The organism is Aquirufa sp. TARAVU-A1A, from assembly GCF_054558675.1.
Map to the genome: position 1 here is coordinate 1 of NZ_JBPXKP010000002.1, position 57,671 is coordinate 57,671.

At 39.3% G+C, this 57,671-nt stretch carries 40 protein-coding genes (1 of these 40 running past the window's edge); 24 read left to right on the forward strand and 16 right to left on the reverse strand.

Features of this window, described 5'->3' with window-relative positions:
• The 6 genes from V7S75_RS02655 to V7S75_RS02680 all read right to left on the reverse strand — a co-directional run.
• A partial coding sequence (locus V7S75_RS02655) for a hypothetical protein (RefSeq protein WP_459511150.1) occupies positions 1-3,649 on the reverse strand: 3,649 nt, incomplete at its 3' end.
• 21 nt (positions 3,650-3,670) lie between these two features.
• Positions 3,671-4,390, reverse strand: coding sequence for a hypothetical protein (locus V7S75_RS02660; protein ID WP_459511151.1), 720 nt, complete (start codon positions 4,388-4,390; stop codon positions 3,671-3,673).
• A 677-nt stretch (positions 4,391-5,067) separates the two neighbouring features.
• Positions 5,068-6,297 carry a helix-turn-helix domain-containing protein gene (locus tag V7S75_RS02665; protein ID WP_459511152.1) on the reverse strand — a complete coding sequence of 410 codons (1,230 nt, stop codon included), beginning with the start codon at positions 6,295-6,297 and terminating at the stop codon, positions 5,068-5,070.
• 283 nt (positions 6,298-6,580) lie between these two features.
• On the reverse strand, positions 6,581-7,366 hold the full coding sequence (locus V7S75_RS02670; protein ID WP_459511153.1) for a helix-turn-helix domain-containing protein: 786 nt from the start codon (positions 7,364-7,366) through the stop codon (positions 6,581-6,583).
• A gap of 520 nt (positions 7,367-7,886) precedes the next feature.
• Positions 7,887-10,031 (reverse strand): penicillin acylase family protein, encoded by a 2,145-nt coding sequence (locus V7S75_RS02675; RefSeq protein WP_459511154.1) that lies wholly within the window; start codon positions 10,029-10,031, stop codon positions 7,887-7,889.
• A 104-nt stretch (positions 10,032-10,135) separates the two neighbouring features.
• Positions 10,136-10,831, reverse strand: a complete 696-nt coding sequence (locus V7S75_RS02680; protein WP_459511155.1) for a DUF4405 domain-containing protein — start codon at positions 10,829-10,831, stop codon at positions 10,136-10,138.
• 152 nt (positions 10,832-10,983) lie between these two features.
• Here V7S75_RS02680 and V7S75_RS02685 point away from each other — a divergent pair, with 152 nt between their 5' ends.
• From V7S75_RS02685 to madM, 13 genes are all read left to right on the forward strand, one after another.
• Positions 10,984-13,395, forward strand: a complete 2,412-nt coding sequence (locus V7S75_RS02685) for a TonB-dependent receptor (protein WP_459511156.1) — start codon at positions 10,984-10,986, stop codon at positions 13,393-13,395.
• 11 nt (positions 13,396-13,406) lie between these two features.
• A complete protein-coding gene (locus V7S75_RS02690) occupies positions 13,407-16,787 on the forward strand; it encodes a HEAT repeat domain-containing protein (RefSeq protein ID WP_459511157.1) in 3,381 nt (1,126 codons plus the stop codon).
• A 381-nt stretch (positions 16,788-17,168) separates the two neighbouring features.
• A complete protein-coding gene (locus V7S75_RS02695; RefSeq protein ID WP_459511158.1) occupies positions 17,169-17,522 on the forward strand; it encodes a hypothetical protein in 354 nt (117 codons plus the stop codon).
• Between the two features lie 68 nt (positions 17,523-17,590).
• Positions 17,591-20,083 carry a YbcC family protein gene (locus V7S75_RS02700; RefSeq protein ID WP_459511159.1) on the forward strand — a complete coding sequence of 831 codons (2,493 nt, stop codon included), beginning with the start codon at positions 17,591-17,593 and terminating at the stop codon, positions 20,081-20,083.
• 1 nt (position 20,084) lies between these two features.
• Positions 20,085-21,959 (forward strand): proton-conducting transporter transmembrane domain-containing protein, encoded by a 1,875-nt coding sequence (locus V7S75_RS02705; protein ID WP_459511160.1) that lies wholly within the window; start codon positions 20,085-20,087, stop codon positions 21,957-21,959.
• Between the two features lie 12 nt (positions 21,960-21,971).
• Positions 21,972-23,558 (forward strand): SulP family inorganic anion transporter, encoded by a 1,587-nt coding sequence (locus tag V7S75_RS02710; protein ID WP_459511161.1) that lies wholly within the window; start codon positions 21,972-21,974, stop codon positions 23,556-23,558.
• Positions 23,559-23,946: 388 nt separating this feature from the next.
• Positions 23,947-25,323: a glycoside hydrolase family 30 protein gene (locus V7S75_RS02715; RefSeq protein WP_459511162.1), complete on the forward strand. Its 1,377-nt coding sequence runs from the start codon at positions 23,947-23,949 to the stop codon at positions 25,321-25,323.
• Positions 25,324-25,826: 503 nt separating this feature from the next.
• Positions 25,827-27,194, forward strand: a complete 1,368-nt coding sequence (locus V7S75_RS02720; RefSeq protein WP_459511163.1) for a Gfo/Idh/MocA family protein — start codon at positions 25,827-25,829, stop codon at positions 27,192-27,194.
• The gene (locus V7S75_RS02725) at positions 27,191-29,650 is read left to right on the forward strand and encodes a PIG-L family deacetylase (protein WP_459511164.1); all 2,460 of its coding nucleotides are present in this window, start codon (positions 27,191-27,193) and stop codon (positions 29,648-29,650) included. Before V7S75_RS02720 ends, V7S75_RS02725 begins: the two co-directional genes overlap by 4 nt.
• Positions 29,651-29,805: 155 nt before the next feature.
• Positions 29,806-30,096 (forward strand): Dabb family protein, encoded by a 291-nt coding sequence (locus V7S75_RS02730; protein WP_459511165.1) that lies wholly within the window; start codon positions 29,806-29,808, stop codon positions 30,094-30,096.
• Positions 30,097-30,199: 103 nt separating this feature from the next.
• Complete coding sequence (locus tag V7S75_RS02735; protein ID WP_459511166.1) at positions 30,200-31,654, forward strand: acyl-CoA synthetase; 1,455 nt, start codon at positions 30,200-30,202, stop codon at positions 31,652-31,654.
• 2 nt (positions 31,655-31,656) lie between these two features.
• A complete protein-coding gene (gene madL / locus V7S75_RS02740; protein ID WP_459511167.1) occupies positions 31,657-32,013 on the forward strand; it encodes a malonate transporter subunit MadL in 357 nt (118 codons plus the stop codon).
• 1 nt (position 32,014) lies between these two features.
• Positions 32,015-32,773: a malonate transporter subunit MadM gene (madM, locus tag V7S75_RS02745; protein ID WP_459511168.1), complete on the forward strand. Its 759-nt coding sequence runs from the start codon at positions 32,015-32,017 to the stop codon at positions 32,771-32,773.
• 173 nt (positions 32,774-32,946) lie between these two features.
• Here the strand turns inward: madM and V7S75_RS02750 are convergent, their stop codons facing one another.
• A complete protein-coding gene (locus V7S75_RS02750; RefSeq protein ID WP_459511169.1) occupies positions 32,947-33,270 on the reverse strand; it encodes a hypothetical protein in 324 nt (107 codons plus the stop codon).
• A 55-nt stretch (positions 33,271-33,325) separates the two neighbouring features.
• Between V7S75_RS02750 and V7S75_RS02755 the strand changes: the two genes are divergently transcribed.
• Complete coding sequence (locus tag V7S75_RS02755) at positions 33,326-34,411, forward strand: helix-turn-helix transcriptional regulator (protein WP_459511170.1); 1,086 nt, start codon at positions 33,326-33,328, stop codon at positions 34,409-34,411.
• Here V7S75_RS02755 and V7S75_RS02760 read toward each other — a convergent pair.
• From V7S75_RS02760 to V7S75_RS02775, 4 genes are all read right to left on the reverse strand, one after another.
• Positions 34,384-34,731, reverse strand: coding sequence for a helix-turn-helix domain-containing protein (locus V7S75_RS02760; protein ID WP_459511171.1), 348 nt, complete (start codon positions 34,729-34,731; stop codon positions 34,384-34,386). The genes V7S75_RS02755 and V7S75_RS02760 overlap by 28 nt on opposite strands.
• Before the next feature lie 7 nt (positions 34,732-34,738).
• Positions 34,739-34,936 (reverse strand): type II toxin-antitoxin system HigB family toxin, encoded by a 198-nt coding sequence (locus tag V7S75_RS02765; RefSeq protein ID WP_459511172.1) that lies wholly within the window; start codon positions 34,934-34,936, stop codon positions 34,739-34,741.
• A gap of 233 nt (positions 34,937-35,169) precedes the next feature.
• Positions 35,170-35,973 carry a ThuA domain-containing protein gene (locus V7S75_RS02770; protein WP_459511173.1) on the reverse strand — a complete coding sequence of 268 codons (804 nt, stop codon included), beginning with the start codon at positions 35,971-35,973 and terminating at the stop codon, positions 35,170-35,172.
• A 4-nt stretch (positions 35,974-35,977) separates the two neighbouring features.
• On the reverse strand, positions 35,978-37,351 hold the full coding sequence (locus V7S75_RS02775; RefSeq protein ID WP_459511174.1) for a M20/M25/M40 family metallo-hydrolase: 1,374 nt from the start codon (positions 37,349-37,351) through the stop codon (positions 35,978-35,980).
• Between the two features lie 97 nt (positions 37,352-37,448).
• On the opposite strand from V7S75_RS02775, the gene V7S75_RS02780 reads away from it, so the two are divergent.
• Positions 37,449-37,889 carry a nuclear transport factor 2 family protein gene (locus V7S75_RS02780; RefSeq protein ID WP_459511175.1) on the forward strand — a complete coding sequence of 147 codons (441 nt, stop codon included), beginning with the start codon at positions 37,449-37,451 and terminating at the stop codon, positions 37,887-37,889.
• Positions 37,890-37,934: 45 nt separating this feature from the next.
• Positions 37,935-39,998 carry a penicillin acylase family protein gene (locus V7S75_RS02785; RefSeq protein ID WP_459511176.1) on the forward strand — a complete coding sequence of 688 codons (2,064 nt, stop codon included), beginning with the start codon at positions 37,935-37,937 and terminating at the stop codon, positions 39,996-39,998.
• Between the two features lie 2 nt (positions 39,999-40,000).
• On the opposite strand, the gene V7S75_RS02790 is transcribed toward V7S75_RS02785, so the two are convergent.
• Positions 40,001-41,371 carry a hypothetical protein gene (locus V7S75_RS02790; protein ID WP_459511177.1) on the reverse strand — a complete coding sequence of 457 codons (1,371 nt, stop codon included), beginning with the start codon at positions 41,369-41,371 and terminating at the stop codon, positions 40,001-40,003.
• A gap of 164 nt (positions 41,372-41,535) precedes the next feature.
• On the opposite strand from V7S75_RS02790, the gene V7S75_RS02795 reads away from it, so the two are divergent.
• The 5 genes from V7S75_RS02795 (at position 41,536) to V7S75_RS02815 (ending at position 49,305) form a co-directional block, all read left to right on the forward strand.
• A complete protein-coding gene (locus V7S75_RS02795) occupies positions 41,536-41,904 on the forward strand; it encodes a hypothetical protein (protein WP_459511178.1) in 369 nt (122 codons plus the stop codon).
• A gap of 160 nt (positions 41,905-42,064) precedes the next feature.
• On the forward strand, positions 42,065-43,423 hold the full coding sequence (locus V7S75_RS02800; protein WP_459511179.1) for a fibrobacter succinogenes major paralogous domain-containing protein: 1,359 nt from the start codon (positions 42,065-42,067) through the stop codon (positions 43,421-43,423).
• A gap of 178 nt (positions 43,424-43,601) precedes the next feature.
• Complete coding sequence (locus tag V7S75_RS02805; protein WP_459511180.1) at positions 43,602-46,196, forward strand: LamG-like jellyroll fold domain-containing protein; 2,595 nt, start codon at positions 43,602-43,604, stop codon at positions 46,194-46,196.
• Positions 46,189-47,361, forward strand: coding sequence for a thrombospondin type 3 repeat-containing protein (locus V7S75_RS02810; protein WP_459511181.1), 1,173 nt, complete (start codon positions 46,189-46,191; stop codon positions 47,359-47,361). The genes V7S75_RS02805 and V7S75_RS02810 overlap by 8 nt, the downstream gene beginning before the upstream one ends.
• A gap of 72 nt (positions 47,362-47,433) precedes the next feature.
• A complete protein-coding gene (locus tag V7S75_RS02815; protein ID WP_459511182.1) occupies positions 47,434-49,305 on the forward strand; it encodes an InlB B-repeat-containing protein in 1,872 nt (623 codons plus the stop codon).
• 103 nt (positions 49,306-49,408) lie between these two features.
• Here the strand turns inward: V7S75_RS02815 and V7S75_RS02820 are convergent, their stop codons facing one another.
• The 4 genes from V7S75_RS02820 to V7S75_RS02835 all read right to left on the reverse strand — a co-directional run bounded on the left by V7S75_RS02820 (position 49,409) and on the right by V7S75_RS02835 (position 53,173).
• On the reverse strand, positions 49,409-50,284 hold the full coding sequence (locus V7S75_RS02820; RefSeq protein WP_459511183.1) for a sugar phosphate isomerase/epimerase family protein: 876 nt from the start codon (positions 50,282-50,284) through the stop codon (positions 49,409-49,411).
• Positions 50,285-50,429: 145 nt separating this feature from the next.
• Positions 50,430-51,293 carry an EamA family transporter gene (locus tag V7S75_RS02825; RefSeq protein ID WP_459511184.1) on the reverse strand — a complete coding sequence of 288 codons (864 nt, stop codon included), beginning with the start codon at positions 51,291-51,293 and terminating at the stop codon, positions 50,430-50,432.
• Positions 51,294-51,296: 3 nt separating this feature from the next.
• Complete coding sequence (locus V7S75_RS02830) at positions 51,297-52,508, reverse strand: hypothetical protein (protein ID WP_459511185.1); 1,212 nt, start codon at positions 52,506-52,508, stop codon at positions 51,297-51,299.
• Positions 52,509-52,678: 170 nt separating this feature from the next.
• On the reverse strand, positions 52,679-53,173 hold the full coding sequence (locus V7S75_RS02835; RefSeq protein WP_459511186.1) for a Rieske 2Fe-2S domain-containing protein: 495 nt from the start codon (positions 53,171-53,173) through the stop codon (positions 52,679-52,681).
• A 29-nt stretch (positions 53,174-53,202) separates the two neighbouring features.
• Here V7S75_RS02835 and V7S75_RS02840 point away from each other — a divergent pair, with 29 nt between their 5' ends.
• The 3 genes in view from V7S75_RS02840 to V7S75_RS02850 are tightly spaced (at most 44 nt apart) and all read left to right on the forward strand, a layout consistent with a single transcriptional unit that may run on beyond the window.
• Complete coding sequence (locus tag V7S75_RS02840; RefSeq protein WP_459511187.1) at positions 53,203-54,972, forward strand: DUF1800 domain-containing protein; 1,770 nt, start codon at positions 53,203-53,205, stop codon at positions 54,970-54,972.
• A 44-nt stretch (positions 54,973-55,016) separates the two neighbouring features.
• Positions 55,017-57,065, forward strand: a complete 2,049-nt coding sequence (locus tag V7S75_RS02845) for a DUF1501 domain-containing protein (protein ID WP_459511189.1) — start codon at positions 55,017-55,019, stop codon at positions 57,063-57,065.
• On the forward strand, positions 57,062-57,671 hold the 5' portion of the coding sequence (locus tag V7S75_RS02850; RefSeq protein WP_459511190.1) for a hypothetical protein. It continues 104 nt past the right edge of the window; the window shows 610 of its 714 coding nt (coding positions 1-610); the start codon lies at positions 57,062-57,064; the stop codon falls past the right edge of the window. The genes V7S75_RS02845 and V7S75_RS02850 overlap by 4 nt, the downstream gene beginning before the upstream one ends.

Consider the following 57,671-nt stretch of genomic DNA (forward strand, 5'->3'; position numbering starts at 1 on the left):
CCTTCTTGTTGTCGGCAATTACACGATCATGTTCTGCGTCTTTGTCATCTCCAGCTTTCTTGTTATCTGCAATCGATTTCTCATGCGCAGCATCCTTATCGTCTGATGCCTTCTTGTTGTCGGCAATTACACGATCATGTTCTGCGTCTTTGTCATCTCCAGCTTTCTTGTTATCTGCAATCGATTTCTCATGGGCAGCATCCTTATCGTCTGATGCCTTCTTGTTGTCGGCAATTACACGATCATGTTCTGCGTCTTTGTCATCTCCAGCTTTCTTGTTATCTGCAATCGATTTCTCATGCGCAGCATCCTTATCGTCTGATGCCTTCTTGTTGTCGGCAATTACACGATCATGTTCTGCGTCTTTGTCATCTCCAGCTTTCTTGTTATCTGCAATCGATTTCTCATGCGCAGCATCCTTATCGTCTGATGCCTTCTTGTTGTCGGCAATCTCGTTTCCAAGTCCGTCCTCACGTCCAATGGCACGATTTTTCTCTTTTTCTACTTCATCATGATTTGCATCACCGCGCGTATCTACTAACGATTTAACATAAGTAGCAACTGACTTAACCGTTGGATATTTTTCATCCGAATCCTTGTCTGTAGCAACATCTGTCGACTTATTCGCCAAAACCTCTTTCTTCAATTCCTCCGCTTTCGCGCGACGAACCTCAGCATACAAGGAATCTAAACCAGCATTTGATTTACCGTCAACATACGTTTTCACCGACTTAACTGTCGGATATTTCTCATCCGAATCCTTATCTGTAGCAACGTCAGTCGATTTATTCGCCAAAACTTCTTTCTTTAATTCCTCCGCTTTCGCGCGACGAACCTCAGCATACAAGGAATCTAAACCAGCATTTGATTTACCGTCAACATAGGTTTTCACCGACTTAACTGTCGGATATTTCTCATCCGAATCCTTGTCTGTATCAACATCTGTTGACTTATTGGCCAAAACCTCTTTCTTCAATTCCTCCGCTTTCGCGCGACGAACCTCAGCATACAAGGAATCTAAACCAGCATTTGATTTACCGTCAACATAGGTTTTCACCGACTTAACTGTCGGATATTTCTCATCCGAATCCTTATCTGTATCAACATCTGTCGATTTATTCGCCAAAACCTCTTTCTTCAATTCCTCGGATTTCGCGCGACGTACCTCAGCATACAAGGAATCTAAACCAGCGTTCGACTTACCGTCAACGTAGGTTTTCACCGACTTAACTGTCGGATATTTTTCATCTGAATCCTTATCAGTAACTACGTCTGTCGATTTATTCGCCAAAACCTCTTTCTTCAATTCCTCGGATTTCGCACGTGCAATTTCAGCTGCTAATGAATCAGATCCGCTCGTTGAACGGGAATCTATATAATCTTTGACCGATTTAACAGTCGGGTATTTTACTTCAGAATTTGCGTATTTAATTAAATCTGATGTTTTATTAATGATATCTTCTTTCTTTAATTCTTCGGATTTTGCACGAGCAATTTCTGCGGCTAGTGAATCTGAACCACTGGTTGAACGAGAGTCCACATAGTCTTTCACCGACTTGATTGTAGGATATTTCGTTGTTGATCCACCATCTTTTACGAAATCCGATGTTTTGTTAATCACATCTTCTTTCTTCAATTCTTCAGCTTTGGCTCGAGCAATCTCGGAAGCTAATGAATCAGCACCACTGGTTGAACGAGAGTCCACATAGTCTTTCACCGACTTGATTGTAGGATATTTAGTGGTAGATCCACCATCCTTCACGAAATCCGATGTTTTATTAATCACATCTTCTTTCTTCAATTCCTCAGCTTTCGCACGTGCAATCTCAGATGCTAATGAATCAGCACCGCTGGTTGAACGAGAATCCACATAGTCTTTCACCGACTTGATTGTAGGGTATTTAATGGTGGATCCACCATCTTTTACGAAATCCGATGTTTTATTAATCACATCTTCTTTCAATAATTCAACTGCCTTTGCACGAACAATTTCAGAAGCTAAAGAATCAGATCCGCTTGTTGAACGAGCATCAACATAATCCTTAACCGCTTTGATTGTCGGATATTTATCATTAGAACCTCCATCATTGACAAAATCAGAAGTCTTATTCGATACATTTTCTTTGTTAAGCAAACCAGGAACTGTCGGATTATCATATGTTCCCCCTAAATCATTTTTCAACTGAATCGAACCTGAAATTAAATTAGTCGCATTGGGTAAGGTTACAGATGTCTCTGTTGCACCGCCACTTAATGTGATGACATTTTTGGCATCATTGATAGAAATCGTTTGTACCTCGGATGTTAAGGAATTAATTGTTGCAGCATCAACATAATTCTTAACTGCTAATACACTTGGGTATTTTTCTGCATTCGCATTATCCTTCGTGATAGAAACTACTTTATTATTTACTTCTTCTTTGCCATTAATTACAGCATTCAAATTTTTTCCTAAGGTATTGTTATCTACATATTCTTTGATCGCTTTTACCGTAGGATATTTTGAGTCTGAGTTCGCATCTGTAATAACATCAGCAGATTTATTAGAAACATTTTCTTTCCCGTCAATAACCAACTGGGTGTCTTTACTCAAGGCAGATTCCAAAACAAATTGCTTAACTGCACTTACTGAAGGGTAATTAACATTCGGATTGGGATCTGTTTTAATATTCGATGATTTATTTAGGCGATCCTCTTTGGCATCCACTGTAGCTTGTAACGCAATGCCCTGGGTTGCCTGATCGACATAGTCCTTCACAGCTTTCACAGAAGGATATTTATTCGAACTTAAGCGATCATCAATAACACTATTGGACTTATTACCCGCATTTTCATAGGTATTAGCCACTTGATCCACTTTCGCTTTTGTGTCATTAACTTGATTAGTAATATTCGTTATTTGATTCGTTACATAGGTTTGATTCGCTGTAATCTGATTACCCTGTTGTTCGATCTTGGTCCCTTGGTTATTAACTGTTACAGAAATGTCACCAATTTTTTTCGAATTATCAGCTGTCACTTTTTCATTATCTGAAATAGCTTGATTGATAATTAAGAACTTTGAAATCGCATCTTTTTGGTTTTGATCAATTTCGTTTTTGATTGGATCTAAATCCTTGTTGACAATATAACCTACGTCATTATTGAAGTAGGAGAGGGTAGTAGGTGTATCACGCACATTTTTGTATTCAACGGATTCCGCATACAAAGCATAAGCCGTGTAATTAAAAGGCTGAACACTCGCAGTAGAAAAGTTCTTCCCACCATCGAAACTCAAATCAACACGTAATTGCTTGACATTCGCATCCCATTTGATTGCATCAAAAGTCCGATAGGTTGCTGTTGTGGCCTGTGTGGACAAACCGGAAGCAGATCCAATTAAACCATTACCAATCGTCAAGTTGATTAAACCATATTCATCCGTGGTTGCCTGGTGAAATTCTTCATAATCGACTGAACCCGATTTGGATAAAAGGGTAAAGCGAACGTTTACCTTACCGTTCTTCAACGGTTGGCCGGTAATCGATGTACCAGGAATCTCAATAGGCTTGGGATCCATGATAACAGCTTGATAATTAAGACTTTTCGTTTGCCCGTAGGACAAAATGGGAAAAGCCACGAGGCAAATTAAACGTAGATAATTTTTCATGTTTTTAGAACGTTTTATTAATTACTTTGAAATCTTAATACCAAAACTGATGGCATCATTGAGAAAATTTAAAGTTGGCTTCCCAACTTGATTAGGGTGAAAAGTTTGCATTCGATTGTATTCCAAAAATGCGCTAATGCGATCATTTAGTTTTTTGTGCACCTGGGCCGACAATCCAGCAAATAGCTGAATATCAGCAAATTGACTATCATTAGTTAAATCAATATATCGGTTTGCCAACGCTTGGTTTCCTTGAATTAATTTAAAACCCGCAAGTCTGCTGTGTAGACTTAAGGACCATTTTTTGAAGGAAGGTGTGTAAATACCTAAACCTCCAGATATGCCTACATAATTCGTTTGATACGAAAAGGCAATGTTTTGGTCATCACCTACCGCATTAAATTGATTGGCTTCCACCTGCACATCTAAATGAACTAAGGACAGAAATTTTGCTAATCTCTGTCGTTGAGAAAAATAGATGGCCTTTTTACTAGAGGAACTGTAATCCTTCGTCGTATCCAACAAAAGAAGTTCTGACCCGATTTGAAATCTGGATCCAGAACCTCTTTTTAGGAAATCCACATCTACACCATCTGAATTTTTAAACAGATAGGTCGAAACATTTGTCCCTACAGACAAATTGTAACTCTGTGCCCTGATATCGCCTATGATTCCGCACACCAGTGCGAAGAAGATAAGCATCAAGACCAATGCTTTGATGTAAAAAAGTGAAATTTTCATGGGGCAATGTTTTAATTGATTTTAGAACTCCGTTTGAAGTGACTGGCCGACTTATCGTTTTTTCTAAGTCTTCCACTCATTCAACGGCACAAACCTACCTCAATAAAAAAGGACCAAAAAACGGTTTAAATGCGTGTTTTGGACTAATTCGGAAATCTAGTACATGGCATTTAGTACATGCGGTTTAAAATGATGCCTTGTACTGCATTTTAAAAGATTCAAGTCCAAGAAAAGAAAGCGAATAACTGATGTTCACACATCTACCCGATAAAAAATGATGGAAATCAGGTTTGAAAAAATATTATTTCCCGCTTTTTCATGATTTAATTCAGGCCAAAACGCCACAATTAGGAGATCATCATGACTTGAAAACAGAAAAATCAACGAAAAAGCGACTTATTTTGATTACAAAATCAAGCGAAAAGCACATACTTAGGCGCTGAGAATCGGATATTTGAAAGCATTTAAGCATTCCCCTGCGAATTTGGGAGCTCTACATCTTAGGCCATATTGAATCTCGTTAGCATATAGAATCACTTAGGTAAATGCTAAATAATAAGCTATCAATTGATTACTATGATTTGAAAGGGATAAGCTTATAGGTAAGGTATTCAACAAAAAAATCCCTCTCAACACAGCATTGAGAGGGATTAAGTACAAAGACGAATCTATTTATTTTAACTAAAACCTAGGGTAATAACCATTGATTCTTGTGGAACACTTTTCAAATATTCAGAGGGAGTCATACCCGTTTTCTTTCTAAATGAATTAACAAAATTAGATCTTGATAGAAAACCACATGTGTAAGCAATCGATTCAAGCGTCAGGTTTTTGGCCTTACCTTCTTTTATTAATTCAATGGCATAATCTATTCTGGCATTATTTTTCCAATCATTAAAGTTAATCCCCAAGTAGTTATTATAATAAGCCGTTAATTGATGATAAGGAATATTCGTATCCTGTGTAATAATGGACAACGTAAATCCTGGTTGTAAATAAGGCTTTTGTTTGAAATATTCAGCCAACTTGCGTGAGATTAACACATTCGTGCTTTCTGATTCAGAAGTTTCAGGTACCAAATTTCGTTCCACGTCTGGCGTGTTATCATTAAATACTAGTTTTTCAGGCGCGTATTCTTTTTTCAATACCCTTCTTCTGCTCACATTATATACAACATTTGGGAAAAAGAAAATGGCCGAATTCATAATTAAAAGGAACAAGGTAGGAAGGAGCATAAATACTTTAACCTCATTTACATCCTGAACCTTATAGGCTCCATGCTGAGCGAACAAGCCAATCAAAAATGAAGTCAAAAAATTCATCCCGGCACAAATGATTAATAATAAATACCAATGGATACTCGAAGTTACCGTCGCCTTTTCATGGGCCAAGTAACTTTCCTTTTGATTGAGATATAATTTAAAAGCGGCAACACAATAGCTAAATCCAATCAAGGGCCTCAACAGTAACTGATATTGAATAGGATATAGTAGGGTTTTCAATTGAATTAATTTAAATGGATTTAAAATCAGCGCTCGAATAAATTCAATTTTAAATTCTGGACTTAAAAATAAATGGGGAGTGATATTCACTAACGATATGGCAAAGGGTAATAAATGAATGAGCTCTGATCGCTTGAATCCCTCAGGCTCATTAGGTAACATGGACTTCTTTATATATAGGTAGAGTAATGGAGCGGATAAATTAAACAGGGGGATAGCACCCGGAATAAAATAATAAAGAATATAAGGATGGTTTACGTAAAAGATAAAATTTCGAGTGAGAGAAAAAATACTCACGGTTAGAAAGAATAAGCTTAAATAAATGTTCAACTTATTCTCATTTTTAGTGTTGATGATCAATAAGGCTGACACCAACAAGCCAAAGAGAGATACAATTTCAAACATAGTATAAATAATTATTATAGAACACGGAGTAAGTTAAAACTTAATCTACTATACGAAACTCATCATTTAAAACTAAACCCAGCCACTCTTGACGCTCAATAATTGTATCGAAATTAGAAATCAAGTCAAAGGGGAGGTACTTAAATTGAAATCAGCAACATTTTGAGGGTATTTTAACCGAATACTAAATGAAATATAGATTTTCAGTCATTGAGATAAATTACCCAATGAACCAAATCACAAAAAAGTACCTTATAATAATTGTCAGCAAAAGCCTTACTAATTACTTTTTATTGTAATTCGCTAGATATTCCGAAGGGGTAATTCCCATTACTTTTTTAAAGGCATCTAGAAAATTAGCGCGTGAACGGTAGCCACATTGTAAAGAGATAGATTCGAGTGTTAATAGTTCTGCATGGCCCGCATTAATTAGCTCCACGGCATAATTAATACGCTGTTCATTCTTCCACTCATTAAAAGTTAACGCATAGCGCGTTTTAATAAAGTATGATATCTGATGTACAGGTAATTTGGTACCTTCGGAAATCATATTCAACGAAAAACCAGCCTTTAAATAAGGTTGATCTTCTATATAAGCCGAAAATAAACGCTCGATTTCATCTAAATCGTATTTGGTCGATTCCGCATCCTGAAGTGTTGAGTTTCTAAACTTGACAATTCGATCTGATTTAGATTTTTCAATAAAATATTTCTCAAAAACTAATTTAGGATGAAAGAGTGCCGCCAAAATAAAAAAGGCATTTGCATATCGGGGGGAAGCCACAAGTTTATTAATTTCTAATCCATTTTTATTATAAATAAGGTATTCAGGATTTAAGCGTAAACCCACCATGATCGTCATTGCATAAAAGCCAAATCCAGTTAAAAAGAATAAACAATAATATCCATAGTGGTAACCACGTTCACTTTTAATTCGAAATTGATTTGCTTTAAAGCTGTTATAAAACAAACGAAAGGAAGCCAATAAATATAAAAATGACTGAAACATGCGAAAAATAACATGCGCATAATAGGGTACAAACAAGGTCGGGGCACGAAAACCGTACATTGGATTGTTTAAAAAAGAGTTGATAAATTCTTTTTTATCATGCGAGTCCATGAATATATAGGGAGTGGCGTTGATAAAAAATAGCAAAGAAGGCAAAAAGTAAAGTAAATAATATTTTTTAAACTTAAAATTTGGCTGAAATACCGAAGCAAAATACAGATACATTAAAGGCCCAGCCGCCATATTCATCAAGATTGAAAATGGATAAACTTTGGTTACTAGCCAACTGAACTCACTCGACAATAGGGCAAAAGATGTTACCGCAAAAAAGGAGTGACAAAAAACAAAAAGAGCAAAATAAAAATTGGGACCATAGCGTTCTGCCCGATTTAGGAAAATCAATATAGACAGAACAATACCCAGTATGGTTACAAATAATATCATATAATTAGAACACTAATTAGGATGCGCAAACAATAAATCGCACTATTCAAATCCCGAAAAACAAATTAGGTCTAATTTGACCCATTGTCAAGTGTAGGCATGTACAAATTTGTACAAATGCCATTAAACAACTCAATTATTTATCAAACGGTCGATACTTCGTTAATACATGTCCAAGTACATCCTTTTTATAGAACAAAACAACCTTAAATTTTCCTTGGGTGTAATTTTCTGCTTGATCAAAAAAATGGATTGAATTAGGGTTACCACTTTGGCCACCGGCCAACAAACTATAGGCTTTTATTTTAGGACCAAATTCAACAGCAGCGACAAAACTATTCCCATTCACACCATACCATTTTTTTGAGCCTTGATAGGGCTTACTTGTGTAAGAGGGCAGTTGGCCCCAAGCAGAGGAAGTAAAGGCCACAGGAAGACTTGGTTTCAAATCATCGAACATTACGGTATTGGATATACGTTGGAACCGGTTGACTTCCCCCCATGTTATTTTCCATGTACCAAATTGCTGTTCTACATTCAACTTTGCTTTTGATAAGGCATCCAATAAAACATCAGCTGATGCTTCATTCGCAAATTGAGTAAAGTTGATTACCGGATCCGTTTCGCCACCAAAAGTTCTGATTTTCGGAATGGCGGGAAGAAGTAATGAAGCCCAACGAATTGCCATATGCTGAGCTATCGAATTAACTTGGGCATTTCGGTCCCAGGCAGCTAAACTATCCACCAATTCTTTCAAATCAGGTCTAGGACTTTTCGCGTAAGCCTTAACGATACCAGGGATGAGCACATCAAATGCTGCTAAATGTCGATCGTATCCAACCTTGATTAAATCATTCACATCGAAGCCGGTATGATTTGAAAATAAGCGAACCGCATTTTTATCCCGGAAGTTTTCTCCATCCGGTGCCATGTAGGCCGGATAATTCGATCGTAAAGGACTTGCGCTACCCGAAACGGTAAAAGGTGTCGAATTACAATTTTGAATCCAACCGGTAACGGGATTTACTATATGAACTAATTCATTCACCGGGTGTAAACCTTTCCAATCATTTGCAGAGCGTGTTCCATCTTGCACGAGGCCCCAATCCTTTTTAGGATCGCGAATAGGCACAAAATTTCCATGCCAATAGGCAATATTCCCTTTATTATCTGCATAAACGGTATTATTGGACGTATTAGCACGCATGTCCATCACCTGTTGGTAGGATTTCAAGCCGGTGGTTTTTGTTCTCAACCAACTCTGCTCTAGACTTACCAAGGAACGATTATACGACCGGACCGAAATCCATTTTCCATCCCTTTGGGCCATTACCGCGCCGCGATGCGTAAAGTAAGCCGTAATTTCGCGCGGCTGAATTTCACCTTTAACCTGTAAACGGATTTTCTTGATTTGCAACGGACGCCACGAACCGTCCAACAAATAATAGGGGATACCTTGACGCATTTCGACTTGCTCCTGATACATATCGGAAACATCTACTTGACTCGAGGTATGCATCCAGCCTCCATATTGATTGAAACCCTGGTACACAAAAAATTGGCCCCAAGTTACCGCGCCATAGACATTCATTCCAGCCTCACTATTCACGTGAATCTCGGGTCGGAAATAAAATGTTACATGCGGGTTAATATACAGCAGTGCATTTCCCGACTTAGATAAATTCTTACCTATGGCAAAGCCATTAGAACCCGTTAAATCTTCATCCGCAACATGTTCACGATGCGATGCGATTGCGGTATTTAAGCCATAAAATGCACCAACTTCTTTTTCTGTAACATCACCTGTAGAAATCGCCCCAATCGAGCCATCCGTCCATAATAGTGGATACCAAGGCTCAAAGTGCGTCAACAAAGCTGGTTTAACTTCGGGATGTTTGAATAGATAATAATTGATACCGTCGGCATATGCAACCAGCAATTTCTTGAGCCAAGCTGGACTCTTCTGATAATCCGCCTTGGCCTCTTCGGGATCAATAATTAAACGGAGGTACAAATCATTCGCCAATTGCTTTTCTCCTTCAATCTCAGATAATCGACCTAATTTTTCAATGTAATTACGTTCTACACGAGAGAAATCATCTTCACATTGTGCATACAACATACCAAAAACAGCATCTGCATCTGATTTCCCATAAATGTGCGGAACGCCAAAATGATCTCGGTAAATGGTGACACGTTTAGCTTGGGCCTGCATTCTTGATAATTCAGGAGAGGCAGCTATTTGCCAAGAAATCAGCAATAAAACAATTAGGTTTCTCATAACTACTAAGGTTACTTTCAAAAGTATTATTTTAACTGAATTTACCTATCCTGAACAAAAAAAAAAGCACGCCGAAGCGTGCTTTAAATTGATAATAATAGACTTTATTGAACATCCAAATACGCACGTTCGATGACACCTTTTTCTTTAGCAATCCCCTGAACTCCAGCACTTAATCTGTTAACCCGACGCGTTACTTTGTTCGTTTTACCTTCATGTGTGAAGCTTAGAATTAAATCAAAAGGAGCTGCCGTAGAAATTTTGGTTTCCAACAAAAGATTCGCGGGAGGCCCCTTCATTTCTTTATCGGCCGCTAATAAAGTTTCCAAAACCTTACCTGTTGTGTCCGCAACCTCAACACTAAGTCCTGCGAAAGCGCTTTCTTTGCCTTTTTGGACTAACAAAACCACTGCATGTCCGTTCGTCGAATCCAATGTTTTCTTTTCAGCAAAATTCACCGTTTGAGGACGTTTAGCACCACTTGCGAAAATACGTCCAAATTCAGCAACCGGTTCTAAAACTTCCGTAACTGATAAAACTAAAATGATTCCTGTAATTAAAGACGCAACTACCAATTCCTTTTTGATTGAACCACTTTTACGATCTTTTGAATAGGCTTTGATGGAATCCCAGTTGTTGATGATATGAAATATGGCAAAACTGATAAACACCAAACCAAAAATGGTATGTGTCATCTCAATAAAATGCGCTTTCTGTTTGATGTAAAGTAAAATACCCGTTGTAGCTAATAAAAAGAATGCGATAGCAACGGTTAGCGAAATTAGATTTTTGTTTTTCATGGGTTTATTTTTTTTTCAAAATTGGTAACAGCATTTAAATTCTAGCCAACAAATTCGACAAAAGGCGGAAATTCTCCAACATAAACCGATAAATAGGTATAAAAACTTGTTCGTTGTCTTTTTAACTTGCAAGTCTATTTAAACCTATCCTTTTGAAACATTTATATTTATTACTCTTATTCGGAATTTCTTACCTAGGCATAAGCCAAAGTACGCCTAAAGGCAAACTTAGCGGCCAAATCATAGAAGCTAATACGACAAACCCTATTCCTTTTTCAAGCATCCGTATACAAACGGCAAATCCTGTAAAATTAATTACAGGAACTATCGCGAATGATAAAGGTGAATTCAGCATCGATGTATCCCAAGGTATCTATGATATTGTAGTCGAAAGTGTGGGATTTGAAGTGCAAACGTTGAAACAAGTTCAAATCAGTAAATCCACGAACTTAGGTCAAATTCAAGTTAAAGCCAGTACACAAACCTTAGCAGAGGTAACCGTTAAAGGTCAAAAATCCAGTATGGAGCTATCGTTGGATAAGCGAATCTTCAATGTGGGAACTGATGCGGCCAATAAAGGGGCTACGGCAGCAGAGATATTGGGCAATTTACCGTCGGTACAAGTCAACGGTGATGGCGGAGTTAGCCTTCGAGGTAGTGAAAATGTACGAATTTTAGTCGACGGGAAGCCCTCTACGCTTGTGGGCATAAACGGTTCATCAGGACTACAATCACTGCAAGGAAACCTGATTGATAAGGTCGAAATCATTACAAATCCTTCCGCGCGTTATGAGGCAGAAGGCATGGCCGGTATCATCAACATTGTTTTGAAGAAAAACCAAAACCAAGGATTTAATGGTGCCATTGAAACCAATTTAGGTTATCCAGAAAATTTTGGAGGGACCGCCATCATCAATTACCGCAAAAACAAATTGAATTTCTTTTTAAACTATGGCCTTTTCTATCGCAGAACACCCGGAAGAGGAAATTTATATCAAGAAGTTTATACAGGTGAACAAACGAATTACCTCCAACAAACCAGCTCGAACAATGTCACGGGATTAGTGAACAACATCCGAGGTGGAGCAGATTACTTTTTTAACGACAAAACAATTTTAACAGGATCCTATATTTTCCGAAGTACACATGTTCGTCGAATTACAGATTTCTACTATTTAGATTACCGTAAATCCTTAACTAATCTTTATTCGAATACATATCGCCAACAAGACGAAAAAGAAACGGAACCCAATGCTGAATATGCCTTAACTTTTAAGAAATCATTTGCGAAAAAAGGGAAGGAGTTTACGGCCGACTTGCGTTACCTGGATTATTGGGAACAGTCGGACCAAATTTACACGCAAACAAGTCGGTTTGGCGATGGAACGCCTTTTCCAGCCAATTCATTGGTTCAAAAAGCTTTGAATGATGAATATGAGCATCAGTGGATTCTGCAGGCCGACTATACAAATCCCTTAGGTAAAGATGGCAAATTAGAAACAGGATTGAGGACAAGTTTTCGGGATATGACCAATGATTACACAGTAACACAGCAACAGGACAATGGGAGTTTTACCGTCATTCCAGGATTGCAAAATTTATTTGTGTACAACGAGAATATCTCAGCAGCCTATTTGATTTTAGGGAATAAAAAGAACAAATTCTCTTATCAATTTGGCCTAAGAGGGGAATTAACCGACATTCAAACGGAATTAAAACAAACGCAAGAAAAGAACCCTCGGAACTATGCGAACTTATTTCCAAGTGCGCACTTTACCTATGCAGTAAATCCGAATAGTTCATTCCAATTAGGTTATTCACGCCGGGTTCGTAGACCAACCTATAATGAACTAAGTCCTTTTGTGACCTTTTCAGATAATCGTAATTACTTCTCAGGAAACCCCAATTTGAATCCTGAGTTCACCAATTCATTTGATTTAGGACATTTGAAATATTTCGATGCGGGAAGTTTAAGTTCATCCGTTTACTACCGCTACACGACGGGAAAAATCGATCAAATACGAACCGTAGATGTACAAGGATATTCGAAAAGTTTACCTCAAAACTTCGCGGACCAACAATCCATGGGGATTGAATTAACAAGTTCATTCAATGTATCCAAAAATTATAAGGCAGATGTAAGCTTTAATGGATTTCGCGCATTGATTGATGCGAGTAACATCAATGCTGCCTATTTGGTGGATACCTATTCTTGGTTTGTTCGACATACATCCCGCATAAAAATCGGAGGAGGAGTCGATGCACAAGTTCGAGCTAATTATGAGGCGCCTCAAAAAACAGCACAAGGAACACGTGGTAATATCGCATGGGTAGATTTATCGGCAACCAAAGACGTCATGCAAGGCAAGGGAACTTTGAGCTTAAATGTATTGGATTTATTCAATTCACGAATCATGCGAACGGAAACCAATGGCGGAACTTTTTACACAAACCGGGAAATGCAGGGCAGATTAAGACAAATAAATATTACTTTTAACTACCGATTTAATACCACCAAGCAAGCGGCGAAACAGCGTCGGAGCATGATGGATGAAGAGAATTAAGATTTAAACCTATGAAACAAAAGATTTTAATAGCAGCAGGTCTGATGACTTTGTTAGCAACTGCTTGTACAAGTACCCAAGAAAAAAGCACCTATCAAGTCATTTTTGAGGATCAAGATCAAATCGCGGAACGTGCGAAAGCTGCCAAAGAAAAATTACCGATTAAAATCACCCCCGGCATGGTTATTACCCGTTGGGCATCCGATAGCCTAGCACCAGATCCTGTGGCGATTGATATCGATGACCAAGGGGCTGTATATTTAAACAGCACCAACCGCGGGAAAGTATCTGAATTTGATATTCGTGGACACAGAGATTGGATGACGGAATCTATTGGGTTTAAATCCGTTGAAGATCGTAAAGCCTTTTTACATCGAACATTTGCACCTGAAAACTCGGATAAGAACGCATGGCTACCTGATTTAAATGGCGATGGCATTCATGATTGGCATGATTTGACCATTGAAAAAGAAGAAATCTGGAAGTTAGAAGATAAGAACGGGGACGGATATGCAGATCAAGGAACGCGCATTCTAAATCAATTTAATCAAGAAGTAACTGACGTAGCCGGCGGATTATTGGTTCGCAAAAAAGATGCATTTGTTGCTGTGGGACCTGATTTATGGCGTTTGGATAATACAAATAAAAAAGGACTTTGGACAAATGCCAAATCAATAGCCACTGGTTTTGCCGTGCATATTGGTTTTGGAGGTCATGGCATGTCGAGTGTCATTGAAGGACCCGATGGAAAGATTTACTGGCAAATAGGGGATATTGGAGCCAACATCACAACGGTCGATGGACGCAATTTACCTAATCCCAATTCGGGCGTTTTAGTACGTTCAAATCCTGATGGAACCGACTTTGAAATTGTCGCATACGGTATTCGAAATACGCATGAGTTTGCTTTTGATCACTATGGAAATATCATCAGTTCGGATAATGACGGAGACCATCCGGGTGAAAGTGAGCGTTTAGTTCATATTGTTGAGGGGGCGGATATTGGTTGGCGCTCCAATTGGCAATATGGAAAATACACAGACCCGAAAAACAACTTATACAAGGTTTGGATGGACGAAAAATTGTATTTGCCTCGTTGGGAAGGCCAAGCAGCCTACATCATTCCACCCATCCGCAATTACCACAATGGACCAACGGGGATGGTTTTTAATCCGGGAACGGCATTGGGTAAGAAATGGCAGAATAAGTTTTTCTTGGTTGAATTCGTGGGCAATGCGAACAATTCACACATTTGGGCTTTTGATTTAAAGCCAAAAGGCGCATCGTTTGATTTTAAATCTGAAGTGGATGTGGTAAGTGGCATTTTACCTACGGGGATTCGATTTGGTCCAGAAGGTGCTTTGTATGCGGCCGACTGGGTAAATGGTTGGGATGCGAAGAATTTTGGACGCGTTTGGAAATTGGATGTAACAGCAGAATCGAATGATTTGGCAGCAGAGCGTCAAAAAACGAAGGAATTAATTCAAATGGATTATGCCAAAGCACCAGTGAGTCAATTGAGTGAATTATTGTTTTACGGCGATATGCGGGTTAGACAAAAGGCGCAATTTGAATTGGTTGCAAAAGGCGAGTCTAGCATCTTAAACCAAGCAATCAATCAAAAAGACAATCAATTAGCGCGCGTGCATGGGATTTGGGGAATAGGCCAACTGGCGAGAAATAAGCCTGCTTTAAACGAAACATTGGTTCCTTTAATTCAAGATGCTGATGAGGAAATACAAGCGCAGGCGATTAAAGTATTGGGGGACAATAAATTCAGTTCAGCTTCAGCGTCTATTATTCCTCGTTTAGCATCTAGCACACCGCGTGTGCAATTCTTTGCCGCACAAGCATTAGGTCGAATGGGAGCGTCCCAGGCGGTAAATCCATTACTTGATTTAATCAAACAAAATCAAGACCAGGATGTGTATTTACGTCATGCGGCTGTATTAGCATTAAGTCGGATAGGGCAGGTGGAACCCATTGCGGCATTAGCATCGTCAACAAATCGTTCTTTACGCATTGCGGCCGTATTAGTATTACGTCGAATGAAAAATCCAGCTGTTGCACAATTCCTGCAAGATTCTGATGAATACATTGTAACGGAGGCTGCGCGTGCAATTCACGATGATGAATCGATAGTAGAAGCATTGCCAGCTTTAGCACAGACTTTGGCAGTGAACAAATGGACAAACGAGGCGTTAATTCGTAGAGCTATCAATGCATGTTTACGTGTAGGCACGGCGAAAGAAATCGACTTATTGGTCGCTTATATTCAGCGTCAAGATATTCCAGATGCATTGCGTGCAGAAGGTATTGCGACATTAGGCACTTGGGGAAATCCATCCGTATTAGATCGTGTGGATGGTCGCTACAGAGGCCAATTAGATCGGAAGTCGGCAGATGTTGTTGCCAAAGTTTCAGGGATCATTCCTAGATTTTTGAAAAGTAAAAACCTAGAGGTATTGACAGCAACGGGCCAATTAATCGCTGAATTAGGCATTCAAGATGTTAAATCGGAGCAGACTCAGTTATTCCTAAATCATCCAAGCCCGAAGGTTCGTGCAAGCCAATTAAGTTCACTGATCGCATTGAAAGACCAAAATCTACCTTTATTGCTGACAAAAGGCATTGAAGATATAGACCGCAATGTGCGCGCTTTGGCATTAGGATCCTTGGATAAAATTGCCATTTCGAAAAATCAACTTCCGGGCATCATTAATCCAATTTTTGAGAAAGGTAGCGTACCTGAACAACAACAATTGTTGCAAAGTATTGCCAAAATGCCTGCTGATCATACGCAGGATGTTTTGGCCGATTTAATTGCTCGGATGGTTGATAATAAATTACCAGCAGGTATTAAATTGGATTTGATGGAAGCGGTTGAAGCGACTAAATCGGAGATGTTGGTTGCCAAATTGGATGCTTTGAAAACCAAGGGGACATTGACAGATGAATACAAAGACGCATTATACGGTGGAAATTTACAAGTAGGAAATACTATTTTCTATCGCAACCAATCGGTTGAATGTATTCGTTGTCACAATGCAGGAGGAGAAGGGGGAGTTGTAGGACCTTCTTTGAAAGGTATTGCCAGTCGTTTAACCCGCGAACAAATTTTGCAGGCATTAATTGAACCAAGCGCTCGAATTGCACCTGGTTACGGAATGATTTCGTTGGTATTAACCGATGGCCAGGAAGTAACGGGAACCGTAATTCAAGAGACAGAAGGGGAGATTCAGTTGAAAACGAGCGAGGCAGAACCTTTACGGATTGCTACGGCTCGTATTAAATCGCGTGAAAATTATCCATCGAGTATGCCACCGATGGGCAGCTTAATGAGTAAGCGTGAGATTCGGGATGTGGTGGAGTTTTTGTCGTCGTTGAAATAGACGTTAGACGATGGACGTTGGACGGTAGACATTGGACTTTAGACGTTAGACGTTGGACGTTGGACTATGTACATTTAGCTTTGGAATGAAATCCTAATGTAGAGACGCGATACTTCGCGTCTTTATTTAGGTGAAAACCAAGAGTGAAGAGTGAAGAGTGAAGAAGTAAGAGGTAAGAACTGGTGGTAATAATACCTTCGGACTAACAACAAACTAGAGACTTCGGACTGACCACTGACTACTGACTTCGGACTTAGAACTGACCACAGACCACTGACAACAGACTACTGACTGACCAAAGACTACTAGCGACTAGTGACTAGCGACTTTTAACATACCTTAACATCAACTAACTCACAATTTTTTGCTTATATTTGCATCATGCGTTTGTTAAAACTCTTTATATTATTTGTTTCTGTGTGCTTCTTTACGACGGTGGCGTCGGCAAAGCAAGTATTCGGTTTACAAGAAGTAGTCGCAACAAACAACCAAAAACAAATTAAAAAAACAGAGCCTAAAGAGCTCTCATTCATTAATTTAATTTTTGAAGAATCGGACAACAGCGAAGATGAAGATGATTCACATGAGCTAAGTTTCTTTCTTTTACCCCTTTCTAGCGAATTTACCTACCCACAAGTGGGGGCCATTGCAGTAGCAAACGCCCATCTTACCTATTCGAAGGTAAACCACAATTCAACTCCCTTATTCATTCAATTTAGGAATATTAGGCTGTAGGAATTCCCATTCGAGGAATCCCTTTATTCAATCGCCTAAACTAGTGGAATTATTGCCACGATATTCTTATGCAACACAAATTTGATTTGCATCAAGTGATTCATGAATTGAAACACTTTTTGCCAGCACAAGCTCCATTAATGGACTTTGTGCATCATAATACCTTACATGCTTTTCAGCATTTACCCTTTCATGAAGCATTAGAAATGGCTCATGTTAAATTGGGGTATCAGGTGTATTTCCCGTTAGAAACTTTTCGGACTTTATATCAAACAGGAAGGATAAGAGAAACAATCATTGATCGAGTTCTCAGCCAAAAAAAGGGGAAAGATCAAGAAATTTGGAAAGGAAAATTACTCCATGGCCAATATAATTCAATGGAACATGCACGTGTAGGTGCATTACGTGGTCAATGGAAAAAACAGTACAGCATCGATTTAGACTCATTAGTGCATCCGACCTTATTTCGTTTGCTTGGAAGCTACCTCGATCAAGGTATATCGATTTGGAATTTTCCTATTGACGATTTATCGTTCTTAGATGCAATTCGTAAACTTGAAACGAACAGTTGGGTCAGTATTTTCAAAAGGACAACAAGCCGCGCCTTGTTGTTAAATGAAAATACCCGAATTCAAGATATTTTAGTATTGTTAGTTGGCAATAACGATGCATTCTACGAGCAATATTTATATGACCAACAATTCGCGCATCAAGGTTGGTCGGGAATGGTATCGACTGTCGAGGACCTTCCACAAACCCTTTTGGATAAGCGTCAAATTAAATTAGAGGAATTAATTCTATTGGAATTATTGCTCGAGTTAGATGCACTCGACCATAAATTAGGAAGCGAATGGAAGACAATCGATCAGCAACTCACAGAGCCGATTACAGCCTTACATGATCCGATCGTGAAATCTGAACAGATGGAAGTATTGTCACTTTGGCAAGAGGCATTTGAATGGACTTATTACGATCAGGTATTAAAAGGTATTCAAACTGAGCGTGTAGAATATGTGTCACCACATCAAAAATCTTTCCAAAGTTTGTTTTGTATTGATGACCGTGAATGTTCATTTAGAAGGTATTTGGAGAACCTAGATCCTGCATGTGAAACGTTCGGGACACCAGGATTTTTTAGTGTCGAGTTTTTCTACCAACCAGTAGGCGGCAAGTTTTATACCAAATTGTGCCCAGCTCCTGTAACTCCCAAATACCTAATTAAGGAAATTGGAGAGGATAAAAAGCGAGCAACAGACCTGCATTTTTCTAAGCATAACCACAATTTCTACAGCGGTTGGCTTTTCTCTCAGACGCTTGGATTTTGGTCGGCAGTAAAATTGTTCATCAATCTATTTAAACCAAGCATGAGTCCTGCGACAGCATCTTCTTTGCGTCACATGGATAAGTTTTCTGGTTTACAAGTTGATTTTGATGCTTTGCATGCGGAGGAAAATGGTCTTCAATTAGGATTTAAGGTCGAGGAGATGGCCAATCGAGTAGAGGCTCAATTACGTAGTATTGGCTTAGTTGACAATTTTGCAGCGATCATTTATGTGGTAGGACATGGAGCAAGCTCAGTTAACAATCCGCATTATGCAGCCTATGATTGTGGGGCTTGTTCAGGGCGTGCGGGATCCGTTAATGCACGAGTGATAAGTCAGATGGCAAACAAGCCCGAAGTACGTACGATTTTAGCTGAACGAGGTATCCAAATTCCTGAAACGACGATGTTCGTCGGCGGACTTCATGACACAACCCGAGATGAAATCGTTTTTTATGACGACCAAATTTCTTCACTGGAATATAAATCCATGCATAAAAAACATGAGGAGGTATTCCGCAAGGCATTGGATTTAAATGCCAAAGAACGCTCTAGACGCTTTGAATCGATTAATTCAAAAGAATCTCCTGCATCAATCCATGAAAAAATTCGGACACGTTCGGTTTCCATTTTTGAGCCGCGTCCAGAATTGAATCATGCGACAAATGCTTTAGCTATTGTGGGTAGACGTGAATTATCGAAGGGCTTATTCTTGGATAGACGTTCGTTTTTAAATTCCTTCGACTACCGTGTCGACCCAGCAGGCGATTATTTATTTGGTATTTTAAAAGCAGCTGCTCCGGTATGTGGAGGAATTAACTTGGAATACTATTTCTCACGAGTAGATGGAGAAAAACTAGGTGCAGGCACCAAATTACCTCATAATGTCATGGGATTATTTGGCGTAGCGAATGGTATTGATGGGGATTTACGCCCAGGATTACCTGCACAAATGACCGAAGTTCACGACCCTGTTCGTTTATTACTCATTGTAGAGCACTTCCCGGAAGTCGTTTTAAAAACGATTCAACGTGCACCTGAAACCTATGAATGGTTCATCAATGATTGGGTCAAATTGGTCGCAGTTCATCCAGAAACAAACGCTTTATATGTATTTGGAGCCGGTGAATTTACACCTTATGAACCTTTAATTAAAAACTTGGAGGTGATAAAAGATGTAGAATCTGTGATCGAAAGCAATCAAGAGAATTTTCCTGTTTACTTATTAAATCAAGACTAATATGACCATAAACACCTTATTACCCTTATTTATTTGGGTACCGATTGTAGGTTTTTTGGTAAGTCTGACCTTACCTAAAAACAATGAACGATTAATCTCTGGAGTAGCCTTCATAACGATGACGATTCAATTGATTGCTGCAACGATTTATGTAGCGGATTGGATTTTGACAGGAGCAAATACCTTTCAAGTAAAGGAGGTCATCTTGTTTCAAAACGAAGATTACATTTTCCAAATTGATTTCTTGTTTGACAAAATCACGGCTGTTTATTTGCTTGTGGGTGCTTTGTTGACCTTCATGGTGACGATGTATTCACGCACCTATTTACACCGTGAAGCAGGTTACAAGCGTTTTTTCAATACAACCTTGTTCTTTTACCTCGGTTATAGCATTACAACTTTATCAGGAAACTTAGAGACCTTGTTTGTGGGTTGGGAAATTTTAGGAATTTCCTCTTTCTTATTGATTTCCTTTTATCGGGAACGCTATTTACCCGTTAAAAATGCCGTGAAGGTATTCTCGATTTATCGAATCGGGGATGTGGGCTTAATTTTGGCTATGTGGGCGAGTCACCATTTGTGGGGGCAGAACATCACGTTTTTCCAATTAAATAATGCCGAATTAGTGCACGAACAATTGCAGCAGCATAGTTTCATTGGCGTATTTATCTCTGCGATGATTTTGTTGTCGGCAGCCGCTAAATCAGCCCAATTGCCCTTTTCGTCTTGGTTACCACGCGCCATGGAAGGGCCTACGCCATCAAGTGCTATTTTTTATGGCAGTTTATCCGTTCACATAGGAGCCTTTTTATTGTTGCGAACATTTCCATTTTGGGAATATCAAAGTTCGGTGCGCATCTTAATTGTTGCCTTAGGACTCCTAACAACCCTAATTGCAACGGGTATTGCTCGTGTACAATCATCGGTAAAAAGTCAGATTGCCTATGCTTCCATTGCACAAATTGGCATAATATTCATTGAAATTGCCTTAGGTTTTGAATCGCTAGCCTTATTCCATTTTGCGGGAAATGCATTTTTACGTACGTACCAATTATTGGTTTCCCCATCCGTGGTAAGTTATTTGATTCGCGAGCAATTCTATTCCTTTGAGCCACGGGCAAAAACAATAGAGGATTCATTTCCAAAGCGTTTTCAACATAGTATTTATGTATTGTGTTTGAAAGAATGGAATTTAGACACCATGATGTATGAGTACTTCTGGAATCCATTAAAATGGGCAGGCAATAAATTGAATTTCATCAACGGAAGACGGCTAATGTTGTTCTTTATTCCTGCATTTGCTTTGGGATTTTATGCCATGAAGCAAACACATTTGTTGCCAGAAAATCTACTAGAAGCAACTCCCGTTGTCTTTGCCTTTTTTGGGTTAATCTTGGTTTTCAAATCCTTCACGCAACGTCATTCTGTTCGTTTAGCTTGGATATTAGTGATTATGAATCACTGTTGGATCGCGCTAGCAATCTCATTCAATGAGAAATTTGACCAATTAGAAAATGTCCTATATCTGAGTGGAATCTTGATCGCAGGTTTAATTGGGTATTTAACGCTTCAACGCCTTTTCCGTATCGAGGGTAAAATAAGTTTGAGTCGTTTTCAGGGACTTTCTGAGACGCATCCCAAAATTGCATTGGTCTTTTTATTGGCTTGCCTCGGATTGACAGGCTTTCCAATTACCCCTGCGTTCATTGGTGAAGACTTAATTTTCTCGCATATCCATGAAGATCAATTTGCTTTGGCGGCTATTGTGTCGTTGAGTTTTATATTGGATGGCTTAGCCGTTATCCGCATTTACGCACGTGTGTTTATGGGACCCAATTCCAAAACACATGCTGAATTTTCAAATCGCTATTTTTAAAATACCTTACCCATGAAAAACAAAAATGTAGTACCTCAAGATGGCTTCGCGGGCCTAAAAGAAAATTTCGCGAGTGATGCAACCTCAGGGTTCATCGTGTTTTTATTGGCCTTGCCACTTAGTTTAGGCATTGCCAAAGCATCTGATTTCCCACCCATCATGGGTTTAATCACCGCCATTATTGGGGGTATGATTGTGAGTTTATTTGCTGGTTCCCGATTAACGATTAAAGGCCCTGCGGCTGGTTTGATTGTTATTGTAGCAGGCGCTGTGAGTGAATTTGGTGGAGGAGAAACAGGCTGGCATTTAGCCCTAGGAGCCATGGTCGTTGCGGGTATTGTGCAAATTCTTTTCGGCGTTTTCAAACTCGGGAAATTGATGGATTTCTTCCCTTTATCGGCCGTACATGGTATGTTGGCAGCCATCGGATTAATCATCATCGGCAAGCAAATTCCAGTTTTATTGGATGTAAATCCTGCATTGACGAAAGGGAAGGAGCCCTTGGAATTGTTTGCCTCTATTCCAGAATTTATTGCGAATTGGGATCCTAAAGCGACGTTAATCGGAGTCATTAGTTTAGCAATCATGATGGGTTGGCCATACATCAAGAACAAGGTCATCAAAAAAATTCCTGCACCCTTAGTGGTTTTAGCTATCGCTATTCCTGCGGAATTGTATATGGATTTTCAAACAACGGAGCCTAAATATGCGTTAGTTCACATTGGAAACTTATTGGATAATATCCACATGAACGCAAGTTTTGAAGGCTTTGCACAAACGGGAACCTTTATCAAATTTGTGATCATGTTCGCTTTAGTAGGTTCTTTGGAATCATTATTGACCGTGAAGGCGATGGACATGTTGGATCCATTTAAACGTAAATCAAATGCAAATAAGGATTTAATTGCGACCGGAATTGGTAACACATTTGTTGCATTTTTGGGAGGCTTACCCATGATTTCAGAAGTAGCGCGTTCATCGGCCAATATCGCCAATGGCGCGAAAACTCGTTGGGCTAACTTCTTCCACGGATTTTTCATTTTGGTTTTTGTTTTATTAGCCTCCCATTTAATTGAGTTAATTCCCAATACGGCTTTGGCAGCCATGCTAATTACAGTAGGTATTAAATTAACGCATCCTAAAGAATTCATACACACCTTAGAAATTGGGAAAGAACAACTGTTGATTTTCATCGTCACAATCTTATTTACTTTAGGAGTCGATTTATTAGTTGGAATCGGTGCGGGTATTTTAACTGAAATTTTGGTCAATTTATTTAATGGAAAACCATTGAGTGCCATTTTCAAAGCACCAACAGAAGTTTCCTTTACAGATGATGCGTATTTAGTTGAAATCTCAGATGCAGCTGTATTTACCAATTTCTTAGGAATCAAACGAAAATTAGAAGCAATTCCACCGAGTTTTCAAGTTACAATTGACCTAGCAAAAACACATTTGGTGGATCACTCAGTAATGGAAAACTTGGAACATTTCAAGCATGATTATGAGCGTGAAGGTGGAACAGTGAACATCGTCGGATTAGACGCACACCGAGCAGTTTCTGAGCACAAAGCCGCTGCACGTAAGAAAATCAAATAAGATTTAGAATATTGAGTTTAATGAATGTGGAAAAATACGTCTAGTTTAGGCGTATTTTTTTTTGGACATTGGACATTGGACATTGGACATTAGACATTAGACATTAGACGTTGGACGTTGGACATTGGACGTTAGTTAAGAGTTAAGAACGAAGAGTGAAGTGTGAAGAGTGAAGAGTTAAGTGTTAAGAACGAAGAGTGAAAAAACCTACGGACTTCGGACTACGGACTAACGACTGACAGCTCACTACGGACTTCGGACTAACGACTAGTGACTAGCAACTGACAACAACCTTCGGACTCCGGACTTCGGACTAACGACTTCAGCCAACAACCCTGCAATAATTTGATTTTTTTTGAATATATTGAAGACAATTTAAACCTATTGCATGAAACGTTTTATTGGGCTCACAAGCTTAGCCTTTGTTCTTAGCTATTTTTCAGGTTTTGGCCAAATTTGGATTTCACAGGCTGAAAGCCAACAAATGCTGAAAGAACAAGTTTTACCATTGGCTACTCAAGGCAATTCAGGCATTCAAATCCATGCAAATAACAAATTCCAGACCATTGATGGATTCGGGTATACCTTGACAGGGGGGAGCGCCCAACTTATTTTAGCATTAGCCCCTACACAGCGAAAAGCCTTATTAAACGAACTTTTTGGAACAGGAAAAAACAATATCAATATCTCTGTTTTACGTATTGCAGTTGGGGCCAGCGATTTAGATTCCCAAGTATTTTCCTATGACGATGTTCCCACAGGTCAAAAGGACGAAAATCTTGCGCATTTCTCCCTCAAAGCATCTGAAAAGGATTTAATTCCCTTGATGCAAGCCATCAAACAAATCAACCCAAGCATTAAATTCATGGCCACTCCATGGTCTCCTCCAGCTTGGATGAAAGATAATCAAGCTTCCAAAGGGGGTTCACTATTACCTCAATATTATGGGGTTTATGCCCAATACCTTGTCAAATACCTGCAATCCATGAAAGCACTCGGCTTGGAAATGGCTTATTTGACACCCCAAAACGAACCTTTGCATCCCGGAAATAATCCAAGTTTGTTGATGCTTGCAGGCCAACAAAATGAATTCATCAAAAACCATTTAGGGCCAGCATTTAAAAAGGCGGGATTGAAGACCAAAATTTTGGCATACGACCATAATTGCGATAAACCCGAATATCCGATTGAAATTTTAAATGACCCAATCACACGCCAATATGTGGCAGGATCAGCCTTTCATTTATACAATGGGGATATTTCGGCATTGGGTGTGGTTCGAAAGGCGCATCCCGACAAAGAAGTATATTTCACGGAACAATGGACAGGGGCAAAGGGTGAATTTGCCGGCGATTTCAATTGGCATATCAAAAATGTAATCATCGGATCACTTTTGAATGATGCCAAAACTGCTTTGGAATGGAATTTGGCGAATGATCCACAATGGGGACCGCATACGCCCGGTGGATGTACGGAATGCAAAGGGGCAATCACAATTCAATCAGACGGGACACTTATTCGAAATCAAGCCTATTACATTGTAGCGCAAGCTTCTAAATTCATCCCAACGGGCTCGACACGCATTGAAATGTCTGGACTTCCTAAAGGTTTAATTGGCGTTTCGGCCTTACGGCCCGACAAACAAGTGGCGGTACTTCTGCAGAATGAAACAAAAGATATGATTAAAACGACAATTTCATATAATTCAAAACAATGGGGGATTGAGATTCCAAAGGAAGGAGTGGTAAGTGTGGTTTTGAGGTAAGAGAGAGGAAATAGACGTTAGACATTAGACGTTGGACGTTGGAATAAATATCATGTAGAGACGCGATACTTCGCGTCTTTCTATCAGGTTGAAGCCTGAAATTAAAATAGAATTTTATCCCCAGGTTTTAACCTGGGGATTCCCTAGGCAAAAACCTAGAGCAATAATAAAAACACTTTTAACCCCAGGTTTTAACCTGGGAATTCCCTAGGCTAAAGCCTAGAGCAATAATAATAACACTTTTAACCCCAGGTTTTAACCTGGGGAATCCCTAGGCAAAAACCTAGAGCAATAATAAAAACACTTTTAACCCCAGGTTTTAACCTGGGGAATTCCTAGGCTAAAGCCTAGGGCAATAATAAAAACACTTTTAACCCCAGGTTTAACCTGGGGATTACCTAGGCAAAAACCTAGAGCAATAATAAAAACACTTTTAACCCCAGGTTTTAACCTGGGGAATTCCTAGGCTAAAGCCTAGGGCTATAAAATAAAACCTTTCACCTATGAAAACATTCAACATCAACCGCCGCCATTTTCTAAAAGGCGCATCCGCAAGTTTGGCATTATCCTCATTTGGAGCCTATGGCCTTGATTTGGTTAATCCGTCTAAACCGCTAAAAGTCGGTTTAATCGGTGCAGGCTGGTATGGAAAAAGTGATTTGTTCCGACTGATGCAAGTCGCCCCCGTGGAGGTTGTAGCGCTCTGTGATCCGGACCGACATATGTTGACGGAAGCGGGTAAGCTCGTTGCTGCCCGACAAAAATCCCGTAAGACACCGCGCTTGTACGGAGATTATAAGAAACTTTTGGCAGAAAATGCCTTGGATATTGTCTTGATTGGTAGTCCGGATCATTGGCATCCTTTGCAAATGATTGATGCAGTCAAAGCGGGAGCACATGTCTATGTACAGAAACCCATTTCCGTCGACGTACTTGAAGGGGAAGCTATGGTAGCTGCCGCTCGGAAATACGGTAAAACGGTACAAGTAGGGACCCAACGAAAATCAACGCCGCACATTATAGAGGCCAAAAACAAAATCGTTGATTCAGGTTTGCTTGGTAAAATCGCCCATGTGGAAATGTATTGCTATTACCACATGCGCAATAACGGAAATCCTCCCGTTCAGGCGGTTCCAGACTTCTTTGATTACGAAACTTGGACAGGTCCTGCACCCATGCGCCCTTATGATGGTTTACCTCACACACGTTGGTGGAGAACGTTTAATGAATACGGAAACGGTATTATGGGAGATATGTGTGTCCATATGTTTGATACCGCTCGTTGGCTTTTAGGTCTTGGATGGCCCAAACGCATCTCTTCCGAAGGAGGAATTTACGTCCAAAAAGAAGGCAAATCGAACATCGCAGATACCCAAACAGCCGTTTTTGAATATGATGGCTTGAATTGTGTTTGGCAACATCGTACCTGGGGTACACCTCCAGATCCTGAATACCCTTGGGGCTTAACGATTTATGGCGAAAAAGGGACTTTGCGTTTAAGTACCATGCAATACGATTTTACTCCCGTCGATCCGAAAGGCCAAAAAATCCATGGTACTTGTCTATTTGAACGCGAAAAATACCCCGAGGATTTAACGGAAGATCGCATTGAACTCAATGCAGCTCCGGCCACGCGCTTACACATGCTTGATTTCTTAGCTGCCATCGATAAAGGAACTAAACCGATCGCCGATATCCAGGAAGGGCATATCTCAACGGCATCCTGTATTTTGGCAAATGTTTCGATGAAATTAGGCCGACCGATTTCCTATGACCCCACTACAAAAACGGTCCTAAATGATCCAGAGGCTACGGCCTTATTAGCAAGAACCTATCGCCAACCTTGGTCTAGAAATGAACTAAACGCATGAAAAAACTAATCCTCGCTTGTTTATTAGCCCCTAGTTTCGTTTGGGGGCAAAATGGACTCCAATTATTGGAGAACCTAAAACGCATTGAATCAACAGGAACCGTGCTACATGTAGCGGCACATCCCGATGATGAAAGCACACATATGTTGGCCTGGTTCGCCCAAGAACAACATTGGGAAACGAATTACTTTGCCTTCACACGAGGGGATGGAGGCCAAAACCTCATTGGTGATGAACAAGGTATCCCTTTAGGGCTAATCCGAACGCAGGAATTGTTGGCTGCCCGCCGAATCGACGGAGCCAACCAATACTTTTCACAGGCTTTTGATTTTGGATTTTCGAAGTCGACCGACGAGGCTTTGAGTTTTTGGAACAAAGAATTAGTCCTTTCTAACTTGGTATATGTCATTCGTAAATTACGTCCAGACATCATATTTACGCGTTTTCCACCGGATTCACGTGCGGGACATGGCCATCATTCGGCATCTGCGGCATTAGCGATTGAGGCCTATTCAGCGGCGGCTGACCCGAAACGTTTCCCTGAGCAATTGAAAGGGGATATTAAACCTTGGAAAGCCACCCGCTTATTGTGGAATACCTTCCGATTTGCTGGAACATCAACTGTGTCAGAAGATCAGTTTAAGGTTCAAATTGGGAATTTCTTGCCGATCATTGGCCAAAGTACGGGGGAATTAGCGGCTTTGAGTAGAAGCCAACATAAATCACAGGGCTTCGGGTTTGCTGTTGACCATGGAAAATCCACCGAATATTTCCAAACCTTGGCAGGAATTGCACCTAAAAAATCGATTGATGAAGGGGTAGCTGACCACTGGCAAAGTAGTGCAGCAGGAGCAGAGATTGAGCGGATGATTTCTTTGGTTATTCGAAATTACCAGGCTGAAAAACCCTATTTAAGCATCCCCGACATGATTCAGGTTCGTCGGGCGATTAACAAATTAGGGGATTCCTATTTGCAATCGAAGAAGATTAAACAGATCGATGAATGGATTGTCCAAGCCGCTGGCATTCATTTTGCAGGCAATACTAATCGGGGCACAGTCGCGCAAGGCGATCCTTTGGGTATCAAAACGGAATTCATCGTTCGCAGTCCGATTCACGTGGGGAATTTGCGGATTTCAGTAGGGGAGAAAGACACCTTATTCAAAGAAAACATCATTCCATATACGCGAATGAATTGGTCTTCAAACCAAATCGTTCGACAACCCATCACCCAGCCGTATTGGTTGGTGAATACCAAAGAAACCGGCCATTTTGTAGTTAAAGATCAAACAAAAATCGGTCAAGCAGCACCCGATCCGGCGATGTATGTCCAAGCACAATTTACGATAGAAGGCGAGCAGATTCAGGTGAGTCGGCCGGTACAAGAACTTGTCGTAGATCCGGTTAAAGGGGAATATTTCCAACCGATAACGGTTACACCTCGAAGTGTTTTCCAGATTAATCATCCGAATATTTTATTGCCTAGAGGCTCAGGGGATAGCAAATCATTGGAAGTACAGATTAAGGCTATAGGCAAAATAGAGGCTGGCCGAGTGCGCGTTTTAAATCAAGCGGGGGAGACCTTGGGAACCTTGGCATTGGAAAAAGGAATTGAGGCAGGAACAAGTCAAAATTTGGCATTTACTGTGCGTGAAAAAGATCAGAAATTTGATGGAAAAGAGACTTGGCAATTGCGTTTGGCTTATGAAACAACGCAAGGTAACTGGATTGATTCGTTGCAAATGGAGAGTATCAATTACCCACATATTCCCGTTCAACGCTATTTTTCACCTGTTTCGGTAAATTTGTTGCACATCGATTTCAAGAAAAATGGAAAGCGGATTGGCTACATCAAAGGGGCTGGAGATAAAGTTCCTGAGAGTTTAGAGCAGATGGGCTATCAGGTGGATTTCTTGCAAGAGTCCGACTTGAAAGCGAGCCATTTGGCACAATATGATGTGGTGCTGACAGGAGTTCGTGCTCACAATACCTTGGATTATTTGGGAAATGCACACGCCGAATTGATGAAATATGTGGAGCAAGGCGGAAATTATGTGGTTCAATACAATACGGCTAGCTTTGTTGGGCCACTCAAAAGCACCGTTGGGCCTTACCCTTTAACCATTTCTCGGAATCGAATTACGAAAGAAGAGGCCGAGCCAAAATTCTTGCTTGATCATGCACTATTTCATACACCCAATGAAATTACGGAACGTGATTTCGACAACTGGATTCAGGAAAGAAGCATTTACTTAGGCGAATCGAACGATACACATTATCAATTCCCTTTAGCCTTTACGGATCCAGGAGAAGCGGAGCAAAAAGGAAACATTGCGGTTTGTCGGTATGGAAAAGGCCAATTCATCTATACAGGATTAGTTTTCTTCCGGGAATTACCGGCGGGAGTTCCGGGGGCGTGGAGGTTGATGGCTAACTTGTTAGACGTTAGACGTTAGACATTGGACTGTAGAGACGCGATACCTCGCGTCTTAAATAAAAAAACTAGACGCGAGGTATCGCGTCTCTACAAAACAATAAACTAGACGCGAGGTATCGCGTCTCTACAAAAAAATAAACTAGGCGCGAAGTATCGCGTCCCTACAAAAAAGATATGTTACATCACAGTGTATTTTTGACATTCAAGCCAACAACATCCGAAGAGGAGAAAGCCTATTTCATCGCTGAATCGAGAAAATTAGCCCAAATTCCGGGCGTTATGAATCTCAAGGTTTTGGAAGAATTCAATGCGACAAATCCGTATACACATGGCCTAGGAATGGATTTTGAGGATCAAACTGCCTATGATTTGTATTCAAATCACCCGATTCATAATCGATTTGTGCAAGAGGTTTGGTTGCCGCGGGTGGAGAAATGGCAAGAGATAGACTATAGAGAGATTTGAGGTAAGAGGTAAGAGGTAAGAATTAAGAGTGAAGAGTGAAGAGGCGGGCATTAATAATATTTTTTAAAAAAGACTAGCGACTAGTGACTAGCGACTAATTTCCATGATTCAAATTTTTAAAAATTCCCTTCCATACGCCGAAAAAACGGCGATTATATCGGAAGGCAATACATATTCCTACACAGATTTACATCAGGCTTCGGCCAATTTCGCTCATCTACTGTTGGATGATTCAGATGATTTAGCCGAGGGTCGCGTGGCTTTTATGGTGAATCCGGGATTCGATTATGTTAGAGTTCAATGGGGCATTTGGCAAGCAGGAGGGATCGTGGTTCCCCTATGTTTGAGTTATCCCTTGCCATCATTGCGTTATACGATTGAGAATTCTGGGGCCTCCATCATTGTGGTATCACCTGAATTTGAAGGTATGCTTGCTGATTTAGCCCAAGAACTGAAATGTCGGTTCATCGTTTTGGGCAAAAATGATACAGCGAAACATTCGAAAAAGCTGCCTGAAGTAATCGATGAGCGCGGTGCTATGATTCTTTATACGAGTGGTACAACGAATTTACCCAAAGGTGTGGTGAGTACCCATGGCAATTTAAATGCTCAAATTTCTTCCCTGATTGAAGCTTGGAAATGGACATCAAAGGATTCGACGGTTTGCGTATTACCACTGCACCATGTACACGGTGTGGTTAATGTTGTTTCTTGTTCATTATGGGCAGGAGCGAGCTGTGAATTCATGCCAAATTTCAGCGAAAAAGCCATTTACGATCTCATTGAGAATCAAAAAATCAATGTGTTCATGGCTGTACCCACGATCTATTTTAAGTTAATTACGTATTGGGAAGCTTTGGCAAAAGATAAACAGGCAGCACTTACGAGCGCATTGGCAAAACTCCGATTGATGATTTCGGGTTCAGCGGCGTTACCCGTTTCTGTGATGGAGCGCTGGAAAGCGATCTCAACGCATTTACTTTTAGAGCGTTATGGCATGACCGAAATAGGGATGGCTTTGAGTAATCCTTATGACGGACCACGCGTGGCTGGACATGTAGGATATCCATTGCCTGGCGTTTCAGCACGTTTATCGGATGAAGGTGAAATTCAAATTAAGGGACCAACTGTCTTTAAGGAATATTGGAACAAACCCGAATCAACGGCAGAGTCCTTCACCGAAGATGGATGGTTTAAGACAGGTGATATCGCGGTGATTGACGAAATAGGCGGCTATCGCATTCTCGGGAGAAATTCGGTCGATATTATTAAATCTGGGGGATATAAGATTTCAGCTTTGGAAATCGAAGAAGTTTTACGCCAATATCCGGGAATCGCAGATTGCTCCGTTGTTGGATTACCCAACGAAGAATGGGGTGAACTCGTTGCGGCTGCTATAGTAGTCAAAGGACCGGTAGATGAAAAAGCGTTAAACACTTGGATGCGGGAACAAATGCCTGCCTACAAAAGTCCTAGAAAATATACCGTATTAGCCGAATTACCGCGCAATGCCATGGGCAAAGTGACGAAAAAAGATGTTGTTAACTTAATTCAATAGATATGTTATTACGTGGAGTAGCCCTTTTGGCGGGTTGTTACATTATTGGCCAAATCATCGGGGAAAGTTTAGGTCATTACCTGGGAATCAATAATAATGTGGGTGGCGTAGGATTTGCCATGCTTTTATTGATCATTGCTCAAAACGAATTAGAAAAGCGCGACTTATTTCATGTGGAAATGGGTGAGGGGGTGTTGTTTTGGAGCAAGATGTACATTCCTGTAATTGTCGCGATGTCATCGATTCAAAATGTGCGTGTCGCTTTCAACAATGGGTTTTTAGCCCTTTTAGCAGGTATTCTTCCTGTGGCAATTTGTCTGTTATTTATGCCCATTTTATCCAAATCAACGAATGACTAACATGGAATACATCATCGAATTATTGGATAAAAATGGATTGATTGTGGCATTTTTGGTCACCGGAATTATGGTCTATTTGTCAGAAGGAATCTCGGTTAAATTGACCAATAAAAAACTTCCGGGTTCAGCCATCGCTATTTTCATGGGCTTGGTTATTGCGTACATTGGTGGAATATTGACGGAAGGGAAAAGCGGAATCGCAGATATTCCGGGATTAACGGGCTTTAAAGTGATGGGCGGACCCATGTTCCGCGACTTTGCCATCGTTTCCACGGCCATGGGCGCGAGTTTTGCGGTGATTAAGAAAACGGGATCCGTGGGTATCTTGTCTTTATTCTTGGGAGTTACTTTCTCGTTTATTGCCGGGGTGGGCATTGCATACGCCTTCGGCATCTCAGATGCCGCCAGCTTAGCAACAATCGGAGCAGGAGCCTGCACCTTTGTAGTTGGCCCTGTGACAGGAACTGCTGTGGGAGCAAGTTCAGATATTATTGCAATTAGCATCGCGGCAGGGGTCGTAAAATCTATTCTTGTGACGATTGGTACGCCTTTTATTGCGCCATATATTGGCTTGAACAATCCCAAATCGGCGATGATATTTGGTGGCTTAATGGGTACAACAAGTGGCACGGCTGCAGGATTAGCCGCAACAGATCCCAAATTAGTTCCTTATGGAGCGATGACAGCAACGTTTTATACGGGATTGGGATGCTTGATGTGTCCGTCGGTGTTGTATTTTGCGTTGAAAGCCATATTGTAGAGACGCGATACTTCGCGTCTATTAGACCTTGGACGTTAGACCTTAGACGTTGGATAAAAAGAGATAAGTTACTGTAGAAACGCGATACTTCTCGTCTAAATCCCCAGGTTAAAACCTGGGGTTATAACCCCAACTTCAGTCTAGGAACAGACGCGAAGTATCGCGTCTCTACACTACCGTGCCAACGCCCGCAATCCACCCCCAATCACCATCACAGCCGCATAAAACGTAAAGGCCAAAGTAAACAATCCATCCGCAGCAGTTTGTCCAAACACATGGTAAGGTGCCCAAAGCAAAATAAGCGTGCTGATAAATAACAATCCAATCAAGGCAATTTTAATCCAGTTGTTCCGACGCGTTTTCTTCAATTCAAAGGCCAATAAAATTCCTTCACTCACATAACTAAAAAGGAAAATAATCAATAGGCTGTAGGCAAGGGTTTTGATGCTGTTCATATTCATATCTGTTTGTTTTTCTTGAACCAAAATTAGATTCATTGTCCGCCAAAATTTGGCGACTTACAAAGAGTTTACGATATTGGTCAAAAAAAAGATGCACCCATCCGAACGCCTCCGCGAAATCAATGGCCTCCTCCTGCAAAAATCCTTTCAAGTGAATCATCAAACGGTTTCCGCTTATTTAAGTGAGCATTTTGACATCTCCAACTATGCAGAACGCTCATTCAGTAGGGACCTGAAAGAACTCAAAGAACTCCTTCAAATTCGCTATCCCCAATTACACGATACGGATGGAGAACTCATCAAATTTTCACGTGGACAGAATCGATTTTACCTGATTCGAGATGATATTTCGGCGTTTCCGAGTATCTCCGACAAAGAACTCAGCCAAATTGCCTCCACGATTGAACAGAATAAACACCTGTTCAGCGGTGGAGCAGGCGAGGGGCTTGTCAATAAACTGCGTGCGATAGCTTTGGAAAATAGCATGGCACGCCATCACGAGATGTTAGGCTGGTCGGCGATTGAGCTCGTGAAGGATGGGGAACGCTCAGGTGCCGACTTAATGCCGATCATTTTGGAAAACATCTATGCCAAAAGAGTCGTACTTTTCACCCACAGGGGCTTAGCGGCTCATTCTAAACAGAAACAAACACTCGGTCTGCCCGTGCTTTTGAAAGAATACAATAACGGTTGGTACACCGGCTGGTATGTCTTATTCCAACCCGTTGAAAAAGGTGCAACACAAATCAAAGTTGACATTGACCAACTCCAATTGTATGCGCTTGATCGAATTGTTCATGTGAGTAATGAGCAAAACCAACCACGTGTCCGGATTCATCCAGAATTCAAGCCGGCCGACTATTTCAAAAATTGCCTGGGATTATTCCGCAGCAAAAGCCTAAAATCTCAACCCATTCGATGCCGAATAAACAAGGATAATTGGATGTTGAACTACATCGAGAAATACCCCATTCACGCAAGCCAAGAAATAATACCGGAAAATGAAAGTGCCGTCAGCATACAATTGAATGTAGAAATAGACCAAGAAGTAGAAAATTTCTTTCTACGTTTCGCGAAGGAAATACGGGTTTTCGAGCCCGAAACCTTAGTGGAACAAATTAAACGGGGGATGGAAAAAGGAATCGAAAACTACAAAAACACGTCGGCAGGTAATTGAAAAAAATCTCTTAGCTTTTTGGCCATCTTCAAGGTTATCTCGCGCTTACCTGAAAGAATAGCTGATACATGTCCCTTGGAACCAATCAAAGGAACTAAATCCTTGGCTTTGATTCCCATTTCATCCATTTTAACCATGATCGTTTGTATCGGATCTGGCTTTGTCAATGGATGATTACGATCATCATAGTCCTTGATCAATACAATCAATAACTCCAATTCATCAAGTAATGGACCTTCTTCCTCCACATGAAATATTTCAATCATGCGTTTGGCAGCTTTTTGATAGTCTTCTGATGTTTTTAATACTTTCCATTTCATAGTATGCTTAGTTTATTATCCTTGTATCAAAAGGGATTAATTCCGCATTAATTAAATCATACAATTCGTGCGTCCCAAACCAAATGATGTAACAAACGCCTTGTTTAAAATTTAATGAAACAATCAATCGATATGCATTCCCTTTAATATTGAAGACAACACGATGATTACCTAAAATACTCGCAGACCGATAAACTTGTTTCAATTAATTAAAATTAGTAAAATCAGTTAATTCAAATTCATCGTACCAAACTGAAAGTGCATTTGATGCTTCAGGATACACATTTGAATAATACGTAATCGTTCTATTCATCATTATTTTCATAGCAAAATTACTATAAAGTTTGCAAAATGCAAACTAATTTAAATCTTGCATGAAGATAAATACTAGGTTATACGAATGAATATTTAAAACTGATAATCTAAATCTTTATCAATTTATTGAACCCAAATCCCCTCATCGAACCGAAGAGATTTCGCCTTCGAATAATCAATTCCCTGAACGGAATCGATCATATACTTCAAACCCTGCCAGAGGTGATTTTGAAAAACAGGATCCTGGTAATTTGATTTATCATGCCCGAGTGTCGTCACCCAAACATGGCCACCCTGAAAATTTTGCGTCCAAACAGCCGGGAAATACCCTTTAAAAGATCCAGCGTGTTGAGTCACCAGCTCCGACTGCTTTCCATCCAAACTGCTCAAATCATGCATCATCAATACCTGAATACCCGGATATACTTCTTTCCCAAAATAACATTCATCCTCCTTGGTCGATGACAAAGGCACCTCCTTCATGGAAGGATGCGAGGATGCTATGTTGATTACTCGAAAAGGCTGAAATTTGGCATGCCAGGAAAAGGTTTCGCCAACGAGCATTTTAAACCAGGTCCAATTGCGTTCCGTTCCTGTTACGGAATGCACTCCCATAAACCCGCCTCCGCCTTCGATGTAATGTCGGAAAGCCAAGCGCTGTGCATCCGTCGCAAACACATCGTTATTCGTACTCGTAAAGATCAACACTGCGTATTTCGCCAAATTCGCCTCCTCAAACACGGCAGGATCATCCGACACATCTAATTGAATCTGATGTGTCTTGCCTAAACCTTGAAAACAAGCAACGGCAGCCGGTATATTGTCATGCACATAGCCAGGGCCATTTTTGGTATACACCAAAACACGTGGTAAAGGCTTAGCAATGCCACTAAAAAATACGAATAGACATAAAATTAATAATCTCATCGGATTAGGGATTAACACCGTATTGGTCAACTAAGTATATGAGCGCAGCGATATTTATAGCTCCCAGTAACAATTCCCGCTTATTCACATTCTCGAACACATCCGTCTTCGCATGATGTAAATCAAAATAGCGTTGGCTATCAGGTACCAAACCCGCAATGACGGTGTTCGGATTAACTTTCGCCAAAGGTCCAATATCCGTTCCACTTCCTCCAAATGTCACCTCGCAACCATATGGTTTTAATAGAGCCGACCAAGATTGAAACTTCTTAAATGCCTCCTTCGATGCCGTCATACCAATCGACCGCGGCGTAAATCCGCCCTCATCACTCTCCAAAGCCATGATGTGATTCTCATTATTCAACTTTGCTTGATTCGCATATTCATTGCCTCCGCGTACTCCATTCTCCTCATTGGCAAACAACACAAAACGTATCGTACGCTTAGGCTTGTAATTCAATGCCTTCAACACACGTAATACCTCCATTGTATGAACGACACCCGCGCCGTCGTCGTGCGCTCCTTCGTTGACATCCCAACTATCCAAGTGTCCCCCCAAGGTGATGTATTCATTCGGAAACTCAGATCCTTTCAATTCCGCGACCACATTTTGATCATTTACATCGGGTAAGAATTGACCATAGGTTTGCATTTGAACTTTCACCTGACTTTTCTTCGCTAAAGCATACAACATTTTAGCATCGTTTGGCCCCAAAGCAACCGCTGGAATTTTGGGATAGGCTTCATCATATACCATGCTACCCGTATGAGGCGCATTATCTGGCGCCGTACTCAACGAATGAATCATGATTCCGACCGCACCATATTTAGCGGCACGCGAAGCACCCGACCGACGATAGGCGCCGCTTTCTCCATAAGCACGAAAAGTCTGTATTTTCGTTTCATCAAAGGCACTGTGGAAATAAACAATCTTGCCTTTCACCTCATCCCTCCGTTTCTCCAATTCTTCAAAGTTGGCCACCGCCAACACCTCCGCCTCAATCATCCCATTGGATCCCATGGAATTACCCAAAGCCAAAACTGCTAAAGGTTGAATGCGTGCTTCTCCTTGAACGCCGACAATCGCCGCATAATCCGTGCCCCCTCGCTTCCAATTGGGCGACTTGCAAGCCTGAAGGAAAACTCTATCTGCACCCAAAAGCTCCAAGTTACGCTTTCCCCAAACAGCAGCTTGTTGTTGTTGCGGCGAACCCGCTAGGCGGCCACCAATCTTTTTCGTTAATTCATACAAGAGATCATAGGCTCTGCCGTTGGTCATAATATCGTCCGACATGCGTTTAATGAACAGACTATCTTGTTGGGCGATAGCAGAAAAGCCGATGAATAATGTCAGGCACAGGGAAGTAAGGATTCTCATAGAAATTTTAGTTTGTAATGAATATTAAATATAAGCATTTTCAAAATTGGGAAATGCATGACAAATCCTTAATTTTTGGATAAATCAAAATACATCCATGCGAAAATTCTTAATCATAAGCTTACTCTTCCTCTCTAGCACAATCTCCGCACAGAAAAATCAGGAGAAACCCGCCATCAAACAAGTCATTCAGAACATGTTTATCGCCATGCAAACCGGCGATACGGCTTTATTTCGTTCTTGCTTTGCGCCATCGGTTATTTTTCAAACCATCGTGACAAAGGACAATCAAACAAAAGTGAAAACGGAAGACTTTGAAGCCTTTTTAACAAGTCTGACTAAATACCCCAAAGGTGCCCTCGATGAACGTATCAAATTCAAAAGCGTGCAGGAAGATGGTATACTAGCCAGCGCTTGGACACCTTATCAGTTTTATTACCAAGGTAAATTTTCGCATCAAGGCGTGAATTCATTTCAATTGGTCAAAATAGGCGATGCCTGGAAGATTCAGTACTTGATTGATACGCGAAGAAAATAACAAACAAATTGTGCCCAACTTCGTTAAGCTATAAAACCTATAAATATGAAATACCTCATTGCCCTTCTATTTCTGTGCATTTTCCAAATCCATGCGCAGCAACCCAATATCCGTACCCATCAAATCAACATCGCCCGCGACAGCTACGGCGTTCCGCATATTTTCGCTCCTACGGATCCTGAGGTGGCCTATGGTTTAGCCTGGGCACATTCCGAGGATGATTTTAAAACCATACAAACCTTGATTCTAACGGGGAAGGGGAAACTCGCGACCTACTTAGGCAAGAAGGGCGCACCGGTGGATTATGTGTTTGGGTTATTGAATACACGTAAGGTCGTAGACCAACAAATCAAATCGATGGATCCGAAATTCATTCAATTGGTTCAAGGTTATCTCATGGGATTGGAAGCCTATGCCAAAGCGCATCCGCAAGAAGTATTAAACAAACATGTTTTTCCGATAGCGCTCGAAGACTATATCGCAACAACCATGTTTTCTGTTGCGATCTTCTGTGGGGTGGATAAAACTTTACCCAAAATCCTCGACGGCTCCATCCCGCACCTGCCAGGCTTTACGGGGGAAGGCAGTAATGCCTTTGCGATTAAAAGTAATAAATCAGCCTCGGGGGAACCGATGTTGGTGATCAATGCCCACCAACCCATCGAAGGCGCCACGGCATTCTACGAGGCCCATGTACAAAGCGAGGAAGGTTGGAATATCTTGGGCGGTTTATTCCCGGGTGGACCATTAATCTTTCATGGCGTTACACCAAATTTGGCTTGGGCACATACGGTGAATTTTCAGGATAAGATTGATGTGTATCAGTTACACACGGACAAAGCGCATCCAGGCCAATACGAAGTTGATGGAACTTGGATGAACTTAGAGAAACGTAAAATCAAATTGAACATCAAAGGAATTCCGTTTTCATTGAGTAAAATGGCATTTTCATCAATCTATGGCCCCACGGTGAAAACACCTAAAGGGGAGTATTTCTCCATTCGGTTGCCGGCATTGTTTGATGCAGGGGCGTTACAGCAGTGGTATGCGATGAATCGGTCGACGAATTTCCAGGAGTTCAAAGCGGCATTGGGGCAAAATCATTTGCCGATGTTTAACATCATGTATGCGGATAAGCAGGATAATATCTTTTACATCTCAAACGGCAAGATGCCTTATCGCAATGCGGATCCGAAATACAATTGGGCTTCGACATTACCGGGGAATAGCCGTGCGACGCTTTGGGATACATTTAAACCCTTGGATGCCTTGCCGCAATATACGAATCCGGCAAGTGGCTATTTGTTCAATACGAATCACTCGCCCTTCCTGGCGACAAGCACAAATGAGAACTTAAATCCAGCGAAATTCGATAAATATGATGGATATGAGACCTATCATAATAATCGGAGCCAACGGGCCAAAGAGCTGATTGATAGCTACGATAAGATTTCCTGGGAGGATTTGAAGCGGATTAAGTTTGACCGCCAATTACCGGCGAAGATTTTGTATCCCTACGGTTTGGATGCATCTGTGCTTTTTCATCTGGAGGCTTCAAAATACCCGACTTTATCAAGCATCATTGATGGCATCCAACAATGGAATCATGTGACCGACACGGAAAGTGTGGGCGCCTTGTACTATAACATCGCCTATTATCAGGCGTCAAAGATTCGTACGAATGGATCCAAAGATCCTTTGACAGAGGCAGAAGCGGTTCAATTATGCCAATATGTGAACGATTTCTTGATGAAGCATTATGGCAGATTGGATGTGAAACTAGGTGAATTTCAGCGTTTGGTACGTGGTCAGGAAGATTGGCCGCAGGCGGGTATGCCCGATGTTTTGGCGGCAGTTCAAACGGAAGCCTGGGGTGAATCCAAGCGCAAAATGAACAGTGGAGATGCCTACATCGGTTTTGTCAAATTCCCGAAAGATGGTGGTTTACCTTTGATTGAGACGGTGAATACCTTTGGGGCGAGTTCACACCCGGAATCGAAGCACTTCGCAGATCAACGGGCGATGTACCAGGCACAGCAAACGAAGCGAATGACTTTGGATAAGGCGGAGGTGCTGAAGGCAGCTGAGCGGGTGTATCATCCGGAGTAAAATTATACTTGCAGCAATTTTTTTAAGGTATCATAATGAACTTCGGCTATTAGGTAAACGGAAAAACGTTTATCGTCATGAGCCGTTTGTCGGACGATGACATCATCCATGCGATAATGCGCCCAGAAATAGCTGTTGATCCCTTTGATCAACTTCGCCCGCACCTGTCTTTGGGTTTCATAGGCGTATGACCCGTAACCCATCATTTCGGTAAAATGTTGGGAGCTGAAAGCATGTCCTTTCGGATAGTGCAAACAGGCATTTAGGAATGCAGAAGCACCAGCCGGTAGACCATCCAAAGGCTCAACGTTGCTTTCTTGTGCTTTTTGAGGCTTATTTTTTCGATAGGCGTAAATACCTCCAGCCGTCAGAATCAGAATGGCAGCTGCACCATAGCCATATAATTCAGCAGGGTAGGGATCGATGTAAAAAGGCCCTTTGTAGGTACTCATGGATTTGAGTTTTTCGATGGAGATGGAGTCGATTTTAATCTTCAAATCTTGATGTGAAGAAGTATTCATTCGGTAGTAAGAATAAATATATCCATCATGATAGACGTATTCATAGTATGTATTGAAAACAGGGATAACGGCATTCGCTTGAAAAATAGTATTAGTTACGGGATCAGCCCAAACAAGAAAAGGACTAGTTAAAAAGAAGAATTTTCCATCCAAGAATTCAGATTCTAGTCGGCTTATCCCTAAACTCCTGATTAGATCAACATTCAATTCTCCTTTGTAGGTCCAATACTTCTCATGAATATTTTTTTCAAAATACCGATAAGTCATAAAGCGCTTATTAGTTTCATATAAGGCAGGAAATTCGATAACACGTAAGGTATTTCGCTTATAATCGAATCCTCCTAAATCATTTTTCATCCATCTAGGGCCAGTCTCTTCCGTAGCAGAAGTCATTTCCCACTCTTTAGACTTGAGTGAAAAATAAGTAGACACATTGTTCGCATGCCAAAATCCCATTCCTCCGGAACTAAATAAAGTATCATTCACCAGATATTGGATGGCATGAAAATTATATCCTCGATAAAAAGATTTATCTAATCGTTTCAGGGCCATCTGAGGAAGATTGAGTTGATAAACTTGTTGGGTCCCTGGAATACTCAATAACCAAGTATCATGATAGGGAAAAACATTGACCAGTGCATTTAATGGTATATCCTGAGTAACAACATCCTCAAAAGTCAATTTACCTAGCTTTTCCCAATTACCTAATTGGGTTTCTTTAGATAACTCCTTTGTACCAAAATCTAAACAGTAATGGAGCAATTGATCGGGTAAACGAAATTGTAATTGTCCCCAACTTTTAAAATTGAAACATAGAAAAAACAATAAGAAGCAGAACCTAAAACTACGCATGTATAAAAAGATAATATATTGAAGTTAATCGAAATATGGCATCCTATCATGCATGTATTTATTAAACGGCAGACAATTTGTGTGTATTGCGTGAATTACGTAATACAACACAAATTAAAAGATGTAGACTCTTTTAATTGCTAGTACATCCAACAATACAAGTCATGACCGAAATCGAAACTTTAATTAAGAACAAATTACAAAGTGGTGATATAATTACTACAAACCAAGGAAGCCTTCGACAGCTGAACGATTACATAGATAATAAAACTGGAAAAGGAATGCTTTTTATTGGAGTAGATAAAAAAACTCACAAGCGTAATTCTATCTCAAAATACATTTATTTTAATGAAATTCAGGAGATCGTGAATTTCATCAAAATAAATTCAATAATTGACTTTAAACAAGTCTCAACAATAGTAAAAGCGAATAAGAAAGGAGGATGCGTCACCCATGTTGCAATTATTTTGATTTGTGATTATCTAATGATTGCGAAAGCAGATTATTCCCAAAAAATTATTACAATAATATAAATTCTTTTAATTGGAATCAGTGTTTGAATTAATTTTTAAATGTATAGAATCACTATTTACATTTGATTTATCTCAATAAGATTTCTTTCAATCTTGTATAAAAAATTACTTCAATTCTCTAAAGAAATAATAGAGTCTAATTAACATAACTAACAGTTTAATGAAAAGGTATATTGCTGAATGCGTTGTTTTTCTTCTATTTATAGGATGTAAAATTCAAGATAATAATATAATAAAAAGTCCACCGATGGTAATAACAAATGATGCAACAGAAATTTCATTAAAGAATGTTAAACTAAACGGGGAAGTAATAAATGAGGGTACTTCCGGAACAAGTGATAGAGGATTTGTTTATAGTGATAAAAATATAAATCCATCAGTAAGCGACTTAAGAGTTCAGTCGGGTTTCGGTAAAGGGGAATATTCGATATCATTAAATAATCTAAACGAAGATACTAAGTATTATGTTAGAGCTTATGCCACTAACTCAATAGGGACATCTTATGGCGAAATTAAAAGTTTTACTACTATCGGAAATAAAGTCCCAACAGTTCAAACTGATATTCCTACACAAATTACTCATCAGTCTGTTGTCCTTGGCGGCACAATCATTGAAAATGGGGGATTGAATATTATTGAATCAGGAATTTGTTTTTCAAAAATCCCCAATCCCACAATTATGGACAATGGTGAAACGATAGGAAATAGTACAAATACTTTTTTTTCTAAACTATTTCAAAATACCATAACAAAAATAATATTTGAAGCTAACACAAAATATTATGTTCGAGCATGGGCGAAAAATTCAAAAGGTATCGGATATGGCAATGAACAAATATTTTCAACTCTTCCACAGCCTGAATCACTTCTACCAACTACCGAAATCACAAAAATAGTAGAAGTCAAATCAAAAACAGGGAGAATTTGGATGGATCGGAATTTAGGTGCTTTACAGGTTGCAGTAAATAGTACCGATCCGTTATCATATGGCGATTTATTTCAATGGGGAAGAGGAAATGACGGACATCAAAAAAGAACCTCAATAACCTCAATCATATTAAGTAACACTGATAATCCTGGAAATAGTTACTTCATTTTAGCAACGCAAAAATTAAATGGGTCTCAAGATTGGCGTTCACCTGGAAATGATAATTTATGGCAGGGATTAAATGGAATAAATAATGTATGTCCAATTGGTTTCAGAGTTCCTACTGAAAAAGAATGGAATGAAGAAATTGCAACATGGAATTCTCCAGCAAATAGCGAAGCTGCATTTAATTCTCCATTAAAACTTCCAATTGCTGGCTTTAGGTCTGGAGAAAATGGTGAATTTTATCCTGATAAAATTGGTGGTGCTTATTGGAGTAGCTCATCATTTGGATTTGGAGCTAGAAATCTATTTTTCGCTCGACCTTTAAGAGATAATAATGGCAATATCCTTAGCCACAGTACAGGTGCTGCAATTGTTGATGTTATGAATAAAGTAAATGGAGTATCAGTTAGATGTATAAAAAATTAATTTTCTATTTATTTAAATTAAACCTAATCATGCTGTAAGGTTCAATAAAATTGACCCCAAAATAAATATTTTTCGATTTATTCATATACTAATTAATAATGTTTTAAAATTCAAACATATTTTACTTTCACAAGACATTCAGATGAATTCAAAGGTCCGAACTTTCCAAATATTATTTTTGATTATTATTTCAAGTATAATTTCGTTGGCTCAGATTCAACCTAATATCGCGAAGGTAGCGTTTGTTGTTTATCAATCACATACGAGCACTCCAGATAATTTCAATAAAATAATTTTTTCAAAAGCTCAGAATATACTTTATGGCTTAGGCAATAAAGGAAAATATACTTTTGATATTAATAATAAATCTGAAAAATTATTACTAAATGCGCTATATGCATCACATGGTTATATAGATTATAGAGATCTTAACTATTCAAAATCAATAACACCTACACCATTTTTAAACTCCGAAGTTGTAACTGATTCAAGTATTTCAATGTCTATTAATCCTAATGGAATACCATTTTATTTAGATAACATAGATTTTTCATTTAATAAAATACCTACTATAAACAGTTGGTACTCTACAAGTATATCAAAAAAAATAATCCTGAATGAACCATTAGCTAATTATTATGACGAAAACTATAAAACATGGCTACAATTAAGAGATCCAATTACAGGTTATTTAGGATATGTTTTTCGTCCATCAATTTTCCCTTTTGGATCATTTGCTCTATATGATTCAAACTACAGCCAACAAAATGATTTCTTTGCGTTTAATATTATTAAGGGCGAAGATGGGTTTTATTACCTAACGGCAATTAACGACCAATTTAAAACTTATTCTGGCCGTAAAATAGGGGGATCAGAAATATTAGGAACGAAATCATCTCCAAACATATATAAATTTAAATACGGCAGTGCGCTTGATGGAAGTACAGCATACAATACAACAAGCCCATACTACTTAAATGTAGGCCAAGGTAAACTTATTCATGTTGACGCGTCAGGAAATTTGTACACAATCCAATCAGACCGATTATTAAAACAAGCTCCTAATTCAACTCAGACTGAAATTGTAGCAGGTGGCAATGATGCTGGGCCCGCAATCAATCAATTAATTTTAAATATTGAATCTCAACAACCTGTAGCTTTTGACTCCAACCAAAATATGTATATATGCGATTACACCAATGAAAGAATTGTTTATTGGGCTAAAGGAAGTAAGCAGGGGAAAGTATTAATAAGTCGCGAAATTAATAAACTAGAAAGCTTCAAGCCTATTTCAATCACATTGGATGCAAATAATAACATTTATGTTGCTGATAACTATAGCCACAGTATTCTTAAATATGAAAACTGTAATTATTTAGCTAAACCTGTAACTCAACAAATTTCAAATGAGGAAATTACGACCAGCATTGAAAAACCAACAAACTGGTATTTCAATAACCTGCTAATAAACAATGAAAACCAAAAGAGTCTAAAACCAAAGGCCACTGGGTATTATCAATCGCAAACAATTGATAACAACGGATGCCTTAGTCCAAGATCAGATTCGTTGCAATTTGTATGTAAACCCATAAAACCCGAAGTATTCAAAACCTCAAAATTTGAACTTTCAAGTAATTCACCGGTTGATCCCAGGACCTATGCAGATTTTGAATACACAATTTCTAATTATGGAACGGTTAACCTGACCAATAATTCAAAGAATATATCTTGGTACGCATGGGCTTTTTCTGATGGTACTTTTTCAAATGAATTTAATCCGAGCAAGACATTTACTTCCTCAGGAGATTATACTATTAAATTGACAGTTGGAAATTCAAAGAATGAAAATATCAAAATTGAAAAACAAATTAAGATTTCGATTCCAAATAATCCTACGAGTAATCTTATAGCTAACATACCAATACGAGGATACAATAACATTTGGGAAGACTTTTCTGGTTTTCAAAACCATGCATCCTATAATGGTAAAATAAACCAGTTGACAAATAGAGGAATCTGGCCAGGTCCTACTAGTCATTATTTTTCTTCAATAAAATTAGCGGGATGTTCTGTTGAAAATCTGAATCAAAGGATTGTAATTCCTAACCCAACTCAACTTAAAAATGCAAATGCAATAACCATGTCTGCATGGTTTGGATTGGATCCTACAATATCAATGAATCCTGCCAATGGAACTTGTGGAATGAATGGCAGACAGGTGTTATTCTCAAAAGGAGGAGATGGTTATGGAACGAGCTTACCGGGTTTTAATGCGTTAATTGATATTAATAACAATGTCAAAACACTTATGCTAGAGTTTTCAAAAAATTCAGGCAATTTCAGCATGAGTATCCCACTAGCTGGATTGTTAGATACAACACGAAAAGTAGAAACTTTTGAAGAATACTATTTTCGGGATGGTGACGATTATGATTCTGATTACAGAGCTCTATTTCCTAAAATAATCATGAAATACAGGGAAGGAAGCCTTGAATTCCCTTTTCAACATTTTGTTATTTCATTTAATGAAAACAAAGTATTGATATATCTAAATGGAAAGAAAATTGCAGAGGAGTCACATACCATTCCTTTCAATGAAATAAATCAGCAAGACTTATACATTGGAGCGCTAGGACCTAAATCTACACCCTACAATGGGATATATTATTGGTATCCATTTAAAGGAAGAATTGACCGAATAAAGGTTTACAATAAATTAATTACTGATACGGAGGTTTATAGTTTATACGCGGAAAGGAATTCTGATGACTAAATTTATAGGATACTTACTTACTTTGATTTGTCTTAGTTTCTCTGCTTTGGCTCAAGACAATTATACCTATCAATGGTACAAAAATGGATCTGAAATAAAAGGCGCAACGAACGCAAAATACTATCCAACAGAAAGTGGATGGTACTCTGTTAAAACAATTAACGCAAATAGTTGTCAGTCCGACAAATCAGAAGAGTTGTATTATCAATGCATAGCAGAAACGCCATCCATAATGCAGAGTGCAGGATTCAAATTGAATGCATCTGTTGATTCGAAAAAATACATTTGGTATTTAAACAATAGCATCCTTTCTGATTCTACTAAATCAATCAAAATCAAAAAAGCAGGCACATATCGTTTAAAAATTATCAATCAGAATGGATGTGAGAGTGACTTATCTAGTGAGTTGAATATGCAATTCAATGATCAAGACCTAGATGGAGTAGAAGATAGCGAAGACAATTGTCCTAAAGTGGCTAATCCAGATCAAAAAGATGCGGATAAAGATGGGATAGGGGATGTTTGCGATGATTCAGATGGAGATCTTATCTATGATGATTTAGACTTATGTCCGAACACGAATCCTAATACTAAAGTAGATTCCCATGGATGTGCTGATAATCAACGAGATAGTGATTCAGATGGCATAACGGATGATATAGATAATTGTCCCGCATTAAAAAATCCGGCAAAACCAGAATTGATTTTAACAAGCTCATATGAATTAACATTAAAAACCATTCCGACCAATTGTACCTACCAATGGTTTATGGAAAATAAACTGATTTCAAATGAGAATTCAAGTAAATTAATAGTCAAAACGAATGGCAACTATTCGCTGCAATTGACAGATGCAGATGGATGTAAAAGTTTAATTTCAACTATTTTTCAGGTGATCATTTTGTCCAGTACTGAAGAATCGAAAGATCTATCCATTTACCCAAATCCAGTTAATGATCAAATTAAGGTACAAATACCTAGTGAACTAAAAGTAGCACTTTCAATGACGATTATTGACAACCTTGGAAAAACACTTCTTAAATCGATTCCAATCGTTAACGGCCAAATTGTTTCCTTGGAATGGCTAAGACAAGGTTCTTATTTTTTAGTTTTCACAAAATCTGATGGAGCAACCTTTAAAACAATAAAAATTATTAAAGAATAAAATTTGATCTACTCTCTTAAAATTGTCAATCTGTGGTAATCTAGTTCATCACCTAATAAAAGCTAAGATCTTGTGAAAAAAATAATTTATTTATTGGTAATCGCAATTCTTTCTACTTCATGTAGTAAAGAAATTTTACAACATAAATTAACTGTAGATGCTATTCCTTCCAACGGAGGAAGTGTTACACCACCTTCCAACTCCTATGAAAATGGACAATCGGTAAATTTACTAGCAACCCCTGCTGGAGAATATGTATTTAAAGAATGGAAAGGTGACTTAACGGGTACTCTAAATCCAAGTACCATAATAATTGACAAAGACAAACAAGCAACAGGTGTATTTGAAAAACGCCAATATCCTTTAAATCTAACAATTGAAGGAAATGGAACAGTCAAAGAAGAAATAATTGCAGTTGCTTCTCAATCACAATATCCATCTGGAACTACTGTTCGCTTAACTCCTCAACCACTTGAAGGTTGGGAATTTTCGGGATGGTCAGGGGATATATCTAGCATTTCTAAAACCCTTGATTTAAAGATCGTCACTTCGATAGCATTAAAAGCAACATTTTCTAAGCTTACTCTAAAATCGCTTATTGTTGAAAATCCTATTGATACACTAATAATTAGTAAAAAACATAAATATAAAATAAAAGGGGTTTTTAGTAATAATTCAACGATTGATTTGTCAAGTGTGGTATCAATTAAATCTACTGATGATAAGATTAATTTAATATCTGATAATAGTTTAATTGGTAAAAATTCTGGAAATACAAAGATTCAAGTCTCTTATCAAAATTTTGTGGTAGAAGACGATTTATATGTTCATAATATAGAATTTGTACCCATAGATTCGAGATTAAAATCTACTGGAAAAGGACAATTAACTGTACCAGTAGTTATTATTAACTACCTACCCACTACTGATGGGGTTTATTTAGACATGAAAAGAGCGCCTGATGGATATTGGGATTTATTTAATTCGACCTTAGAAAATGTAAAATTAAAAATTCTGGAAGATAAAATAGTTGAAAAAAATGCAATAGAAGAAGGAACAAAGTTTAGAGATTATGCTAGAAATGTAATTGAACCATATGTCAATATGGATATTGTAGGATTTATTAATGTTTATGAACTTGAATTGACTAACTGGATAAAGGCTGTATCCAACAATCAAGAATATGATTTAAAAACTATCGACTATTTAAAATTATTCAAAAGATTAAATGTTAAAAACTATGTTGATAATAAAGGAGTAAAAGAAATTTGGTTTACCATATTTCCTAAAGATGCTTATCCATCTGTCATCAATAATAACCTAGCAGATGTAAATACTTATTATGGACTACCTGAATCTAATATGTCAAGTCCAATTACAGGTGATATTTCAAATAGTTATTACAATCAAAATGATTTACCTATTTATTCAAAAACATATGTAGTTTATGGCAATTCAGGACATAGAGGAGCTGATACAGATTTACATAATAGAGGACACCAAATTGAGGCTCAGTTAGCATATTTAAATAATTCACTTATTTGGTCAAATGCATTTTTGCCCACATCAACTGTAAAACAATTTAGATTAGGTAATTGTCATTGGCCACCCAATGCGACCGCTGATTATGATTATTCGAATAAATTATCAGTAAAATCAGATATAGCTACCTGGCAACCTTCAGGAGGGAACTTTGTAGATGTAAATGTTGATACATGGTTACATAAAACGTATAGTTTCAATATGGAAGCATTTGGTTTAAATGGAATAAAAGCAAATTACTCAAATGATGCTCAGGTTAAATGGTTTATATATTGGTGGCAGTCAATTCCTGGCTTGGGAAATCAAATAAAATATAATGGCAAACAGCTTAATAATTGGTGGGATTTATTCTACAATTGGGACGATGCAATTAAAAATAAAAAAACACTTTGGGTTGAGTAATTACCTATTATTTGATTAGCTCAACAACATTGAATTTTCAAATTGATACAGACAAAAAAAAGCCCCACAACGTGGGGCTTTCCTTTTCCATCAAATTCAAATCCTATTTGAACCCAATCTCACCCAAACCCTTGTGCGAAATAACTATTGCCTCCATCGGTGTTTCGTTCACACAAGCATCTTGTTCTACATAGTAGTATTTCATGCCCGCTAATTTGGCATTTGCCAACACACGTTTGAAATCGATATGTCCTTTGCCTACTGGCGCGAAACGACCTTGATCATCCATGTCCTTCACATGCCATAATTTGAAACGGCCTGGAAAGCGTTTGAAATAATCAACTGGATCAGCACCCGCTTTTGTTACCCAATAGATGTCCATTTGGAAGTTCACATATTTTGGATTGCAATGCTCTAATAAATAATCGATTGTCACGATGCCTTCAGCATCCTTCACATATTCAAAATCGTGGTTATGGTACAATAACTCCAAACCTGCCGCGTGGCATTTTTCACCCAATTTGTCCAAAATCTCGGCCAAATTCTTCGCGCCACCTTTCATGGCCATTTTCTTATTCACGGCATCAAACGTAAATAAGCCCATTGGAGGAACAGGAACAACAAAATACTTAAATCCCGCCGTCTTCAAATCAGCGATTTGTTGGTCGATGTTCTCAAAATTAACCGATCCTTGGTGTGCTGAAATCGGATTCAAATGCATTTCATCCAACAAAGCCTTGAAATCAGCAGGAGCTAGGTTGTAAAACTTTCCATTGTTATAACCCGCAGATTCGATATTCGCATAGCCCGCATCCGCAACCGCCTTAAGCGTCGCACGCGCATCTTTGCCCATCTCCGTACGCACGGTATAAAGCGCTAATCCACCAAAAGGTTTATCTGCAAATTTAAAAGATACCAGTGCAATCGATACGACCGCACAAAGGCCTAGCACGAAGCCCAGCGATTTGTTCATTTTCATCGTTAATAGTTTTAGGTTAAAATGAGTTACAAAAATAAGAGAATGTTTGAAGGGAAAAAATGATTCTCTGAATTGTAGGGACTTTTTATCAAAAAGATACAATTGATGGGAGTTAAGAGTGAAGAGTTAAGAGGTATCGTTACATTTAAGCGATCAAATAGATTGACGCAATTAATAGGCTTATCCCTAACCAATGATTTAAACTTAACTTTTCGCGGTATAAAAATTGTCCGACAAACAAGGAAATGATCAACTGAAATTTACCTGCAAATACAATTTGCGTAATACTCGCATATTGATAGGCAACATGCAAAAGCACAGACCCCATCACCAAACAAAATGCCAAAATCCGAACAGGTCTTTGAGGTACATAAGACCAATGAATCCCCTGAATCCATAACATCGTACCCACCATACTAGTTACACTAAACTCCAACAAAAAACTAAAGCGCAAGACGCCCAACCAAGCAATCGGATATTTAAATAAGGTATAGGACACTCCCCAAAAAAAGGATGCCAACAAGCCTCCCAACATAGCTTTCATGAACATTTTGGGAGATTTAAACTGAATTTCTTGTTGGTAAATCAAATAAATCCCAACCAAAACAAGCAAAAAAGCGCCGTAATAACTGTTTTTCCAAGTTTCACCTAAAACAAAAACAGCTGCCAACAAGCCAAAAATATTGAGTGAAGACAAAGGAATAACCAAGGAAACAGGGGATTCTTTGACCGATTTGACAAAGAAATACAAACCCATTCCACTGAAAAGACAAAGCGCGATGCTTAGACCAACATGTTCAAGGGTTAAAGCCGGTGAAACACCTAACCAAGGTTGAAAAACTCCACTAAATTCATCCAACAAACAACAAATGAAAAAAAACGTACAAGAATATAGGCCTCGCACAAAAATGATGGGCAAAAATGCATGATTGGCTACGGCCTTTTTCCAATAGGCATTACTAAACCCAAAGAAACATGAACTCAAAAAGACGGATAAAATTCCCAGCATGTTTTATAACATCGTGTTTAATTGGGCCCATTGAGTATCCACCCATGCGTATAAACACGAATATTTATACAAAGGATTGAATTTAGACAGCACCTGAGCCATCTGAACCTTATCATTTTTCAGTAGCCAATAACGTGCCTTCAACAAATAAAATACATTCAAATTTTGCTTTTCAATAAACGTAAATGTCATGCGGAATTCAGCAAAATGATGATGCTCAATCAAATCAATGAGCGTGATGTCCCGACCAAAAACTTCTTGCAAGCGGTAAAAAAACACAATAAAAAACAATTGATCTTTGACTGATTGTAAGCCTTCAAACAAGCGATAACACATCTCCCGATCATCCTTCAGCATCAAATTCCATGCCGCTAAGCGCCCCTTCAGTATGGGATGATATGTCATTTTATTTTCCTTAAATAAGGTATTACATCGATTTAATAATTCTTGAGCATTTACGGAATCTTGCTTCAAAATAGCTAAATGAATTTGCATCAGTTGCTTGAACAGCTCCATATCCTCAACGAGCTCCACAGAAGCTGCTTGAATCCAACGGCCATAATATCCAGTCAGAGAATCCTCATCGACAAATAATTGCAACAATATTCGTTGGGCCACCTCATTATGAGGCATCAATTCTTCCACAAAATCAATAACAGCTTGATTTCCTTGCTTACTTTGTATGAATAAGGACTGAAAAGCAACGTATAATTTCCAAATGGTTTCCTCCTGATGAAGGTTAAATTGGGTTTCAAAAATGGCCTTTAACAATTGAAAATTCTCTACCTCAATACACAAATCCACAATGGATTTCATTTGATAGACCTCATCCCAAGTCACAAACTGAAAATCTTGCACGATTCTCAAAATGAGTTGATCGTCTTGCTGAATACTCAGCCGATTCAGAATTAATATATCATTGAAAAAATCAACTTCTAATTGATTAACAGCTTGCTGGAAGTCGGCAAAATCTTCATAACCTAAACTTTTGCTAATGCAATCCAAGGTAAATCGAGAAGCCTGATGTGAACCTTTAATGATCCCAAAAAGGCGTCGAAGCGTATTGTACGAAATCGAGATGCGGGCACGAGTTAAAAGTTCCTCGCTGAATCGTTGACATGCATAGGCATCAACCAAGTGAATACCGTAAACTTCATGAATCAATTTTAGAAACCACTTTTTCTCTTGAACAGAAATCGGAATAGATGCTGGCATAAATCATTTTTAGAACCTCGAATCAAGATACTATTTTCGAGATGATTTTGCTAAATTTTAATCGCACCAAAAGTTAATTCATTGATATTCAAGATTGAATTCTCATACTTGAACTCATTTGGACAAGTTTGGACACATTTGGATTCTTAAAGCTGCCGGACAAATTCTGATTAAGCCTTCGTGATTTTCAGAAAATTTTGATAAGCCACGACTGAAAAACGTTGCAATCCACCCGAAACACTGTTTGAGCTACATGAAACAACATTTACCTCATTAACATTGTATGAATTCCCGTGATTATCGCACCTAAAACGACCATTAACTAGCTCCCAAGCCCCTCGAATTCCTTGGTGTGGACAGCAATTACTGAAGGCTTTTAGGGTCTTTTCGTCGGCGCGTAACAGCAGGACGCCTGCATCTAGCATATTTACGTATCCTAAATTGTTTCCTAGTTTTGAAAAAGCCGGATTTGACAAGTTGACAAAAACCAAGTTTCCATCTAGGTAAAACCCTTCCTCATTGTACTTCGTAGCTACTCGTTCGAATTCTTGAATTTCAGGCGAAGTTACCAAGGGCTCGGGGTCATTCGCTTGTTTACAAGCATTTGTAAGGGCCAAAACTGCCAGTGATGGGCAAATATGTTGAACAAAATCGCGTCGCTTCATAGCGGCAAGAAACAAAATAATTTGATACAATGAACAAACAGGTTCCTGCGGGCACGATGAAACAACCCGACTTGGTCGCGCTTTTTCAAAAAGAAAATATATCCTGGGATAGCATTGGAGTACGGAAAGATCGTAGCCTCAATTCTAGCAAAGGACTTAATGTTTACACGGGAGAATTTGGTGCGGCTCAGCGAAAACACTTACTCCATCGAACACTCATTGGATACAGCCATCAAAGTTTTACGCAGATTCAAAATCTATCCTTAAGCGCAAGCATAGACCTACTTTTGACACCTGAAAAGGCCTTTGATTTACCCATTAACGATTATTATTTGGATATTATCGACAACCCCGATGAGGTTAAAAATGATGTCGCAAGAGGTGCTGTTTGGGTAAATGCCTTGGAAGTTAATCAAGGGGGGGCGCGATGGGTTTCGTTGAAATCCTGGATGTTGAAACAATTTAACCAGCAGTCGACCTCCATTCATTGGCGCATGGTACTTTTCTATAATAACCTGTTGGTTAGTTCCATTCAAAATGCGGGAATCTCAAAAAATGCCTTTTACTACGTAAATACCTTATTCAACTTATCCTTGGGCAATTTCAAGGAATTGATTTACCAAGTTACCATTGATCCATCCATGCTCATTTATTTGAATGGAAATCAAAACAACAAATACGCTCCAGATGAAAATTATGCACGTGAATTACAAGAATTATTCACGGTAGGTAAGGGCCCAAATTCCAAATATACGGAGAAGGATGTGTCAGAAATGGCCCGCCTGTTAACGGGTTGGCAATTTGATTGGGAAAAAACCAAAACGACCGAAGGCCGCGCTGTTGTCAAAAACAACATCAACTTCCACGATACGGGTGATAAACAGTTTTCTGAATTTTACGGCAATAAAAAAATCACCGGTTCCTCAAACCCTGACCGAGCTGAAGGGGAACTTAGAGAAGCCATCGATATGATTTGTGCGACCGACGAAATGTCGAAATACATTTGTCGGCGAGTTTACAGTTTTTTCGTAAATCCAAGCATCGATGCTGCCACAGAGGATTTGATTATCACACCCTTGGCTAAAATTTTCAAAGATGCCAAATTTGAAATCTTACCCGTGCTGCGCACCTTACTGATGAGTGAGCATTTCTTTGACAGCATACACATGAAAACGATGGTAAAATCGCCCCTTGATTTCGTCGTGGGACTATTGAAAGAATTCGACCTACCTCTGTTAGATAATAATTACAAACCATTTCCCAAAGGTAGTGATGGTATCTATTATGATTTCAAGCGCTACAATGGCCTTCAAAACGCCATGATTAGTTTGGGTATGAACATTGGTGATCCACCGAGCGTATCCGGTTGGCCTGCCTATTACCAAGCGCCTGCCTATGACTTATTCTGGATTAATTCCGAAACAATCATCAAAAGAGCCCAATTCACAGATGCTTTATTTAATTGGGGCCAAGGTGTCTATTACAACAGCTCCACAAAAACCTATGCACAGGTCCGGGCGAATTTGGCAAGCTATTTAAATCAGTTTAACAATCCAGGTGATTTGGAAAAATTGGTAGACCAGTTGGTAGAAAGGCATATTGGCATGAGTATCAGCTCAGAAAATAGACAACAAATCATCGGTCAAATCATGCAAGGGAATCCGAACTTAAATTATTGGACTGAATTATGGAATGCCTACCGAGCAAATCCATCAGCAGAAAATGCCTCGATGATTCAAAATCGGATGGCAAAGGGTTTAGGTTTCATCTATCAAATGGGAGAATCCCAACTATTTTAATGCAGGGAATGAACAGACGGAAATTTTTACATAACATGGCGCACATGGCAGCCATACCCTCTTTTTTGCCTGGTTTAGGCCAATTAGAACTTTCAGATTTATTGAGTAGTACCGCAGAAGCAGGGAAAATTTTGGTCATTGTGAGACTCAATGGAGGTAATGATGGCTTGAATACGTTGATGCCCATGGAACAATATGGTTTACTGAAAACCATCCGACCGAGCGTTATTTTACCTGAAAACAAATATTTACCTGTCGAGGGTACAAGCTTGGGCTTTCACCCTGCTATGGCCGGGATGAATTCACTTTTGAGTGAAAAACGACTTGCGGTTGTTCAATCGGTTGGGTATACCAAACCCAATTTCTCCCATTTCCGGTCAACGGATATATGGATGTCGGGAACAGATACCGATCAGTACGTAAGTTCGGGGTGGATGGCCAGGTACATTGAAAATCAACATCCCAATTACCCTAATGCCTACCCAAATCCTCAATTCCCACATCCACTCTCCATAGAATTAGGAGGGGAATCGAGTTTATTATTTCAAGGCCAAAACTCATTTACAAGTTTAGTCTATTCCAATCCGGATCAATTCTACAGTTTAATGAATCCGTTTGTAAATACTTATCCGGCTACCATACAAGGTTCTAGATTAGCTTATTTACAACTCATCGGAAAACAGTCACAGGTGTATGGTTCAGTCGTTCAATCCGCTTTTCGTTCGGGTACAACACCATTCGCTTTCGCAGAAAATGACCTGGGGAATCAGTTTAAAATTGTTCAAAAGCTGATTTCAGGAGGATTGCAAACGCGGGTTTACATGGTCCAACTGACAGGATTTGATACGCATAGTAAACAAGTAGATGTGCAAGATTCAACGAAAGGACAGCATGCTTATTTATTAAAACAAGTGAATGATGCCATTGTCACGTTCATGAAAAACTTGGACGCTCAAAATTTAGGAGATCGCGTTGTAGGGGTTACGCTCTCTGAATTTGGGCGGACAGTTCATTCCAATGGAAGTACGGGTACGGATCATGGTACGGTGGCACCTATGTTTGTTTTTGGAAATTCGGTCAAAGGCGGTGTGATAGGAGCTAATCCAAAAATTCCGTTGGATTATAAGACGAGTGACGAATTAAGTGCTACGTATGATTTCCGACAAGTCTACGGTTCCTTGCTAAATCAGTGGATGGGAAATGACCCTAAAGCAACCAATCAAGTGTTATTCCGGGAATTCCCCAAAGTTCCTTTGATCAAATTATTCAATGATTCAGACGGTGACGGAGTTCCCGATGCACTCGATCTATGTCCAGCAACACCGATAGGGGCAAAGGTCGATGTTAATGGCTGCGAAGTATTTAATATGCCAGTGAATAACTATGTTTTACAAATGATCGCTACCACCTGTCCTGGTATGAGCAATGGAGCGATGAAAATTGATTTTGTAGATAAGAAATATACGTATCTATTGGATGTCAAAGGGCCATCAAATTTCACTCAAACGATCAAATCAAGTGTCGGTGTAAGTCAATTATTAGACAAATTGGCCACTGGTACCTACCAGTTGAACATCAGCATTGAAGGACAAAAAAACTACAGCCAACGATTTGATTTTCAAATCACAGAACCGGCTAGTTTGATCGTACAATCAGTTATAAGCGCGGATAAAAATAGCATTGAATTAGCATTATCAGGGTCCAAACAATATTACATTCAATTGAACCAAAAGATCTATGAAGTTAATGGGGATACATGGTCAGCTGCTTTAGAAAAAGGGCCCAACCTGATTAAGGTCTGGACTGATCATGCCTGCCAAGGAAACTTTTACAAGGAAATATTCCAGACGGAGCAAATCCGCTGCTTCCCCAATCCCTGCGAAAATGACTTAAACATTTATATAGGTGGCCAAGATCGCGAGGTTCAAATTACCATGTTTAATCTGAATGGGTCCCAAGTCGTTTCGATGCATCTTCAACCTGATGAGAATAGGGAAGTCAAATTAGACCTAAGCGGTCTATCCGCTGGCATTTACCTCGTTCAGGTAAATGGAAATACTGTCAACCAACAAGCCAAAATTGTCAAAAAATGATTCGATATAGCATTATCCTAGTTTTCTGTTTTTTCATAATTTCTTGCGGGTCGGCGCCATCAGAAGCGCCAACCCCAGTTACACCAGCGCAGCCTGAAAAAGCACCTGATGCAGTGGAATTAAGCAAACCCTTGAATAATACGACCTGTTTGGAGGCGGTGAATACGAATCAAGTTCAGCTAACATGGACACCGGTAACATCCGCAACAAGTTATGAAATCAAGATTACGAATTTAAAGACCAATGTAACCGAAACGAAAACCGCAACGACCAGTCCGGCTTTAATTACTTTGACGGCAGGGGAGACCTATGCTTGGTCGGTAGTCTCTAAATCAACCAAAACAAGCCTTACAGCAACATCACCCGTTTGGAAATTTTTCTTTGCAGGTACTGGAGAGAGTTCGCTGGCACCCAATCCGGCTCAACTACTTTCTCCCGCATCAGGGGAATCTGTTGATGCGGTCAGTGGCCAAATAAAGCTTAGTTGGAAAGCCACCGACGCCGATACCCCTTTTGAATCTTTAACCTATGAAGTCTATATAGGAGAAGATTTCGCCAAGGTCGCCTTGGGTGAAGTGCCTAAGATAAAGTCTACCTCAAGTACTA

Excerpts from the sequence above, each read along its gene's own strand:
- V7S75_RS02660 (WP_459511151.1), bottom strand. The coding sequence starts at position 4,390 with ATGAAAATTTCACTTTTTTACATCAAAGCATTGGTCTTGATGCTTATC.
- V7S75_RS02665 (WP_459511152.1), bottom strand. The coding sequence starts at position 6,297 with ATGTTTGAAATTGTATCTCTCTTTGGCTTGTTGGTGTCAGCCTTATTG.
- V7S75_RS02670 (WP_459511153.1), bottom strand. The coding sequence starts at position 7,366 with ATGTACGGTTTTCGTGCCCCGACCTTGTTTGTACCCTATTATGCGCAT.
- V7S75_RS02675 (WP_459511154.1), bottom strand. The coding sequence starts at position 10,031 with ATGAGAAACCTAATTGTTTTATTGCTGATTTCTTGGCAAATAGCTGCC.
- V7S75_RS02680 (WP_459511155.1), bottom strand. The coding sequence starts at position 10,831 with ATGAAAAACAAAAATCTAATTTCGCTAACCGTTGCTATCGCATTCTTT.
- V7S75_RS02690 (WP_459511157.1), top strand. The coding sequence starts at position 13,407 with ATGAAACAAAAGATTTTAATAGCAGCAGGTCTGATGACTTTGTTAGCA.
- V7S75_RS02695 (WP_459511158.1), top strand. The coding sequence starts at position 17,169 with ATGCGTTTGTTAAAACTCTTTATATTATTTGTTTCTGTGTGCTTCTTT.
- V7S75_RS02700 (WP_459511159.1), top strand. The coding sequence starts at position 17,591 with ATGCAACACAAATTTGATTTGCATCAAGTGATTCATGAATTGAAACAC.
- V7S75_RS02705 (WP_459511160.1), top strand. The coding sequence starts at position 20,085 with ATGACCATAAACACCTTATTACCCTTATTTATTTGGGTACCGATTGTA.
- V7S75_RS02710 (WP_459511161.1), top strand. The coding sequence starts at position 21,972 with ATGAAAAACAAAAATGTAGTACCTCAAGATGGCTTCGCGGGCCTAAAA.
- V7S75_RS02715 (WP_459511162.1), top strand. The coding sequence starts at position 23,947 with ATGAAACGTTTTATTGGGCTCACAAGCTTAGCCTTTGTTCTTAGCTAT.
- V7S75_RS02720 (WP_459511163.1), top strand. The coding sequence starts at position 25,827 with ATGAAAACATTCAACATCAACCGCCGCCATTTTCTAAAAGGCGCATCC.
- V7S75_RS02725 (WP_459511164.1), top strand. The coding sequence starts at position 27,191 with ATGAAAAAACTAATCCTCGCTTGTTTATTAGCCCCTAGTTTCGTTTGG.
- V7S75_RS02730 (WP_459511165.1), top strand. The coding sequence starts at position 29,806 with ATGTTACATCACAGTGTATTTTTGACATTCAAGCCAACAACATCCGAA.
- V7S75_RS02735 (WP_459511166.1), top strand. The coding sequence starts at position 30,200 with ATGATTCAAATTTTTAAAAATTCCCTTCCATACGCCGAAAAAACGGCG.
- madL (WP_459511167.1), top strand. The coding sequence starts at position 31,657 with ATGTTATTACGTGGAGTAGCCCTTTTGGCGGGTTGTTACATTATTGGC.
- madM (WP_459511168.1), top strand. The coding sequence starts at position 32,015 with ATGGAATACATCATCGAATTATTGGATAAAAATGGATTGATTGTGGCA.
- V7S75_RS02750 (WP_459511169.1), bottom strand. The coding sequence starts at position 33,270 with ATGAATCTAATTTTGGTTCAAGAAAAACAAACAGATATGAATATGAAC.
- V7S75_RS02755 (WP_459511170.1), top strand. The coding sequence starts at position 33,326 with ATGCACCCATCCGAACGCCTCCGCGAAATCAATGGCCTCCTCCTGCAA.
- V7S75_RS02760 (WP_459511171.1), bottom strand. The coding sequence starts at position 34,731 with ATGAAATGGAAAGTATTAAAAACATCAGAAGACTATCAAAAAGCTGCC.
- V7S75_RS02770 (WP_459511173.1), bottom strand. The coding sequence starts at position 35,973 with ATGAGATTATTAATTTTATGTCTATTCGTATTTTTTAGTGGCATTGCT.
- V7S75_RS02775 (WP_459511174.1), bottom strand. The coding sequence starts at position 37,351 with ATGAGAATCCTTACTTCCCTGTGCCTGACATTATTCATCGGCTTTTCT.
- V7S75_RS02780 (WP_459511175.1), top strand. The coding sequence starts at position 37,449 with ATGCGAAAATTCTTAATCATAAGCTTACTCTTCCTCTCTAGCACAATC.
- V7S75_RS02785 (WP_459511176.1), top strand. The coding sequence starts at position 37,935 with ATGAAATACCTCATTGCCCTTCTATTTCTGTGCATTTTCCAAATCCAT.
- V7S75_RS02790 (WP_459511177.1), bottom strand. The coding sequence starts at position 41,371 with ATGCGTAGTTTTAGGTTCTGCTTCTTATTGTTTTTTCTATGTTTCAAT.
- V7S75_RS02795 (WP_459511178.1), top strand. The coding sequence starts at position 41,536 with ATGACCGAAATCGAAACTTTAATTAAGAACAAATTACAAAGTGGTGAT.
- V7S75_RS02800 (WP_459511179.1), top strand. The coding sequence starts at position 42,065 with ATGAAAAGGTATATTGCTGAATGCGTTGTTTTTCTTCTATTTATAGGA.
- V7S75_RS02810 (WP_459511181.1), top strand. The coding sequence starts at position 46,189 with ATGACTAAATTTATAGGATACTTACTTACTTTGATTTGTCTTAGTTTC.
- V7S75_RS02820 (WP_459511183.1), bottom strand. The coding sequence starts at position 50,284 with ATGAAAATGAACAAATCGCTGGGCTTCGTGCTAGGCCTTTGTGCGGTC.
- V7S75_RS02825 (WP_459511184.1), bottom strand. The coding sequence starts at position 51,293 with ATGCTGGGAATTTTATCCGTCTTTTTGAGTTCATGTTTCTTTGGGTTT.
- V7S75_RS02830 (WP_459511185.1), bottom strand. The coding sequence starts at position 52,508 with ATGCCAGCATCTATTCCGATTTCTGTTCAAGAGAAAAAGTGGTTTCTA.
- V7S75_RS02835 (WP_459511186.1), bottom strand. The coding sequence starts at position 53,173 with ATGAAGCGACGCGATTTTGTTCAACATATTTGCCCATCACTGGCAGTT.
- V7S75_RS02840 (WP_459511187.1), top strand. The coding sequence starts at position 53,203 with ATGAACAAACAGGTTCCTGCGGGCACGATGAAACAACCCGACTTGGTC.
- V7S75_RS02845 (WP_459511189.1), top strand. The coding sequence starts at position 55,017 with ATGGCAGCCATACCCTCTTTTTTGCCTGGTTTAGGCCAATTAGAACTT.